At 33.6% G+C, this 57,671-nt stretch carries 53 protein-coding genes, 1 tRNA gene and 1 rRNA gene (2 of these 55 cut by a window edge); 26 read left to right on the top strand and 29 right to left on the bottom strand.

What is annotated here, in order from left to right; genetic code table 11:
* From OOL01_RS01230 to OOL01_RS01170, 13 genes are all read right to left on the bottom strand, one after another.
* Positions 1 to 2,161 carry the 5' portion of an AAA family ATPase gene (locus OOL01_RS01230; RefSeq protein WP_064085706.1) on the bottom strand. It extends 119 nt beyond the left edge of the window, so 2,161 of the gene's 2,280 nt are visible here — the first part of the coding sequence; its start codon is at positions 2,159 to 2,161; its stop codon lies beyond the left edge, outside the window.
* A 297-nt stretch (positions 2,162 to 2,458) separates the two neighbouring features.
* Positions 2,459 to 3,685 (bottom strand): DEAD/DEAH box helicase, encoded by a 1,227-nt coding sequence (locus tag OOL01_RS01225; protein WP_010404320.1) that lies wholly within the window; start codon positions 3,683 to 3,685, stop codon positions 2,459 to 2,461.
* A gap of 34 nt (positions 3,686 to 3,719) precedes the next feature.
* Positions 3,720 to 3,971 (bottom strand): cold-shock protein, encoded by a 252-nt coding sequence (locus OOL01_RS01220; RefSeq protein ID WP_064085705.1) that lies wholly within the window; start codon positions 3,969 to 3,971, stop codon positions 3,720 to 3,722.
* A 174-nt stretch (positions 3,972 to 4,145) separates the two neighbouring features.
* Positions 4,146 to 5,480 carry a TldD/PmbA family protein gene (locus OOL01_RS01215; protein ID WP_264686924.1) on the bottom strand — a complete coding sequence of 445 codons (1,335 nt, stop codon included), beginning with the start codon at positions 5,478 to 5,480 and terminating at the stop codon, positions 4,146 to 4,148.
* A gap of 18 nt (positions 5,481 to 5,498) precedes the next feature.
* Positions 5,499 to 6,371, bottom strand: a complete 873-nt coding sequence (atpG, locus tag OOL01_RS01210; protein WP_264686923.1) for an ATP synthase F1 subunit gamma — start codon at positions 6,369 to 6,371, stop codon at positions 5,499 to 5,501.
* A 166-nt stretch (positions 6,372 to 6,537) separates the two neighbouring features.
* Complete coding sequence (locus OOL01_RS01205) at positions 6,538 to 7,758, bottom strand: tetratricopeptide repeat protein (protein WP_010404310.1); 1,221 nt, start codon at positions 7,756 to 7,758, stop codon at positions 6,538 to 6,540.
* A complete protein-coding gene (locus OOL01_RS01200) occupies positions 7,755 to 8,486 on the bottom strand; it encodes a hypothetical protein (RefSeq protein ID WP_264686922.1) in 732 nt (243 codons plus the stop codon). The genes OOL01_RS01205 and OOL01_RS01200 overlap by 4 nt, the downstream gene beginning before the upstream one ends.
* Positions 8,479 to 9,708, bottom strand: coding sequence for a lipoprotein-releasing ABC transporter permease subunit (locus OOL01_RS01195; RefSeq protein ID WP_264686921.1), 1,230 nt, complete (start codon positions 9,706 to 9,708; stop codon positions 8,479 to 8,481). The genes OOL01_RS01200 and OOL01_RS01195 overlap by 8 nt, the downstream gene beginning before the upstream one ends.
* A gap of 116 nt (positions 9,709 to 9,824) precedes the next feature.
* A complete protein-coding gene (locus tag OOL01_RS01190; protein WP_264686920.1) occupies positions 9,825 to 11,126 on the bottom strand; it encodes a sugar phosphate nucleotidyltransferase in 1,302 nt (433 codons plus the stop codon).
* A gap of 109 nt (positions 11,127 to 11,235) precedes the next feature.
* Complete coding sequence (locus tag OOL01_RS01185) at positions 11,236 to 12,483, bottom strand: hypothetical protein (RefSeq protein ID WP_139686622.1); 1,248 nt, start codon at positions 12,481 to 12,483, stop codon at positions 11,236 to 11,238.
* Positions 12,484 to 12,559: 76 nt separating this feature from the next.
* On the bottom strand, positions 12,560 to 12,925 hold the full coding sequence (sdhD, locus tag OOL01_RS01180; RefSeq protein WP_064085698.1) for a succinate dehydrogenase, hydrophobic membrane anchor protein: 366 nt from the start codon (positions 12,923 to 12,925) through the stop codon (positions 12,560 to 12,562).
* Complete coding sequence (gene sdhC, locus OOL01_RS01175; protein WP_264686919.1) at positions 12,922 to 13,299, bottom strand: succinate dehydrogenase, cytochrome b556 subunit; 378 nt, start codon at positions 13,297 to 13,299, stop codon at positions 12,922 to 12,924. The genes sdhD and sdhC overlap by 4 nt, the downstream gene beginning before the upstream one ends.
* Before the next feature lie 102 nt (positions 13,300 to 13,401).
* Positions 13,402 to 14,905, bottom strand: a 16S ribosomal RNA gene (locus OOL01_RS01170).
* A gap of 153 nt (positions 14,906 to 15,058) precedes the next feature.
* On the opposite strand from OOL01_RS01170, the gene OOL01_RS01165 reads away from it, so the two are divergent.
* Complete coding sequence (locus OOL01_RS01165; protein ID WP_029237695.1) at positions 15,059 to 15,676, top strand: hypothetical protein; 618 nt, start codon at positions 15,059 to 15,061, stop codon at positions 15,674 to 15,676.
* Positions 15,677 to 16,383: 707 nt separating this feature from the next.
* Here OOL01_RS01165 and OOL01_RS01160 read toward each other — a convergent pair.
* The 10 genes from OOL01_RS01160 to OOL01_RS01115 all read right to left on the bottom strand — a co-directional run bounded on the left by OOL01_RS01160 (position 16,384) and on the right by OOL01_RS01115 (position 21,892).
* Positions 16,384 to 16,527 carry a GDSL family lipase gene (locus tag OOL01_RS01160; protein ID WP_264686918.1) on the bottom strand — a complete coding sequence of 48 codons (144 nt, stop codon included), beginning with the start codon at positions 16,525 to 16,527 and terminating at the stop codon, positions 16,384 to 16,386.
* Between the two features lie 13 nt (positions 16,528 to 16,540).
* Positions 16,541 to 16,687, bottom strand: a complete 147-nt coding sequence (locus tag OOL01_RS01155; protein ID WP_236607939.1) for a GDSL family lipase — start codon at positions 16,685 to 16,687, stop codon at positions 16,541 to 16,543.
* 616 nt (positions 16,688 to 17,303) lie between these two features.
* Positions 17,304 to 19,202 carry an RNA polymerase sigma factor RpoD gene (gene rpoD, locus OOL01_RS01150; RefSeq protein WP_264376177.1) on the bottom strand — a complete coding sequence of 633 codons (1,899 nt, stop codon included), beginning with the start codon at positions 19,200 to 19,202 and terminating at the stop codon, positions 17,304 to 17,306.
* A gap of 139 nt (positions 19,203 to 19,341) precedes the next feature.
* Positions 19,342 to 19,644 carry a cation:proton antiporter subunit C gene (locus OOL01_RS01145; RefSeq protein WP_010404276.1) on the bottom strand — a complete coding sequence of 101 codons (303 nt, stop codon included), beginning with the start codon at positions 19,642 to 19,644 and terminating at the stop codon, positions 19,342 to 19,344.
* On the bottom strand, positions 19,641 to 20,060 hold the full coding sequence (locus OOL01_RS01140) for a Na(+)/H(+) antiporter subunit B (RefSeq protein WP_064085417.1): 420 nt from the start codon (positions 20,058 to 20,060) through the stop codon (positions 19,641 to 19,643). The genes OOL01_RS01145 and OOL01_RS01140 overlap by 4 nt, the downstream gene beginning before the upstream one ends.
* The gene (locus OOL01_RS01135; protein ID WP_010404272.1) at positions 20,053 to 20,577 is read right to left on the bottom strand and encodes a DUF4040 domain-containing protein; all 525 of its coding nucleotides are present in this window, start codon (positions 20,575 to 20,577) and stop codon (positions 20,053 to 20,055) included. Before OOL01_RS01135 ends, OOL01_RS01140 begins: the two co-directional genes overlap by 8 nt.
* An 11-nt stretch (positions 20,578 to 20,588) precedes the next feature.
* Entirely contained in the window at positions 20,589 to 20,861 is a 273-nt protein-coding gene (mnhG, locus tag OOL01_RS01130; RefSeq protein ID WP_064085418.1) for a monovalent cation/H(+) antiporter subunit G, read from the bottom strand.
* Positions 20,862 to 20,867: 6 nt separating this feature from the next.
* Positions 20,868 to 21,113, bottom strand: a complete 246-nt coding sequence (locus OOL01_RS01125; protein WP_010404268.1) for a monovalent cation/H+ antiporter complex subunit F — start codon at positions 21,111 to 21,113, stop codon at positions 20,868 to 20,870.
* A 29-nt stretch (positions 21,114 to 21,142) separates the two neighbouring features.
* On the bottom strand, positions 21,143 to 21,535 hold the full coding sequence (rpoZ, locus tag OOL01_RS01120; RefSeq protein WP_264682592.1) for a DNA-directed RNA polymerase subunit omega: 393 nt from the start codon (positions 21,533 to 21,535) through the stop codon (positions 21,143 to 21,145).
* 60 nt (positions 21,536 to 21,595) lie between these two features.
* Positions 21,596 to 21,892: a helix-turn-helix domain-containing protein gene (locus OOL01_RS01115; protein ID WP_064085421.1), complete on the bottom strand. Its 297-nt coding sequence runs from the start codon at positions 21,890 to 21,892 to the stop codon at positions 21,596 to 21,598.
* A gap of 862 nt (positions 21,893 to 22,754) precedes the next feature.
* Here OOL01_RS01115 and purE point away from each other — a divergent pair.
* The 8 genes from purE to OOL01_RS01075 all read left to right on the top strand — a co-directional run bounded on the left by purE (position 22,755) and on the right by OOL01_RS01075 (position 34,321).
* A complete protein-coding gene (purE, locus tag OOL01_RS01110; protein WP_264686917.1) occupies positions 22,755 to 23,255 on the top strand; it encodes a 5-(carboxyamino)imidazole ribonucleotide mutase in 501 nt (166 codons plus the stop codon).
* Positions 23,255 to 25,084, top strand: a complete 1,830-nt coding sequence (gene mutL / locus OOL01_RS01105) for a DNA mismatch repair endonuclease MutL (protein WP_264686916.1) — start codon at positions 23,255 to 23,257, stop codon at positions 25,082 to 25,084. Before purE ends, mutL begins: the two co-directional genes overlap by 1 nt.
* 414 nt (positions 25,085 to 25,498) lie before the next feature.
* Positions 25,499 to 26,524, top strand: a complete 1,026-nt coding sequence (gene hflK, locus OOL01_RS01100; RefSeq protein ID WP_264375971.1) for an FtsH protease activity modulator HflK — start codon at positions 25,499 to 25,501, stop codon at positions 26,522 to 26,524.
* A 2-nt stretch (positions 26,525 to 26,526) separates the two neighbouring features.
* Complete coding sequence (gene hflC, locus OOL01_RS01095; protein ID WP_010407101.1) at positions 26,527 to 27,399, top strand: protease modulator HflC; 873 nt, start codon at positions 26,527 to 26,529, stop codon at positions 27,397 to 27,399.
* Between the two features lie 3 nt (positions 27,400 to 27,402).
* Entirely contained in the window at positions 27,403 to 28,866 is a 1,464-nt protein-coding gene (locus tag OOL01_RS01090) for a DegQ family serine endoprotease (RefSeq protein WP_264375972.1), read from the top strand.
* Positions 28,867 to 29,238: 372 nt separating this feature from the next.
* On the top strand, positions 29,239 to 32,994 hold the full coding sequence (locus OOL01_RS01085) for a collagen-like protein (protein WP_264686915.1): 3,756 nt from the start codon (positions 29,239 to 29,241) through the stop codon (positions 32,992 to 32,994).
* Positions 32,995 to 32,998: 4 nt separating this feature from the next.
* Positions 32,999 to 33,556, top strand: a complete 558-nt coding sequence (locus tag OOL01_RS01080; protein WP_264686914.1) for a hypothetical protein — start codon at positions 32,999 to 33,001, stop codon at positions 33,554 to 33,556.
* 165 nt (positions 33,557 to 33,721) lie between these two features.
* The gene (locus tag OOL01_RS01075; protein WP_264686913.1) at positions 33,722 to 34,321 is read left to right on the top strand and encodes a hypothetical protein; all 600 of its coding nucleotides are present in this window, start codon (positions 33,722 to 33,724) and stop codon (positions 34,319 to 34,321) included.
* Between the two features lie 666 nt (positions 34,322 to 34,987).
* Here OOL01_RS01075 and OOL01_RS01070 read toward each other — a convergent pair.
* Positions 34,988 to 36,130 (bottom strand): alpha/beta hydrolase family protein, encoded by a 1,143-nt coding sequence (locus OOL01_RS01070; RefSeq protein ID WP_264686912.1) that lies wholly within the window; start codon positions 36,128 to 36,130, stop codon positions 34,988 to 34,990.
* A gap of 68 nt (positions 36,131 to 36,198) precedes the next feature.
* Here OOL01_RS01070 and terL point away from each other — a divergent pair, with 68 nt between their 5' ends.
* Both terL and OOL01_RS01060 read left to right on the top strand, forming a co-directional pair.
* A complete protein-coding gene (gene terL, locus OOL01_RS01065) occupies positions 36,199 to 37,596 on the top strand; it encodes a phage terminase large subunit (RefSeq protein ID WP_264686911.1) in 1,398 nt (465 codons plus the stop codon).
* A 130-nt stretch (positions 37,597 to 37,726) separates the two neighbouring features.
* Positions 37,727 to 38,248 carry a pyrimidine dimer DNA glycosylase/endonuclease V gene (locus tag OOL01_RS01060; RefSeq protein ID WP_006013204.1) on the top strand — a complete coding sequence of 174 codons (522 nt, stop codon included), beginning with the start codon at positions 37,727 to 37,729 and terminating at the stop codon, positions 38,246 to 38,248.
* Between the two features lie 208 nt (positions 38,249 to 38,456).
* Here OOL01_RS01060 and trmB read toward each other — a convergent pair whose 3' ends face one another.
* The gene (trmB, locus tag OOL01_RS01055) at positions 38,457 to 39,101 is read right to left on the bottom strand and encodes a tRNA (guanosine(46)-N7)-methyltransferase TrmB (protein ID WP_063631013.1); all 645 of its coding nucleotides are present in this window, start codon (positions 39,099 to 39,101) and stop codon (positions 38,457 to 38,459) included.
* A gap of 103 nt (positions 39,102 to 39,204) precedes the next feature.
* Between trmB and OOL01_RS01050 the strand changes: the two genes are divergently transcribed.
* The 3 genes from OOL01_RS01050 to OOL01_RS01040 are packed head-to-tail and all read left to right on the top strand — an operon-like array spanning position 39,205 to position 41,516.
* Positions 39,205 to 40,857 carry a 30S ribosomal protein S1 gene (locus OOL01_RS01050; protein WP_264686910.1) on the top strand — a complete coding sequence of 551 codons (1,653 nt, stop codon included), beginning with the start codon at positions 39,205 to 39,207 and terminating at the stop codon, positions 40,855 to 40,857.
* Between the two features lie 19 nt (positions 40,858 to 40,876).
* The gene (locus OOL01_RS01045) at positions 40,877 to 41,155 is read left to right on the top strand and encodes an HU family DNA-binding protein (RefSeq protein WP_010404234.1); all 279 of its coding nucleotides are present in this window, start codon (positions 40,877 to 40,879) and stop codon (positions 41,153 to 41,155) included.
* Between the two features lie 43 nt (positions 41,156 to 41,198).
* Positions 41,199 to 41,516: a cell division protein ZapA gene (locus OOL01_RS01040; RefSeq protein WP_010404232.1), complete on the top strand. Its 318-nt coding sequence runs from the start codon at positions 41,199 to 41,201 to the stop codon at positions 41,514 to 41,516.
* Here the strand turns inward: OOL01_RS01040 and OOL01_RS01035 are convergent.
* Positions 41,494 to 41,760, bottom strand: a complete 267-nt coding sequence (locus OOL01_RS01035) for a succinate dehydrogenase assembly factor 2 (RefSeq protein ID WP_010404229.1) — start codon at positions 41,758 to 41,760, stop codon at positions 41,494 to 41,496. The genes OOL01_RS01040 and OOL01_RS01035 overlap by 23 nt on opposite strands.
* A 99-nt stretch (positions 41,761 to 41,859) precedes the next feature.
* Between OOL01_RS01035 and rseP the strand changes: the two genes are divergently transcribed.
* From rseP to ffh, 8 genes are all read left to right on the top strand, one after another.
* Positions 41,860 to 42,975: an RIP metalloprotease RseP gene (rseP, locus tag OOL01_RS01030; protein WP_264374540.1), complete on the top strand. Its 1,116-nt coding sequence runs from the start codon at positions 41,860 to 41,862 to the stop codon at positions 42,973 to 42,975.
* A 7-nt stretch (positions 42,976 to 42,982) separates the two neighbouring features.
* Complete coding sequence (bamA, locus tag OOL01_RS01025) at positions 42,983 to 45,316, top strand: outer membrane protein assembly factor BamA (RefSeq protein ID WP_264686909.1); 2,334 nt, start codon at positions 42,983 to 42,985, stop codon at positions 45,314 to 45,316.
* Positions 45,317 to 45,877, top strand: coding sequence for an OmpH family outer membrane protein (locus tag OOL01_RS01020; protein WP_010404220.1), 561 nt, complete (start codon positions 45,317 to 45,319; stop codon positions 45,875 to 45,877).
* A 4-nt stretch (positions 45,878 to 45,881) separates the two neighbouring features.
* Positions 45,882 to 46,313 carry a 3-hydroxyacyl-ACP dehydratase FabZ gene (gene fabZ, locus OOL01_RS01015; RefSeq protein WP_264375982.1) on the top strand — a complete coding sequence of 144 codons (432 nt, stop codon included), beginning with the start codon at positions 45,882 to 45,884 and terminating at the stop codon, positions 46,311 to 46,313.
* Positions 46,314 to 46,358: 45 nt separating this feature from the next.
* A complete protein-coding gene (locus OOL01_RS01010) occupies positions 46,359 to 49,172 on the top strand; it encodes an FAD-dependent oxidoreductase (RefSeq protein ID WP_264686908.1) in 2,814 nt (937 codons plus the stop codon).
* Positions 49,173 to 49,257: 85 nt separating this feature from the next.
* The gene (locus tag OOL01_RS01005) at positions 49,258 to 49,662 is read left to right on the top strand and encodes a hypothetical protein (protein ID WP_264377622.1); all 405 of its coding nucleotides are present in this window, start codon (positions 49,258 to 49,260) and stop codon (positions 49,660 to 49,662) included.
* 627 nt (positions 49,663 to 50,289) lie between these two features.
* Entirely contained in the window at positions 50,290 to 51,849 is a 1,560-nt protein-coding gene (locus tag OOL01_RS01000) for a proton-conducting transporter transmembrane domain-containing protein (RefSeq protein WP_064085475.1), read from the top strand.
* On the top strand, positions 51,834 to 53,177 hold the full coding sequence (gene ffh / locus OOL01_RS00995) for a signal recognition particle protein (protein ID WP_264377620.1): 1,344 nt from the start codon (positions 51,834 to 51,836) through the stop codon (positions 53,175 to 53,177). Before OOL01_RS01000 ends, ffh begins: the two co-directional genes overlap by 16 nt.
* 259 nt (positions 53,178 to 53,436) lie before the next feature.
* Here the strand turns inward: ffh and OOL01_RS00990 are convergent, their stop codons facing one another.
* Together OOL01_RS00990 and OOL01_RS00985 are read right to left on the bottom strand one after the other, a co-directional pair.
* The gene (locus tag OOL01_RS00990; RefSeq protein WP_010405332.1) at positions 53,437 to 54,138 is read right to left on the bottom strand and encodes an ABC transporter ATP-binding protein; all 702 of its coding nucleotides are present in this window, start codon (positions 54,136 to 54,138) and stop codon (positions 53,437 to 53,439) included.
* On the bottom strand, positions 54,131 to 54,913 hold the full coding sequence (locus OOL01_RS00985) for an MlaE family ABC transporter permease (RefSeq protein WP_029237671.1): 783 nt from the start codon (positions 54,911 to 54,913) through the stop codon (positions 54,131 to 54,133). Before OOL01_RS00985 ends, OOL01_RS00990 begins: the two co-directional genes overlap by 8 nt.
* 234 nt (positions 54,914 to 55,147) lie before the next feature.
* On the opposite strand from OOL01_RS00985, the gene rpmF reads away from it, so the two are divergent.
* From rpmF to OOL01_RS00965, 4 genes are all read left to right on the top strand, one after another.
* Positions 55,148 to 55,330, top strand: coding sequence for a 50S ribosomal protein L32 (rpmF, locus tag OOL01_RS00980; protein ID WP_029237672.1), 183 nt, complete (start codon positions 55,148 to 55,150; stop codon positions 55,328 to 55,330).
* Between the two features lie 8 nt (positions 55,331 to 55,338).
* A complete protein-coding gene (gene plsX / locus OOL01_RS00975) occupies positions 55,339 to 56,376 on the top strand; it encodes a phosphate acyltransferase PlsX (protein WP_264686907.1) in 1,038 nt (345 codons plus the stop codon).
* Positions 56,369 to 57,325 carry a beta-ketoacyl-ACP synthase III gene (locus OOL01_RS00970; protein ID WP_264377619.1) on the top strand — a complete coding sequence of 319 codons (957 nt, stop codon included), beginning with the start codon at positions 56,369 to 56,371 and terminating at the stop codon, positions 57,323 to 57,325. Before plsX ends, OOL01_RS00970 begins: the two co-directional genes overlap by 8 nt.
* Before the next feature lie 142 nt (positions 57,326 to 57,467).
* Positions 57,468 to 57,541: transfer RNA gene (locus tag OOL01_RS00965), tRNA-Arg, on the top strand.
* A gap of 8 nt (positions 57,542 to 57,549) precedes the next feature.
* Here OOL01_RS00965 and OOL01_RS00960 read toward each other — a convergent pair.
* Positions 57,550 to 57,671, bottom strand: partial view of a complex I NDUFA9 subunit family protein gene (locus tag OOL01_RS00960; RefSeq protein WP_179945645.1) — the end only. It continues 829 nt past the right edge of the window; only the last 122 of its 951 coding nucleotides appear in the window; the start codon falls outside the window, past its right edge; its stop codon occupies positions 57,550 to 57,552.

Raw genomic sequence — 57,671 nt, 5'->3', positions numbered from 1 at the left:
ACCTCTCTATCGGACGTGCTCCCATTTCTTTGCTGTAGCCAGTTTGTGCAAGATAAAACTTTACTTCCTCTTCGACTGAGCAACTTATGCCCTTTTGCATAAGTTGCTTTTTCAATTCTTGAACAAATTTATCCACAATATACAAAATGACATCTAAATTGAGGTCAGAAAAAGAAATGACTGCATCCAAGCGATTACGAAATTCAGGGCTAAAAATCCGTTCTACTGCTTTTTCGCTATCACCAATATTAAAGTCCTTATACCCAAAGCCAATAGAACTTTTGCTACGCTCAAATGCACCTGCATTGGTTGTCATAATTAAAATTGTATTGGAAAAATTAACTTTACGCCCGTAAGTATCTGTAACATAACCATAATCCATGACTTGTAGTAATATATTGTAAATATCACTATGAGCTTTCTCAATTTCATCAAGAAGTACCACACTATATTGATTGTTAGATACAGATTCTGTAAGCAATCCACCTTGGTCGTAACCCACATATCCAGGAGGGGAACCAATCATTCTAGATATTGTGTGAGGTTCCATATACTCGGACATATCAAATCGTATAAGGTTCATACCCATATTCTGTGCTAATTTCTTTGCAAGCTCAGTCTTACCTACGCCAGTTGGTCCTGCAAAAAGATAATTTGCCAAGGGTTTACTGTAACTTCTCAGACCAGATTTAGCAATTTTAATAGAATTAACAAGAGACTCTATCGCTTGCTCTTGACCAAAAATGGCTTTCTTGAGATTTTCTTTCAAAGATTTTACTCTTTGCACATCATCAAGCTCGCAAGGTACGTTTGTAATCCTAGTGATAGTATTCTTAATATCTCTACTGTTTATAATTTTTCGCCTGTTTTTTTGTAACTTACAATACGCCCCTGCTTCATCTATAACATCAACTGCTTTATCAGGTAATATTCGCCCAGTAATATACTTGTGTGAAAGTTCAGCTGCAGATTTAATGGCATGTTTCGTGTAATATACCCCATGATACCTTTCATAGTAATGCTTTATACCATCTAGTATCTTTACTGTATCATTAATAGAAGACTCTTTTACATTAATTTTTTGAAACCTCCTTGCTAATGCTTTATCCTTTTCAAAGCTATTGCTATATTCTCTATATGTAGTTGCACCTATACAACGCAACGCACCTCTTGCAAGTGCAGGTTTGAGCAGATTGCCAGCATCAAGAAAGCTGCCACTTGTTGAACCTGCTCCAATAATAGTGTGTATTTCATCAATGAAAAGAATAGCGCCAGGTTTTGCCTCAATTACTTTTATTATAGATTTTATTCTCTCTTCGAAGTCACCTCTATAGCGTGTTCCTGCAAGAAGTGATCCTAAATCCAAAGCATAAATTATGCTGGATCTCAGTGCACTCGGAACACTACCTTCAATAATTTTCAATACCAAGCCTTCAACTATTGTTGTTTTACCAACACCTGGTTCTCCGACATATAAAGGGTTATTTTTTCTGCGTCTTAGCAAGATTTCTATAGTGCGATTTAATTCATAATCACGACCAATGACATAATCTATTTTTTTGCTTCTTGCATAATCATTTAAATTTCTACAATAATTTTGTAGAACTTCTTCATCTTTTAATAATTCACCTTTATTTGCTACAGTAGAGATATCGTTATTCTTATCAAGTTTTATCTTGCGATTAGTTACATATTCTTCTATATCACCTGAATATTTTATATTGGATATGTTATAAATCAAATTAGAATCCTTTGCATTCTGTTTGCGTAATAGCTCTTCAATATATAAATCTTGCTCAGACAGAATCTCTAATAGAATACTTGCTCCATTTATTTCTTTTCTTCCCAGACGATGAGCTCGTATCATGGCTTTATGTATTATGCGTTGAAATAGCACATCAGGCTCAACTTTATTGACAGTTAATTCGGAGTTGTCTTGTAAAAAACCTTTTGTATTATTACCACGATCATTCCTTAATATAATATTATCTATATTTATGATTTCACCAGCTCTGATGTTACATCTTGATAAAACATAATTTACATCCACATCTTTGGTTAATGCTAGCAACAAATGTTCCACTTTTGCATATTTAAGCTTACAATCAGAAGCAATCTGTAACGCTCTATTTAAACTTGCCTCTAAATTTTTAGAAATCATCTATTCTCTTTAAAAGTGTAAATTTATATATAATTAGTAGCACACAATTATTAAAAAAACTGAAATCTAGCAGCTCGTTGTAGCCAAATTGAATTAAGCTACAGATTATAGTCCACACAGCCTAACATTATACCGTTGTGATAATCTCAAAACGTTATAAGCAGCAGAATTAAGATTATCAAATTGTAGGTAAATCTAATTTGGGCTAGCTATATATTCTTTCTACCATCCTCCAATCACTTCACTTTGCAGCAAGTTTACTGGAGCTTTTAAAGAATAGAAGAATAGTTAAGTACATTAATACGCTTTTTCTAGTACTCTGCTTTTCTTCTTAAATACATTGATCTTTTTTCTACCGTATTTAGCCTTTAACGTACTTGGCCTTTTAAAGATCTTTTTGCTGTTACGTTTTTGAGATTGCATACTACAATCAAAATTTGGCTCTCCTTCTTTATCTGCTAGTGCAGGCAGTCTTCTCTTATCTTGAGGTGTAACAAAAGATAATGCAAATCCTTCAGCTCCCGCACGTGCAGTTCTACCTATACGATGAACATAATCAGCTTGCGATTGTGGTACATCATAATTGATAACATGTTGAATGTGCGGAATATCAAGGCCGCGAGAAGCAACATCTGTTGCAACCATGATTTGATTGCGGCCACGACGAAAAGAATCAATGACTCTTTCACGCTTGTGCTGCCTTAAATCACCATGAATTGCCAAAGCGCTATAGTCATCTTTGTGCAATTTGTCAGCTAGCTGATCCGCTCCTCGCTTTGTTTTAACAAAAATAATGATCGATCCTTTGCGCTGACATAATTGTGTAACAAGCTTGCCATATTTTTCTGATTCTGATGCATAAACAACTTCTTGTTTAATTTTTACAGAAGTTGTAGCCTGGCAATCAACAGAAACACGCTCTGGTTGATTAAGATATTTTTCAGTAAGTTTTACTATTTCTCCAGGAAGAGTTGCAGAAAACATAAGATTTTGCCTTATTTTAGGCAAATGCTTCATAATTTCTTCAATCTGAATTCCAAAGCCCATATCAAACATACGATCCGTCTCATCAAGCACAAGAATACCAACATTCCGAGTAACTAAAGTTTTACGCTCAATATGGTCTATAATACGACCAGGAGTACCTATTATAATTTGTGGTTTTTTCTGAAGCTGATTTAGCTGCCTAAAAATAGGCTCGCCTCCGATCAACAAAGCAACTCTTAGTAAAGAACTTTGAGATAAGAGTTTTCTTATCTCACTTGTTACCTGATGAGCAAGCTCTCTGGTTGGCACGATGACTAAAGCTGAACCAATGCTTGGCTCATTCATCAATTTAGCAACCAGTGGAATAGCAAACGCTAAGGTTTTTCCAGTTCCCGTTTGAGCAGACCCAAGAATATCTTTGCCCTGAAGAGCTAGAGGAATCGCTTGCACCTGAATCGGGGTTGGAACACAAAGATTATTTTTACTTAGAGCTTGCCTAAGCAAAGTTGGAAGCCCCATTTCATGAAAATTACTCACAATACATTACCCTATTAAAAAGCTTCACGATAGACTAATCTTCCAATCTTAAATTTATTGCAGACTTTTTATTTTCTCCGTTCCTACCACGCTCTTCTTTAAGCTCATAACTTACTCTTTCCCCTTTCATTCCTCCCTTTTTATCCTCTCCTCGAAGTGCATCAGGTCTTATTCCTGAACGTTCTAATGTACTAACATGTAAAAAAACGTCCTCACCTTTACCTTCTGGCTTGATGAAACCATAGCCTTTTTCAACATTAAACCATTTTATATTACCAAATTCCATATGGATAACTCCTAAACTACTAACTAATATTATTAATGTGATGAAAAACTTTGAAATTACGATTTAGAATGCTTTAAGCTTAGTTACTGCAACTAAACTTCTATACTCCATAGTCTATTCTTAACATTACATAGTAATAGTACACAATTATTGTACTTAATGCAACTAAAATTTTTAATCACTAAGTGAACCTGCTACTGTCATTTCGCTAACTTTAATCGTTGGTGAATTAAACTGCCCACAGAAAGTTAGGTCATTTGCAACAACTAAATTGCTAAACATATTTTTCAAATTGTCGGCAACAGTAATCTCGTGTATTGGATACGTTATTTTACCATTTTCTATAAAAAATCCGCATGCACCTTGACTATAATCGCCATTGATTAAATTAACACCAAAACCAAATAAATCAGTTACATATATTCCTTCTTTTACTTCGTCAATTAATTCCTTAAACGATCTATTACCATTTTTGAAATAGAAATTACTAGCTGAAGGAATAATTGCAGCATTACTTGCACGAGTTGCATTTGCGGTCGTTTCCAAGTTTAATTTCCTAGCCGAATATAGATCTAAAATCCAGTTTTGCAGTACTCCATTTTTTACAAATTCATTTCTTCTGCTCATTATTCCTTCCCCGTCAAACGGTCTTGATGTTATACCCCTTGGTAACAATGGGTCATCAATAATGCTAATCTCAGTATTAAAAATTTGATTATTTAAACTATTTCTCAAAAAAGAGCTATTATTTACAATATTGCTACCATTTATGGCAGAAGCAAAGCTCTTTACTAGCTCTTTTGCTGCTCTTTTTTCAAAAACAACCGGAAATTTGCCTGTCCTGATTGTACATGAACCCAATTGATCTATTGCTCTTTTTGCTGCTCCTTTCCCTATTGACTCCGGTGTTTTTAAATCACTGAAGTTGCATGCTACATCGTAATCGTAGCCTATTTTCATTTCACTCTTTTCTCCAGCAACAACAGAAACCTGATTAACAAAAGTTGACTTACTAAATGAACCAACAAAACCAGAAACGGTTGATAATACTGTATTTACTGAAGTATGTGAAGATGAAGCTCCTTCGGAATTAATAATATTTTTATGTGCAAGAGCTGAATTTTCTGTAGCTTCAGTAATTTCTTTTAATTTATCAATTGTTACAACATTATTATCTGAGATATTTAAATCTGCAGAAGAGATATAATTACTGCCATCTACAGCAAAACTAATATAAGGATCTTCCTGGGCATTCTTTGCCATTTCCACCACTTGGCTCACTGCACTACTAAGATTATTCAAATCGTTTGTGGAAATATACGCAGCTTTGTTCTTACCTGCTATAGCTCTAATTCCGACAGTACAGTTTCTAGATTGTGATATTTGTTCAATTTTTGATAGACGCTGAGAAACCGAGGTCTTATTAGTTTCATATATTGTAACTTCTGCGTCTTGATTCTGCTTTTTTATTAGTTTAGTGATATCTGCTACAATATTTAATATATTCATTTTTCATTCCTTGAGTTTCTATAAAGATTCTGCACCACCTATAACTTCAATCAAATCAGTTGTAATTGCTGCTTGACGAGAACGATTATAAAGTAATGCTAGTTTATTTAGCATTTCTTTTGTATTTCTGTTTGCTGATTCCATAGCAACCATCCTAGCACTATTTTCACTTGCTGCACTTTCAAGTAAAGCAGAATAAAGAGCAGCTGTAACATAATCTTGAGTCAAAGATTTTAAAATAAACTCAATATTTTGTGGTTCATACTCATAGCTGTAATCTGTTAGAGGACTAACTACAGAATTATCAATTAATAATGAGTCTTTACTCCATGGTTTTATTGTTTCTAATATTGGCTTTTGCATGAAGGTATTATAGAATTTACTGTAAAAAACCTTAACTTTATTGTATTTACTTAGATCTATATCACTAACCAAGGCTTCCACACGCTTTAGTGTGATTCCCTTACTATTTTCAACCTTCAAGATATTTTTAGAATTAAATCTATTTTTGCCTGTCTCAAAAGCTTTCTTACCAAAAAAAACAATTTCTACTTTCTTATCATTTGCAATTAATTTGTTTATATGCTCCTGACTGAATTTAACAACAGAGGAGTTAAAGCTGCCACATAAACCACGATCAGATGCAATAATAAATACTAGGAAAGAATCTTCATTATTGATATTTAGAATTCTTGCTAGTAACTCTTGATCCGCTGATAGCGCTAGTGAAGAAATAATGCTATGCAGCTTAGATATATGCAATTTTGAATTTGATAATTTCTTTTGGCTTTGTAATAATTTTGCTGCAGAAACCATTTGCATTATTTTCGTGGTTTTCTGCACAGACTTAATATTTTTAATTCTTAAGGATAATTCCTTTAAGCTCTTCATTTTGTATATAATTCTAATTTATTAAAATATATAACTGGTAATGTCTAAAAACAAGTTTTTTTGACATTGGAGTCAAACCTAACTAAGAAACTCACAGATTTACTGTTTTGAGATAAAGATTATATTAAAGCAATCTCGATGTAAAAGTATCACACCTTATGGAGTCTTATAATATAAGGTAAATACAATTAAGACTATTGCAACTTGAGCACTTATAATCCCATTGCTTTAGCTCTTTATTACAATCAGCACATTTCCAACCTGGATCAGGCACAGCTTCTGAGTCCATCCTGTTTAACCAATAAATTGCTTGATCATACTCTTGCAACATAATCTTGAGCTGTACCATAACAAGGTAGATTGATATGTAATTAGCTTTTTTCATAGCAATATCTAAATGCTGACTTGCAAGATCATATTTCCCTAAGCTAATTGAAGACAAAGCAAGCAAGCAATAACTAAAATAATAATCAGGGCGTAAGTTATATAGTCTTTCAGCGCCTTTATTATTTAACTTGATATACATTCTAGCTGATTGAGGAGTAGGATTTACTCTATACTCTTCCTCTAATACTGTGGAAGCTTTTCTGATTTTTTCAAGCTTGATATATAATTCTGCCTTTAAATAATTGATGGGCTGAAAAGTTGCATAATAACTTTGTGCTTTAGCTAAATAATCTATAGCTTTGTAAAAACTTCCTTTACTTTCGTATTGCTTTGCTAAAGCGCAATAAAAAACCGCTAACATCTTTTTACGATCAAAGGGAAGAAAAATATTGAATTTGATAGCTTCCTTTAACTTTGAAATTGCATTTATCCAATCTTCTTGCAATATACAATGCTCTATTTGAAAGGGAATAGACAAAATTTTATCATTAATTGAACTAGAGCAATATTCTATAAATTTTTGAAAGACTAACCTTTCTTGCTTTAGGTGAATAATCAGTTTATTTATCAGAAGTAGAGCTAAGTTGCGATTTTTACTTGCAATACTCGTTAAATTATGGCTGAAAAAGCTGTAATTTCCCGTTTTACCTGAATTAAAGAGCTTTACTAAAGATAATTTATCACTTTCTTCATTTAGATTTTTAATTAGCTTATTGGTGTTCTCTATATTACCTAAGTCTAAGCTAAAGAAAGCTTCAAAGAGAAGCAATTCTTCCCTACTTCTTCTTCTATTTTTTATGTTAGCAAATGTTGATGAAATAGAAGAACAAAAACGTGCAACTGCAATCAATAAAAATAATAAGACTACGCAAGCAAGAATAACGAAATATAGATCAATACTTATAGTGTAATTGCCTAATTCCAATTTTATTACTTCACCACTTACCTTGATCCATATGCCAAATAAAAACGAAAAAGCAAAAATTATAAAATAAATCATGAGATGTATTGTAATAAGTGACGATATATTATTGAAGTATTCTTGAAAGCTACAATAAAATCATTCAATTTATTAAGCCATGGTTTGAATTCTGGGTATGTTAAGTCACTTATTGCGGTGGCTATGCTCTGCCAATCATTATCGCTTATTAATTCTTCAATTTCCGCAAGCTTTAACCTGAGTGGATCACTACGATCATCTATCTTTATCCAATTTGAAATGATTTTTTTAAACAAGTTACTTTTATTGTAGTTAATAACAGTCATGTTCTTCTCAAAAGACAATTTCAACCCGCGTAAAGTATCTACCTCTTTCAAATTTTCCAATTCATTTACTGCATTTTCTATCTCTGGATCGTCAAGCTCTGATATCAAAGGCTTTATTGAATTTATATGATTATCAAACTTGGCTTCTCGCAATAACGAATTCTTCATCTTAATCACAAGTAGCAGCAACTTTGCGAGGTTCTTATGCCTTAAACTACCATCACCTTGCTCACATTGAGTGTGCAGATTTCTCTTTAAGTCAAATATCCTTTTCTCTACCCTAGATTGATTCACTTCAAGCAATACTCTAAGTTCATCCATCTTTTCCGTTAAACCATTTATACTATTTTCACTTTCTTGCTGATTTATTTTGAAAAATATTATGTTATTTATTGCAATATGGCTAACAAATAAGAATATAATTAAGAACCAACCTATGCATTTTTTTCGAGTATCATTCATAACGTAATATCTCCGCTGGGTCTTGTGCAGCTGCCTGCAATGCAGGAGGAATTGTTGCTAAAAATGACAAGAACAATGCAAGTGCAGAAATGTTCACTACATCTTGAGAAACTAATATCACTGGCAAACTTGAAAAAAAGTATATCATAGGATCAAATAGCTTGATGTTGGTAATGTTTTCTAAAAACACTCTAATATTTTCAATGTTGAGAGAAAAAATAACTCCTATAACAGAGCCAAGACAAGTTCCTGTAAAACCAATTAATAGCCCACAAGCACAAAATATGCGCATAATGCTTCCACTTGTTGCACCAAACGTACGCATAATTGCAATTGCGGATTTCTTTTCTTGCACTATCATCATCAAACTTGAAACAATATTGAATGCTGCCACAACTATAATCAAAGTAAGAATTAAAAACATCACATTTCTTTCAGTTTTTAAAGCATTAACATAATGGCTTTGCTGAGATTGCCAACTTTCAGCTTTCATTCCTGTTTCTTCTACTATAGCATTTGCTAGCTTATTAGCCGCAGCAATATCGTCTATGAACACTTCTATATTTCTCACACTATCTTTATAATTAAAAAAAGCCTGAGCTGATTTCATGGGCATATACATCAAGGTATTATCGTACTCAAACATACCCATATCAAATATTGCTACAACTTTATATTCTTTCATTCTTGGCATTTCATCAAGCAATACATCAAATCCTTCAGGAGATACAAGTATAATATTATCACCATAATCAATATTCAAGGCTTCTGCCAATCGTGCCCCTATTATTACTCCTTCATCGAATTTTTCCACATTACCCACAATCACATTATTTGTAACGGTAGTGTTATTAAATAAGTCTTTAGCTGATACACCACGAACTACACTACCTGCAATTCCACCATTTGCTGCAACGATTACTTGATCATTGGTCATAGAAGTAGCTTTTAATACACCTGGGATTTTCTCAATAGATTTTAACACTGCGTGGTAATCTGAATTTATGCTTCTATCAAAGTAAACATTAATATGGCCATTAATGCCAAGTACAGAGTCGAGCAGCTTTGCTCTGAACCCATTCATTACAGACATTACTACTATTAGCGTTGCAACTCCAAGAGCAATACCAATAATAGAAAACAAGGCCATTATAGAGCAAAATCTAGAATTCTTTGCTCGCAAATAGCGAATAGCCATAGTAAATTCAAAGGCAATAGACATTATACTAAGATTTAAATATCATACTTTTTATGCTTCATATAACTGTAATTTTTCCTTTACCTCAAATTAGGTTGTCTAAATTTAGCAAGCTTATAGAATATATTCAATATTCTATATTAAGACCTTCCATATATATCGTCCGATCTTACTATATCATTATCAGATAAAAACTTTCCTACCTGAAACTCAACTATCTCAAGAGGAAATCTTGTACTTTTATTCTCAATTTTATGAAACACCTTCCTTGGAATCTCTACTACATGATTTTTTGTTATAGCATATGTTTTGTCATCTAAACTCACGCATCCAACCCCTGATAGTATTATATGGTACTCATCTCTATAGTGGTGAAATTGCTTAGAAGTGCAGCTCAGTGGATTTATAAAAAGGTATTTTATAAGAAAATCCTTACCCATTAAAATCACACTATAAAATCCCCATGGCTTAATCTCTTTCCTTGTTGGCTTTGCTTCTTTAACTTTATTAATGAACAACATTAGGCTCTTATTTTGCCGTTTATAAACTCTACCTAATAAAATCTTTTCATCATTTTCTGTCATCAAAACTGGCTCTCTTCCTTTTGCTACATGCTGAAATGAAACTAAATTCTCACTAAATCTCTTACTCAGTTCTAAAACTGAACTCCAAGTACCAATATCCATCCAATCAAAATTAGCTTCTACCATTGCAATATTTTCTGCTTTTTCTATCACTAGGTGATCAATAGATGTATCACCCATTCCTGCACAATTTTGCTGTTCTAAATACAGAAATCTCTCTCGTGGTACAAAATGCTTCATACTTTCACAACATAAATTATAGAGAGTCGGAGCAATTTTTTTTATCTCATCTATATAGCGTTTTGCTCTAAACACAAATATTCCAGAGTTCCAATAATGATTATTGTCCAGCTCATATTCAGGCTTTTCTATAAAGCTCTTTACTATGTGATATTTCCCTTTCTGACCATATACTGCATTTATATAGCCGTATTCCGAATTGAATTCATGAGGCTTTATCCCAAAAGTGACTATAGAGTCAGTTTCAGAGGCTAGCTTAGACGCTTTCTCAATAGAAACATAAAAACTATTCAAATCACCTATAAAATGGTCTGAAGGCAGAACTAAGATTGTCTCGTTCCTATCGCAGAGAAGCACAGCAATTAGTATTGCTGCCGCTGTCCCAATTTTAACTGGTTCAAAAACTACTTTATATTCCTGCAATGCATGTAATTCCTGCATCAATAATGACTCATATTGTATATTTGTGGTAATGATGGGTGGCATATAATCGCCTTTTAGCCTCAACAAAGTGTTGTGAAACATAGTATTCTGACTAAATATTTTCTGAAATTGCTTTGGCTTAGATAGAGGCCAAAGTCTGCTGCCACTACCACCACACAGTATTACAGGGCGCATTTAATTAAGATATTAATTATTTGATTAATATCTTATACTAACGGCAAAATGCATGCAAGTTTTTATTGTGAGATGATTAAAGTAAAAAGTAATTTAAAGTGATGGTTGACTACGAGCGTGATGGAGTCCCTACATTTCGTGATGAGTCTTGTCTTCTTTCTATCTCTCTATCAATATGAGGAGTGTTGCTTTTTTGATTAACGGCTGCAGCTACTTTTTCATCAGTTTTGTTTTGCAACTTTTCCTTTAAGCTTTCTCCAACACCTAGTTCTCTAGATTTATCTATACTTTCACTATTTTTGCTCAACCCCTTCTCTAAGTTTTTTTCAATATCTGATTTTCTAGCGTTAAGCTCTTTCCATGTACCCGCTATGCTAAGTGGCTTATGATCCTTCTGCTTCGGCTTTGGCCTTTCCCCATTTGTAACAACATTAAAGTCGCTTTTTACTTCTTTCCAACATTCTTTCAATTGGTGTTTCCACATAGTAAGATAAGCATCACCATACTTTTTCTCATTTGCTACAAACAATAAAATTGGAGCCTTAAGTATGGTAGCTCCCATATTCACTAAATTTTTTACTGCCATTGCAGGGGTGAACAAAAGATAGCCAAAAGACTTTGCAATTGGGTTTTGTTCGCTTATTAAATACTCCCCTAACTTTATAGGAAGAGAGGTCAACAATTTAGTACAAACTTTAGCCAAGCTTGTAGCAAAAACGATAGAAACAGATATAAGACTTTTATCTAGCTCTAGATTACCATCCTGATCTCTAATTTCTGAAAAATGGGTGCTTAGCTTCTTGTAATCACTAGCGTATAGTAATTTTCCATTTCTTCCTTTTTCATCTCTATCTTTCTCATCAACTTCTCCCGTGTCATCATTGATGAAGCAACCTTTTTTAGCAAGAAAAGAAGAATTAGTTAATCTAAGTAACTTAGTATCAACCTCAAAGACCGGCAAGTGTTTTTCAAGATCTATTTTTGAAAACTTAAATGGCTTATAAAATTTACTATAATCATTAACCTCACGCCTACCTTTACTAACTAAAAAGTCAATAGTAAAGTAAGATTTTTTATCAATTTCCTTAACCAAGGCTAGATCAAATTTGTATTCATTATATATAAGCTGGTACTCTGGATTTCCGTCTTTATCTTTTACAAGCTTGTCATTTTTTTTTACAACTCTCCCAGAATCTACAATCTGATCATAATTTTTTGGATATTGACACTTTCGTCCATCCTCATATATCATTACCTTTCTAAGGTCTTTGACATAAACTTGAGACTCAGATGAACTAAATAGATCCTTCACCTTTAGCGTAAGGTCTATTCCCCACTTTTTCAATGTCTCTAACATATTGCTAAACCAAAATCGCTATAGTTCAATAATAAAACTAGTACACTAATAATATATTAACATAGAACTGGCAACTTTACAAGAAAATATGCCTATAAAAGAAAAAAGTCGTAAAAGCAAGGACTATATAAGTAATGCTTGATAAGTATTTCATGCATGTAATTGTAAAAATCCTTAGAGGTACTCTGTCTATATAATCTTCACACACTACCTGCATTCCAAGAACTGCATGCCAAAAAATGCAAAACACCAGTATAACAAAAAACAAAAGCTCTAGTGGATGATTAATAGCCTGAAATAATTTTTCATTAAAAGATAAAGGGCTATCAACATAAAATGTGCAAGAAAATGAGTAAATAAACCAAGGAAATAAAAATAACAAAATCACCGCAGAAACACGCTGGATCCACCAATGATGTACTGAATTTACAGATTGACTCATATAAATATAAATAAAAAAGCCATAGTAGAAAGAAATAGCATTATTGTTAGTAATATAGCACTTTTTAAAACACTAGCAATTTCTAAATTAAGCCCAGCATCCCACAATAAATGACGAATACCATTAAGAAAATGATACACAAAGCTTACAAAGCATAAGATATAAGCTAATTTAGCAACAGGAGTGAACAATAATGCATTTAAGCACCTTACTATAATTAACTTAGGGGAGTAAACATATAATATAAAATACCAAGAAAGTATGATTAATAAAAGAAATAGCAAGATACCAGTCAATCTATGCATAATAGAAAAAAAACTAGTAACTTGTACTTTATATATTTGTAAATGTGGGGAAAGAGGCCTGTTACTCATAAAATTTCGTTATCGAGAAATTAAAAAATAAAGTAGAAGTAAAGACAGCAGTATAGTACATAATGACACTATTATTTGAAATGGTGAATTACGTACAAAGCCTAAGGAGGTAATCCAGCTGCAGATTCCCCTACTGCTACCTTGTTACGACTTCACCCCAGTCACTGATCCCACTTTAAATAACTCCTTCCTTGCGGTTAGGCCATTAGCTTCGAGTGAAACCAATTCCCATGGCGTGACGGGCAGTGTGTACAAGACCCGAGAACGTATTCACCGTGGCATGCTGATCCACGATTACTAGCGATTCCAACTTCATGTACTCGAGTTGCAGAGTACAATCCGAACTGAGATGTCTTTTAGGGATTAGCTTAGGCTTGCGCACCTTGCAGCCCATTGTAGACACCATTGTAGCACGTGTGTAGCCCACTCCATAAAGGCCATGATGACTTGACATCATCCCCACCTTCCTCCAGCTTATCACTGGCAGTTTCCTTAAAGTACTCAGCATTACCTGATAGCAACTAAGGATGAGGGTTGCGCTCGTTGCGGGACTTAACCCAACATCTCACGACACGAGCTGACGACAGCCATGCAACACTTGTGTAAAATCCGGCCGAACCGACCCTATCCCTTCGAATAGGTATGATTTCCATGTCAAGAAGTGGTAAGGTTTTTCGCGTTGCATCGAATTAAACCACATGCTCCACCGCTTGTGCGGGTCCCCGTCAATTCCTTTGAGTTTTAATCTTGCGACCGTAGTCCCCAGGCGGAATGTTTAACGCGTTAGCTGTAATACAGAAAGTAAACTTCCCATATTTAACATTCATCGTTTACAGCGTGGACTACCAGGGTATCTAATCCTGTTTGCTCCCCACGCCTTCGCGCTTCAGCGTCAGATTTGAACCAGATAGACGCCTTCGCCACTGGTGTTCCTCCTAATATTTACGAATTTTACCTCTACATCAGGAATTCCTCTATCCTCTTTCAATCTCTAGATTAATAGTTTTAAAAGCAATTCCAAGGTTAAGCCTCGGGATTTCACTTTTAACTTATTAACCAGCCTACGCGCCCTTTACGCCCAATAATTCCGAATAACGCTAGCCCTCTCCGTATTACCGCGGCTGCTGGCACGGAGTTAGCCAGGACTTCTTCTGTGAGTACCGTCATTATCTTCCTCACTAAAAGAGCTTTACAACCCAAAGGCCTTCTTCACTCATGCGGCATGGCTGGATCAGGCTTTCGCCCATTGTCCAATATTCCCCACTGCTGCCTCCCGTAGGAGTCTGGACCGTATCTCAGTTCCAGTGTGGCTGATCATCCTCTCAGATCAGCTATAGATCATTGCCTTGGTAGGCTATTACTCCACCAACTAGCTAATCTAATATAGGCTCATCTAATAGCAATAAATTTTTCCCCCGTAGGGCGTATACGGTATTAGTTGCCGTTTCCAACAATTATTCCGTACTACTAGGTAGATTCCTATACATTACTCACCCGTCTGCCACTAAGTTATACCATAGCAAGCTACAATATAACTCCGTTCGACTTGCATGTGTTAGGCCTGCCGCCAGCGTTCATTCTGAGCCAGGATCAAACTCTCAAATTTAGACTTCAACCTATAAAAGGTTGAGGGTACATCGGATAAATCCGACAAAAAATAATTTAGCTTAATACTGCTGTCTTTATTTCTACTTTAGAAATATTTTAATCTCCAACTATTCAAACAACTCTAACAATATTATTATGTGATATAATCACTATGTCAATATGTTTTTGCAAATCAAAAGCATTAATGTATAAATATATAACTATTTGGAATATTACCATGAAAAAATACATCTTTCTGCTTGCACTCGCGCCAATGTTAGTTGGCATCACATTATACTTATTGCGCAACATTGATAACACAAAACAATCTATAACTGCAGGTGACAAGTTTTACGAAGTATTATTCTTAAAAAAAGATAATAAGTCACTGCTAGAAGAAATAGATTCAAATTGGGAGTATTTAGCAAATTTTGAACGCGCATTCAATCATATCTCAGATTCAATGCCAACAGACACAGCATCTATTATTTATAATGATTTGGCAGACGATAAAGATGCTCCTGATGTTTTGCGTGAGTTAGCACAATACTTAGAAGTAATGAGCTTACTTCACTCCAGCGGTGAAAAAACAAATAGAGATAAAATTAGTAATTTAGAATCAAATGCAGTGTACCCTTATTCAAGCCAAGAAGCTATCGCTATAGTAAAGATACACAGTAACGACATTAAAGGTGCAATTGAAATATTGCATTCATTATTAAATGATAGAGAATGTCCGACTCTAATCAAGGCCAATGCACAAGAATTACTTCGGATATACGAAAACTAAAAAACTTGCTTGCATAACAATTTGGCAGCGCATCTGATGAAATAAAGAACTTTACTTGACAAACCTCCCTATTTTATTAGGGCACTAAAAGTATTTATGACTCAAAATTTGTTTTTGACTGTAGGATCAATCACAAAATCCAGTAAAAACTTAGGTGTTTATTGGTAGATTACGTAAAATTATAGCGGTTTTTTAAATTTTTTCTATACTCAGCCAAGTCGCGCTTGTTAGAACATTATTACAGCACCACTTACAGTAATATAGAGTCAAAATTTCACTACTCAGAGGTTCCTTTTACCTTTTTATTTAGTAAGACTTCTCTATATTTATAGTTAATATATCAAAGAATAAACTTCACTCGCAGAATGTCATTCTAGCACTAAAATGACAAAAAGAGGATAAAATCGCAATAGCTATGTATCAAGCACCGTTGTATTTTCTCTATATTTTAGATTACTTTGTTTACCCCCTCCCTTTACCATTCAGCTACACAGATAGTTACTACAAACCGTAAAGATGTTTAAAAGAAATCTAATTTTTTATCAACTCATACATTTCATTACCAACTTCACAATAAGGTTCTGCAGTTGGATAAAAATAATCAAAAAAGAAATAATCCTTTAGTATTTCTGGCTGCATCCAGAATTATAGTAAGTATCAAGCCTTCCTTTAAATATCAACAAGAGTATCTTTATACTTTTTCCAAATCACCCTCCCCCAAACTGGTCTACGATGTTTGATAGGTATGCATCTCGATTATTTAACCCTTTGCTCTTATATTTACCAAGCATACTTTTCATTTTAGAATTAAGATCGAATGCTTTTATTTCAAGATCTGCACCTTTCTTCATATAATCTAAATCATTAGCTAATTTTGTATTGAAACTCTGTGTAAGCTTTGCAGCCAGCTCTCTTGCTTTTCGTCTTTATTAAAGCTAGTATCAAACCAACCTCAGTCACATTTGCAACAATCACATGCTTTACACCATATTCATTTAGAACCAAATGCATTACATATTTCACTAACCGCTTTATTTTAATACTTTTTCTGCTTTAACATTGTTATAAGCAGTGGCACCCATAATATTATTTCCTCGATTATAATGAAAAATAAAATCTCCTTTACCTACGTCTGGATGATGTTTAATTACTGCGTTTAGCTGATTAACTAAACGAAATTTATTGAGGAAATAAGAAAAAATAGGGTTAAGAATTTCAGATGCTGTTGCATATAAAATCGCATAGTTATGACCTTACTGTTCATAGTATCGATCAAAAAATGAGCATCTCCATGATGACTTAAATTCTTCTAAACCTAAATACCTTGCTACATATTCAACAACAGTAAGGCCATTGCTAAAAATCCTCCTTAATAAAAAGGGGCATTAAGTTTCACGTTTCTTACAAAGGATAAGTTATTAAAATTTCAATAATTACACCATTATCAGATAAACTATCACCCAGAACACAAAAATTTTTACACTTTGAATTAGAGTTATTCTTTTCATTTGCCATAACATTCAATATCTAATCATACTGCTCTATGAAGCCTATAAAAAAAGAAAAATAGGGTAAAATTATAGAACTTTGGCTGAATTTTACCTATTTTTTGAGCAGCCCTTCTGCCTTAAAAGAAACCTCTAAGTTTTTTAGCACGGCTTGGATGTTTCAACTTACGTAGTGCTTTTGCCTCTATTTGCCTAATTCTTTCACGTGTAACATTAAAAATTTTTCCTACTTCTTCTAAGGTATGCTCCTTTCCATCTTTACCAAGGCCAAAGCGCATCCTTAGAATTCTTTCTTCTTTTGGTGTTAAAGTTGCAAGAACATTGGTCGTAATGCCACGCAAGTCGGCAAGTATTGCAGCATCCTCTGGTTTAGAAACTCGCTTATCTTCTATACAATCACCGAAGGTACTACTATCATCCTTTCCTGTTGGAGCTTCAAGACTTACTGGATCTCTTGCTATTTTCATAACTTTACGTATTCTTTCTATCGGCATTGCCAATTCTATACTTAATTCCTCTAATGTTGGCTCTCTACCCATTCCATGAGTCATCTTTCTTAATGCTTTATTGATTTTACTGATAATTTCCACCATATGAACTGGTATTCTAACTACTTTAGACTGTTCAGGTATTGCCCTAGTTATTGATTGTTTTACCCACCAAGTACCATAAGTCGAAAATTTATATCCACGTTTGTAATCAAACTTATCTACAGCCTTCATAAGACCAATATTGCCTTCTTGTATCAAGTCAAGTAGATCAAGTCCTCTTTTTGAATACTTTTTAGCAATTGAAACCACTAGCCTTAAATTAGCCTTTATCATCTCTTGCTTTGCTTCAGAGACTTCTCGTTCGTGTTTTTGTATTCTCTTGATTAGCTCCTTAAACTCTTGTACTTTATCTCCTTGTACATAACTCTTAATATTTCTTAAGGCACTAGCTATATATTCATAGTTATCGTTTATAAACCTTAAGAATTTATTTTTTAATTCACCTGTAAAAAGGGAATGATTTTCATTCTTCTTTAAAAGACTGATTTCGCTCAATTCGTGCTCTAAAAGCACAGCACAATAAATATTATAGAAACTTTCTCTATCAATATCGTACTTTCTAGCCTCAGTAATAAGATTAGCTTCTTCAAACGTGATTAGTCTATTTATTTCGTAAAGTTTTTGTGTAATTCTGGCAATAGCAGCATCACTAAACTGAATTTGTAATGCTACAGACCATATTTGATTATATAAATTTTCTAGCTCATTAGAGAAATCTTTAGAATTTTTTTTCAATACCAATGCTTCATTTGTTAAAGTAATGATCTCATCCAATGCTGTGATAACCTTTGGCAATAAATCACTTTCCATTTCAAGAACAGAAATGTTTAAATTCGCTGAACTTATATCTTCACTCTCATTTCCCTTTTCATCGTTGCCTTTTTCCTCATCATCAACATAATCTTTAACATCTTCAGCTTCACTTTCTTCTTTGGCTACCATATTGAAATCAGAGTTATAAATTGCATCTAGATTTATCATTTCTCTCAGCAAAAAAGTTCCCCCACTTAAATCATCACGCCATGTTTTGATCATGTTGAATGCCACTGATGTTTCAATTATTGCACGTAACATGTTATGCTTTTCAGATTCAATTTTTTTTGCTATCTTAATTTCATCTGCTCGTGACAAAAGCTTTACAGAGCTCATATCTTGTAAATAAATCCTTACTGGATCATCATTTTGCACTAAAGTTGTAGTAGTATTCAACGATGTCTCATCATCATCAAGCTTATTACCATCATCATTAGAAGGAGCTTCTTCCTCATCTTCACTACTTTCGAGTATGTTAATTCCAGAGTCTTGCAATAAAGCTATAGTATCATCTATAAAATCAGGTGGAAAACTTTCATCTGACAACTTATCATTTATATCATCAAAAGTGATAAAACCGCCCTTTCTTATACTTTTGGTTACAAGATCTTTGATGATCTTTTTCCTATCTTCCGTACCATTAATAGTTGACATCATTACCTTTACAGTTTATAATTTTATTTCTTATTTATCAAATAAACTTACAATTAGCAAGCTTATAGTTTTATTCTTAATTTATAGTTACTTGCTACTTCATATAGTTTAAGATACTGTCAATTTATTCACACTCTTCTTAATCAACTAATCTCTCCATTCTTACTACTATGGACAATCCAACTGAAAATGTTGCAATTCCAACCACTATAGCAGTAAGCATTAAGACGTGAGGTATAGGATTGGTATATAAGTGAAAATTTGAAGTCAATATAGGAGGTAAAGAACTTTTTACATACCCTAAAGATATGTAAAACAACAAAACAGATGCTTGTAAGACACTTAATCCCATCATTTTTTTGATTAAGTTTTTATCATTTACAATGATATAGAAACCTAGCACCATTAATATAGTAATGCCTACATAATTATATAGAGTCATTGTTTTTTCCTGCGAGCGAAATTTATATATATGATTAACATGGAAGAAGAGACGGTAAGCAATACACCCAGCTCCACTAAGAAAATACCCAATTTTTGACCTGTTCTACTATCAGCTGACAATATACTATAGGATAAAAAATTTTGGCCAAATAAAACTGTTATAATACCAGCTCCTCCATAGGTTAAAATACCTAGTACGTTAGTAAATTTGATAATAGAGTAAGGTATTGCTTTTAAAGTTGTAGGTATATCAAATAACATAGAATATAATATTATCCCAGAAGCAATAATTATTCCCGCCTGAAAACCTCCACCTGGAGTATAGTCACCATGAAACTGTATGTATAAACCAAACAAAATGATAAAAGGTATCATCAAAAATGTTACTGCACTTAATACCGGATCTTTAATCACTTTCTTTCTCTTCTAATATTAACATTATACAAAGTGCAGCAGTAAAAACTACTATAGTTTCTCCAAATGTGTCATAGCCACGAAAGCTTGCTAAAACAGCTGTCACTATATTAGGAATACCAATAGCTTTTTCAGTATTTTCTACATAATAAGGAGCAACGTGCAAGTGAACTGGAGCATTATGACTGCCAAAATCTGGTAATTGAATCATAAAGTATGATAAACATGCAGTCAAAAATAACATAAAAAAAAGTGTTGTGGGGCTATGAGATAAATTTGCTTTGTAATTCTTTACCAAAGAGAGTGCTGCAAACGTAAAGACTGTGCTCAATCCTGCACCAACAGAAGCTTCAGTAATTGCAACATCTGGCGCATTCATAATCAAGTACATAAGTGCAATAAGTGAACTAAATACACACATTAGAACAGCACTTACAACCAAATGTTTCGAAAGAACTATAAAAACTGTAACCGTGAGTAACAGCAAAAGTAATATTAGATTCAGTATTTCTAGCATCTTAACCTTCTTTAATAGTCTTTACTTTTATAATAAGTACGCGCTAAAATATAACTGTTAGTTGAATTGGCTATCCATATTATAAAAATCAATAATATAACTTTAATAGTATTGATTGAAAATTCATTTTGCCAAGCAAAACCAATCAACAACAACATTGCGCCACTAGAATCTGCAATACCTGCAGCATGTAGTCTAGTATAGAAATCAGGAAATACTACTACTCCTACGCTTGAAATGAATATTAAACAAACACCTAAAAATATGAGAATGGATGCTACCATAAATTATCAAAACAACATTAATCTCATTAGCGCTATAGTTGATATAAAGCTGATGCTAGCATATAGTAATGCTATATCAATTAAAAAAAAATCATTCAGAGTAATCGATATTGCTGTTATGAGTAAAACTACTTGTGTTGATAAACTATTGAATGCTAAAATCTTATTGTACACATCACTTGACCTAAATACTATACAACATAACATTACACTCATACAGAACAAAAGCGCATAGATAGCAATACTAATCATTTATAAGCTATTATAACCTCTGCAGATTTCTAAATCGGTACTTCTTCACCACTATCTTGATCATCTATTTCATCATCGTGGCTTTCTTGACTTACATCCAGACTTGTGTTAAGTTGATGATCAGAAAAATTTAACAAATTTGCTAGCTTACTTGGACTATTAATATAAGTATTATCTGTGTTTCCTTTCATGTGCTCCTTGCACCTTTTCACCAAAAGGTTAAACAACTCATGAGTATTCACCTTCTTTTCTGCTATTTCATATAAAGAAACTATCGTATCCTTATGATCTTTAAACTTAACCATTTCAACGGGATCGCTTGCCCCTGTACTCAAATCATGCGTTCTTTGACTTGCTAGCAGAACCAATTTAAAACGGTTGTGTACCTGTTCTACACACTTTTCTACAATAGACTCAATCATAAAATACTACCTTGATAAACTTTATACTATATCACAAAAAATAAGATGTCAACTTCGGATCTATTGAGATCCAATTCTACATTCTACTTTTTCTTCTTTAGCTTTTACTGATTGATTTTCTGTTATTGTAATTGTTATTTCATGATCAAGCTTTTTCAAAAAACCTAACAGTCTCTCTAAAGAAAAACCACTTGTCTTACCACTTTTAATTTGTGACACCTTTGGTTGATCAATACCAAGTTTCTCAGCCGCACAAGCTTGAGTCCAAGTATTTTTTCCTATAATTTTACTTATTATGCTCAGCAATTTTTTTTTTATTGCTTCACTATCCAGATTGTTTAATGATATTGTTTCCATAATTTTTACTCTCACATACCAACTAGCTTTATTAAATATTATATCATAATATTTAATATACCAATATATTAATATTATATAATTTGTCAATAACTATAATGATATACTGATACTCAAAATTTTAAATTGACTATAATTTTTATCAAAATACTAGTAATTTCAAACTATTATTTTGTAAAAAACTTACTATTAAAGAGAATAAGTTGAAATTGCAAAGTTTAAAATACAGAAATAATCATTTTACAAACTCGTTTTAGAGACTGTACATGATCTCAAGAAAGGAATAAAGCAGGAGATAGAGTATGTAAATTATGAAAACAGAGCAAGATGAGTAGGAGAAAAACTGAGTAGAGTTCTGTAGAAAGAAACAAAATCAAGAAGATTTAGGATATATTTTACATAGTGTTACAGGTCCTAAAAAGTGGCTTCAGTGAATCAACAATGTTTTCAAAATGGCAAGATTATTTTAATAAATGAAGTAAAAAACATAGCGGAAGTAAAGAAAGTGTTTTGAAACATATATAAAAAAGTAATTGCAAAGAAACAAATAAAAGGATGTAACTGTAGAAATCTTTGCCGTATTGTCAAAAGGTAAGTCTCTAATACTCTTATAGAAAAGTGTAGACAATTGTGATAAGCAAAATTCAATACTAGCTTACAAATCGTCTTCTTGCTTCCACCGCTTTGCTTCTAAAAAGATTATGAATAGACCCTTATATCCGAAATTTATACCTCTATATTTTAATATAGGGATTCATTTCAATTTTTAAAGTTTCTATTTAATAAGAATGCTATATCATATTCGTAATTTAATTTAAATATCTGTTGCTTCTGAAATACTATTTGGTTAGTAAATAAAATCATGTCTAATACAGAAAAAATGAAAAAGGATGTTGCTGTAATTATGGGAAGCGAGTCGGATTATGGCACTATGGTGCATGCTATTAACCTATTAAAAGAATTGGAAATTTCACATGATGTATTTATAATATCCGCACACAGAACACCAGAGAGACTCTTTAATTTTACTAAGTCTGCTCAAGAAAAAGGCTTTAAGGTTATTATAGCTGGTGCAGGAGGAGCGGCTCATTTACCTGGTATGACTGCATCGCTTACTTATTTACCTGTTATCGGTATTCCTGTGCATAGCAAGCAATTAAATGGGCTAGATAGTCTATTATCTATAGTGCAGATGCCAAAAGGTGTTCCAGTTGCAACAATGTCTATAGGAGAGAGTGGAGCATACAATGCCGCTATTACTGCTGCATCTATATTGTCGATTTCTAATAGTGAAATTGCAGATAGATTAAAAAAATGGAGAGAGGGGCAAACTAAAGCAGTAAAAGAAAAACCAACATTATAATGGCAATAGTTCTTTTAGATACAAAAACCATAAATCGTATAGCAGCAGGAGAGGTAATAGAAAGGCCTGCAAGTGTGGTAAAGGAATTAGTGGAAAATGCAATAGATGCCAGAAGCTCAGAGATAGAAATTAAGATAGAAAGTGGTGGGCGTAACCTCATTACTGTAATCGATGATGGTAGCGGAGTAAAAAAGGATGATTTAGAACTTGCGTTTATGCGCCATGCTACTTCAAAATTGAGTGACAGTGAATTGATAGAGATCAAGCATCTTGGCTTTAGAGGAGAAGCTTTGCCTTCAATTGCAGCAGTAAGCAGAATAAAATTATCATCTAAGGCAAGCAAAGCAGATCAAGCATGGTCTATAAGGTATGAGGGGGGAGAAAAAATAGGAGAGCTTGTTCCTTATCCTTTATCGATAGGAACATATATTGAAGTACGAGATTTATTTTTTGCCACACCAAATAGACTAAAATTTCTCAAAACCGAAAGGGCAGAAACACAAAGCATTGTTGATATTGTAAACAACTTAGCAATGATCAATTATGGAATTGAGTTTACTCTTATCTCCGATAATAAGAAGCTTCTTAAGTATGCTAAGCAGAACTCATTATTTAGCAGGCTATGCGAAGTAGAAGAAGAATTTCATGAAAACTCTTTGCAAATTAGTGAAGAAGAAGATGGCATTAGACTTACAGGATACATCTGTAAACCTACTGTCAATCGTAGCAATTCAACTCAGATCTATACATTTGTTAATGGTAGACCAATTAAAGATAATCTACTTATTGGTGCAATTCGTTATGCGTATCACGACCTTATTCCAAGCAATAGATATCCTTTTGCAGCGCTGCACTTAGAGATACCGTATGATCAAGTTGATGTAAATGTGCATCCAAATAAATCAGAGGTAAGGTTTCAGAACAAGAGGCTAATATATGAAATAGTGAGAAGAGGGCTAATAAAAGTGCTATCAAAGAGAATAGATCTTGCAGAAACTGTATTGGCTCAGAATGGAACAACAACGAATCATCTATCATCAGATCCTTTTAGTAGGTCTAGTCTTAAAAATGAATTTTATGGAAGAAGGTCGGATCCTTTTGAAAACCAGTTAATGAGAAAATTTACTTCTCCAAATATAGAGACAAAAAGCTTATCAGAACATTCAAAATCGTTTGATTATACTGGTATGCAAAAATCTCCTCCACGAGCAGAAACTACAATTTTGGAAAGGAAACAAACCGATCTAATAAGGGACTATCCACTTGGGTTTGCACACTGTCAAATCTACAATACTTATATTATTGCCGAGGCAAGAGACAAACTAATTATAGTAGATCAGCATGCAGCCCATGAAAGACTAGTATACGAGTGCTTAAAGGAGAAATCAAGTATAAAAAGACAAAAACTTCTTTTGCCTGAAATGGTTGAAATCAAAAGTCAAGCCGGTATGGAAATGATAGAAGTTTATAAGGATAAGCTTTTCGAAATGGGCTTTGATATCGAAATTAAATCAGAAAATGCGATCATAGTAAAAGAAATACCTGCAATCTTAGGGTCAATAGATGTGAAGAAAATGCTAATTGATATAGTGGATAGATTAATAGAAATAGAAGATACTCTACCTATAGAGGATAAAATAAATAAAATACTAGCTACAATTGCTTGTCATGGATCAATTAGAGCAGGTAGAAAGATGAAATTAGAGGAGATGAATGAGTTGTTGAGGCAAATAGAAAAAACACCATATTCTGGACAATGCAATCACGGAAGACCAACCTATATAGAAATGAAATTAAGCGATATTGAAAAGTTATTTGAGCGAAGGTAAGAAATTGTCACAAATGTGTATAGATTATACAACCCTAGTTTCGTCATCTCAAAACTCAGATACACAATTGTTCGAACATTGCAATTTGCAGGTAATTTGTATAGTAGATAATGTCATTCTATTACTTGACGATGATTTATTATGCAGCTACTTGATTAAAATTAAGTTTCCTAAATCCCAGGCATTGTCTTTTATGTTAATAATTAATATACAACTAAAGATACTTATCAAAAACGACAATAAAGAATTCAAAAAAAGCCAGAAATTCTGTAGAATTGACCATATCATATAGAGAAAAAGGAAGTGTATGATCACATCCTTCACTCCGATCATTAATCTGCAAACAAAATAGTTTTGCATTTTTTGATAAGATTAAGTAATATCAGCGTATTAGTTATACAATTAATAATTTTTATGGATGAGCGTAATCCTTGGAATCTTGGAAAGAAACCGTCAGGTTCAAGTAATGAAGATATTTTAAGTAAAGCTGTGTCTGATATAAGATGCTTTTTTAATGGCTTAACCAGAAATAGAGGGAAAAAACCTTATTTCATCATTTTTATTGTTTTGTTGTTTTATCTTTGTACTGGTTTCTATATTGTCCATCCGAGTGAGGAAGGTATAGAACTTACTTTTGGCAAATATTCCAATACAGAAACATCTGGTTTGCGTTATCACTTTCCCTACCCTATTGGTAAGGTTTTTAAAGTAAATGTTAAAGAAGTAAATCGTGAAGAAATTGGGATAAGCAGCTCTTATGGGCGAGATACAGATCGTGGTGAAGGAGTGATGCTTACCGGAGATGAGAACATAGTCAACGTTAACTTTGAGGTCCAATGGAGAGTCAGGGATGCTAAAGATTATTTATTCAAAGTGCGGGATTATAAACCTGGTTTTAGCGTTAAAAATGCTGCTGAAAGTGCTATGAGAGAAATAATAGGTAAGAATACGATCTCTTTTGCACTCGAAGGTCAAGGCAGAGCTGAAATTTCCAGAGATACTATAATTTTATTGCAACAGATTCTTGATGGATATCAAATGGGTATAGAGATTTTATCCGTTCAAATGAAAAAAATTGATCCACCAGAAAAGGTGATTAGCTCATTTAGGGATGTACAAAGTGCTCGCGCAGATAAGGAGCGTACCATAAACGAAGCATACGCTTACAGTAATGATATTATACCTCGTGCAAAAGGTGAAGCAATAAAGATAAAATTAGATGCAGAAGCATACGAGAATGAAATAATAAATGAAGCAAAAGGTAATGCAAATCGCTTTTTATCTCTTTACGAAGAATATAGACAAAATCCTTCTCTTGTTAAGAATCGTATTTATCTTGAAACTATGGAAAATATTTTCAGCAAGGTAGATAAGTTTGTTATAACAGACGATCTGAAAGGTATGTTCTCTTATTTACCTCTTACAAATTTAGGAAAATAGCCATGAGTAGTAATATAAAAATTGTTTTTGCTTTTATATTTGTTGTATTATTGATTGCCTTATCTAATTCAATCTTCGTTGTTCAAGAAACAAAACAAGCAATAGTTATACAACTCGGTAAAGTCGTAAAAGATGTTAGGGACAGTGGTTTATATTTTAAATTGCCATTTATAAATAACGTAGAATTTCTTGATAAGAGAATTTTAGATTTAAGTCCTGATAAAACTCCAAGGGAAGTGATAACTGCAGATCAAAAGCGTATTATAGTAGATGCTTATGCAAAATATAAAATAATAGATCCTATTACTTTTTATCAAACTGTGAAAAATGAATCAGGGCTAGTTAGAAGATTATATCCTGTCATAGAAGCTCACATAAGGGAGAATATAGGAAGATTTTCATTAATTAGTTTGTTGAATGAAAAGAGATCAGAAGTTATGCAATTAATTCAACGTGGAGTTTATTCTGAAGCTGGAAAATTTGGCATAGAGATAATAGATGTAAGAATTAAGAGAGCAGATCTACCAGAAGAAAATAGTTCTGCAATATTCCGCCGCATGCAAACTGAAAGAGAAAAGGAAGCAAAAGAAATTAGAGCAGAAGGAGAACAAGCTGGACAAGAAATTAGATCAAAAGCTGATAAATTAAAAAGGGGAATTGTCTCTAGTGCAGTAAAAGAATCACATGAAATAAGAGGCCGTGGTTATGCTGAAGCAACTAGAATCTATAATGAGGCATTCAAGGTTGATGAAGAGTTTTTTAACTTTTATCGCTCTATGAAAGCTTACAGTAAATCATTTGCTGAGGGTAATACTAAATTTGTGCTTTCACCAAATAATAATTTCTTAGATATTTTGAACAAGGGATGGAAATAGTTTATGAAAAGTAAAGCATTTATTTTATCTATATTTGCATATTTTTTAATTTCATTTTCTTCATATGCTAATCTGTTTGCAAAAACAGTTGCAGATCCTGTATGTAGTTGTAATAAAGGGCTTGCTGATATAGTGGAAGAACTTATTCCCGCAGTTGTAAATATTTCAAGTGAGCAAATAGTTAAGCAAGAAAATAACAGTAGAACTAAAATTCCCTTTACGCCAAGAAATAATTTCTTTGATGACTTTAGAGAATTTTTCGAGCATTTTGATCAATTTTTCGATAGAGCTCCTAGCATTAATAGAGAAGTGACGTTACTTGGGTCTGGATTTATTATAGATAAAAGTGGAACCATAGTAACCAACTATCACGTTATTAAAAATGCCCAAGATATTACAGTTACTATGAACGATAATACTTATTTCAAAGCAGAAGTTTTAGGCTATGATGCAAAAACTGATCTTGCTGTGCTTAAGATTAATTCTGATAAAGATCTTCCTTTTGTTGAATTTGGTAATTCTGATAAAGCAAGAGTTGGTGATACAGTTATTGCAATAGGCAACCCTTTTGGTTTGGGTGGCTCTGTAAGTACAGGAATTGTGTCTGCAAGATCTAGAGACATTAGTATTGGTACTATGAATGAATTTATTCAAACTGATGCTGCAATTAATAGAGGTAACTCAGGGGGACCACTATTTCATCTAAATGGAAAAGTTATAGGTATTAATACTGCTATTTATTCCCCATCTGAGTCTGGCGGTAACGTGGGTATAGGCTTTGCTATACCATCTAATCTAGCTATTTCAATTATTGACACATTAAAAAGTGGTAAAAAAATAAAACATGGTTGGCTTGGCGTGCAAGTTCAGCCTATAACAAAAGAATTTGCTGAATCCTTGAGTTTAAAAGATATCAAAGGTGCATTAGTTGCAAGCGTAGTAAAGGGCAGTCCTGCAGAGAAAGGAGGAATCAAAGTAGGTGATATACTATTAGAGTTTGACGGCAAAAAAATTGATAGAATGACGCAATTACCTCATATGGTTTCACGAACTGAGCCCGGAAAGAAAGTACAGGTTAAGTTACTTAGAAAAGGTAAAGAAGTCAATATCAAGGTTGCAATCGAGGAATCTACAAATGATGATTCAGGTAATAATCAAGAAGAAAATAAATCAACATCTAGTTATATAAGTGGTTTAACCGTTTCAAATTTGCCAAAAGAACTAAAAAAAAATGCACCCACAAAGGGTGTAGTAGTTACCAGTGTAGATAGTAGTAGTAATTCTACACTACGTGTTATTAAGAAAGGTGATATAATTATCCAACTAGATGGAATCGATATTGAAAATACTAATGATTTTCAAAAACAAATTGATTCAGCAGTAAAAAAAGACGGCAAAGATTCAGTAATGTTGCTTATTTACCGCAATGGAAACCAGTTTTTTACTTCAATCAAATTGAAGAAGTAGCTATTTATCTAGCTGGTCATGAAAAAATTGCTTGACAAATTTAACTAGCTTCTTTACCCTAAGGGTGAGGGCTTTTCTGTAGATTAATAAAATTTATCCCTATACTGAAAACCTTTCCAACGAGGTTATGAAAGAACTAGACTTCAGTATCAAGCACTGGAACGATATCATCCATAAGATGAAAGAGCTGTAGTGGTAAGAAACTGGATGATATAAAGCCTTTTTATAATCAGTTTAAAAAGGATAACTTTCTTTCACAAATTAATTTATAATTAAATTAGTATAAAGCATAATCATATTTACTTATCATCATTATTAATCAATAATTAATACCCATAAATTAATTATATCTAATCGCAAAGGGAGGTGGAGATGCGTTTTAAACTAGAAAAAGAAGATATTCCACAAAACGATTGTAATAATAGAACTGGTCGTAGGATACCTGCACAAATAAGATTAAATAACAAAACAACATTTAGCCTGCCTAGTGTATCTTACATTATTCAGGATGACGCTACTGGTCAGCGTTTTGAAATTTGGGATTTCAAGCATGACGTGGCAAGTATACTAAACGACTTATCTCAAGAGCTACAACTAAAGCTAGAAAGCGTAAGAAATGATTACAAATTCGCTTTAGTTACTACCTCTGATCAACCTTATTATTATTACTATGATGGCAACGATACTATGATAGATACTATTGATCGTATACCTCATGGTTACACAAATGGTTTCTATGTTAACGCATATAATCGTGAAAACTGTAGTATTTATTATGAACTGCTAGAAAACAGGAAGGTTTTAATAGATCCAAAAGACATAATTAGTAGCGAAAATGTCAGTCTTATTTTGGAAGATCTTAAAAGTTCACCTGATAAAAGACTCAAAATAAAAATAGGAGACTATTTGTTTAAAGAATCAAGAAATATGTACAAAGGATATAGGAGCGCTCAGGTATATAATTTAACTGGTGGAAAAGTTGGCATATTGAATAATATCCTTTCAGTATTTACTCGTATAAGCAATACATTCCAGTTATTCCCTTTTCATGAAATGGAGAGCTTGAAAGCACAAGATACCTATTTCGCAGTAAAAAAGTTAGGCAATAGTTATGTTGGTTGCATATCGTATGAAAATAGCACATGCAAAAATTTTTATAATTTTAACCCTAATTCTTTTGGGTATGAGCACGACAATAGACCAGGTCCATATCCTTATTATTATAACTTAGAAAATTTTGATAACTTTTTGGAGGTTGATGTGAATATTCAAGAACATATAAATTTAGAAACAGAAATTGAACTTTTAAAACGCAGAATAGACAGATTAGAACGTACTGGTGTACAAGGTCCTAAAGGTGAGCCAGGTGAAAGGGGACAAAAAGGTGATAGAGGCTTCGATGGAGAGCCTGCTCCTCAAGGTATACAAGGTCCTCCAGGACAAAAGGGCGAACTAGGTTATACCGGTGCACCCGGTGAACCGGGGTTCCACGGTAAACAAGGTTCCAGAGGTGATAAGGGTGACCGAGGTTTTCCTGGTCCTCAAGGTAACAAGGGGGATACTGGATCGTCAGGTGCGCATGGATCAAAAGGCGATCAAGGACCTAAAGGAGAAAAAGGAAATCAAGGCACTAATGGAATAACTCCAAGTATTAATCAAGTTGTTACCGAATTTTCTTCTAACAGAGCCCATCTATATCCTTTAGCAGCAGCTATAATGGAAGAAGATAAGCGTAATTCCATGGGATTTTCAGAAAGAATAGCACATTTTTTTGGTGAGCGTGTAAAGCGAGAAGATTCTTTAAAAGCGTTAGTTAAAGGCGTACAAGGTCCTCCAGGCCAAAAGGGCGAACCAGGTCTAAAGGGCAACCAAGGTTTCAAAGGTGGTAAGGGTGACCGAGGTTTTCCTGGTCCTCAAGGTAACAAAGGAGATACTGGAGCGTCAGGTGCGCATGGATCAAAAGGCGATAAAGGAGACGCTGGATTGCCAGGTCCTCAAGGTAAACCGGGAGCAACTGGTGTAGGTCAGATAGGTAAAAAAGGTCGTGACGGCGAAAAAGGTGAGACTGGCGCACAAGGTATACCTGGTTCTAAAGGTGATAAAGGCGTACAAGGTCCTCCAGGCCAAAAGGGCGAACCAGGCCGAAATGGTCAAAAAGGTGAGCTAGGTCCTCAAGGTAACAAAGGAGATACTGGAGCGTCAGGTGCACCTGGACCAAAAGGTGATCAAGGTCCTCCAGGCACACAAGGACAAAAAGGTGATATCGGTCCTAAAGGAGAGCCAGGCATAAAAGGTGAGCCAGGTATAAATGGAACAAAGGGAGATATTGGTCCTAAAGGATTAGATGGAGCCATGGGAATAAAAGGTGATATGGGTGAGAAAGGAAAGATAGGTTCTAAAGGTGACAAAGGAGATACTGGGTCTAAAGGTGATAAAGGTAGAGATGCAAGTCCTGAAGAAGTTGCACAAAAATTAATTAATAATGGCACTATTGCTAATCAGGTGCTTGAATATCGTGACCAAGGCGGAGATTTAGTATTAGAGAAGCAAGTTGCAGGAAGAATTATTAGTAATCAAGATATTCAAACAGGAATAGCCATTGCATTAGCTGATAACAGAATGGAAGAGCTAGCAGATGTGTTACTAAGTGATGCTAATCATACATTAGTAGAAAACCTTGCAAATAATACCGAGCTAACACAAAGCATTGCAGAAGAACTAAGGAAAAATCCAGGAGAAGTCCAAGGTCCAAAGGGAGAAAAAGGAGATATTGGTCCTAAAGGATTAGATGGAGCCATGGGAATAAAAGGTGATATGGGTGAGAAAGGAGAACCAGGTGCAAATGGATTGCAAGGTCCAGAAGGTCCTAAGGGAGAGCCAGGTCTGAGGGGCTTCAATGGTACACAAGGTCTTACAGGTAACAAGGGTGAGCCCGGTATAGACGGATTAAAAGGAGATATTGGTCCTCAAGGCATAAAAGGTGAGCCAGGTATAGATGGAACAAAGGGAGATATTGGTCCTAAAGGATTAGACGGAGCCATGGGAATAAAAGGTGATATGGGTGAGAAAGGAGAGATAGGTTCTAAAGGTGACAAAGGAGAACCAGGTGCGAATGGGTTGCAAGGTCCAGAAGGTCCTAAAGGATCAGATGGGTTGCCAGGTTCAAAAGGAGAGCCAGGTCTGAGGGGCTTCAATGGTACACAAGGTCTTACAGGCAACAAGGGTGAGCCCGGTATAGACGGATTAAAAGGAGATATTGGTCCTCAAGGCATAAAAGGTGAGCCAGGTATAGATGGAATAGGTGCTACATTAGCTGATCAGTTTTTACGTGAGATAAGAAAAGCAAAAAATGAAACTCTGGATGCTAAAAAAGCAGCAGAGGCAGCTAAAAATGCTTCAGAAGGTTTTACAAACAAAGTCGAAGAACTGCACAATAAAACAGCTATTTTTACAAAAAATGCTAAAAGTTTTAACACTCAAGCTTTGCGATCGCAAAGAGACACAGAGGCGCTCTATCGTCAAACAAAAGATATATTTTGTAGAACAAGTCCAGCAGATCAAATTTGTGGTGCACGTAGAAGAAGGAGGGAAATTAAAAAATCATCAGTGACAAGCGGAGCAAGCAGACCAACTTCATTTATATCTCAAGTAATAAATTTCTTTTACCCTGCGGTAGGACAGGATGAATATAAAGTAAAAAATGAAATACAGGAAGTGGCAAAAATAATAGATGCAGCAGATGTTGTAACAAAATTTGAAGAAGTATTGGGAGCAACAGCTGTGAAATGTGGCATTTCAAAGAAAAGTCTAAATTTTGATCCAGTGGAACTGCAGTCAACCATTATCAATAAGTCATTACTTAATGATGAAAATCATAATGAGTTGTTGAAGTTCTTGTGTGTAACTGCAAAAAAATCACTCCCTAATTACAAACAAACTAGTAAATGTTTGTTTACTTTTAAAGATCATATGGAAAAAAGATTAAAAGACAATGAGCAGAAAAGAGCTTTCGTTAATACTGAAAAAATAGTGGCAGATAATGAGCAGCCAAGGAGTTTTATGAGTTATGTTGCTCCTCCTAGTAGCCTCAGTGCCATTAATCAGCAAGTTATTGGTTATTTAAGGTAATATCATGGAAAAACATATATTTAAAATAGACGATAAAAATCCGCTTTATAAAAAATTGATTAAACTTCCCACTGCATATTACATAGTAAAGGAAAATGGTAATGTTAATACTGTTTCTTCACATATTGGTACAGTTGAAGTAGGGAATATTAATGATTTAAAGTTAAAGGAGCAGGGTGATGAGATAGTTTTATTTACAAACAACTCACCTCTGAAATTAAATGGCACGGACTTTATTATAGAACAAAAAGCTATCATAGGCGAGAATCAAGAGAATATTATAAAACAGCTTAAATTAGTAGAAGAAGCGTTAATTTCACGTAAGTACATAAAAGACAGTAATAATTTTGTTATTGAACTCATAATGAGTGATGATGATGGAAATAATTTTATTGGAATGCTCAATTTTATCAATTTTAACGATGAAAATGACCCAGTACTACAAAAAATTCAAGAAGAAAAAGGTGGACTTTATTTTACAATAGAAGGTGATTATATCTATATATCAGATGAAGAAGGAAAATGTCTTCCAGTATGTGAAGATGGTAGTTGCTATAAGTAGCAATACACAAAAAATGAACATGATATATTAGAAATTAGTGAGATATCAACAATAATAAAAAACTTAACTAAAACTGAGCAATGCAGTGCACCAGCTAAGGCAGGGCAGAATTTTACTTTGCAAAAGGGAAAAGAATTATCGGATAATATCTATCAAGCAGATATCATGTTAAACGGTAAGCTTGTAGCTACTTTACCAAAAATAGGTTACTGCATGCTTGATGACCAATTGGTCATACATAATCACGTTACAGAAGAAGAGATAAAAATTCCTAGAGACTTTCATTATCTTAAAGTAGTCAAGTCCAGTAGTAATGATGATTATCAATTAACGTTTTGTAATTTCTTAGGTAATGAGTTTTTTGAACATAAAAAATACGATTCTCAATACTCAAATATTCCAGATAAATATCAATATATAAGTTTAAACTGTATGAAAAAGGAATATAAGCCAAATTTCTGCAAGTTACTTAACGATAAACCATCTTTTTTTATTGCAAAAGGAACTACTAATCAAGATTCTTCAGGCCACTGCCCAGCTGATGTATTTGAATTAACAAAAAGTGGAAAAGGTAAGAAAATGGCTACATTAATTGATCAATTTGGCGTTTTTAATAAAGAGGGTAAGTTTCAATATTGTGATTACCATACAAAAGCAGATTACGATGTTTATGATTCTTATAAAATTAATAAAGAGTACAAAACAACAGATGAATTTCTCTTCAATGATGACATAGTTCTTTATACTATTCCAGAGCTATCTTAACCACGCACAAAGTATATTATAATTGTTTCAATAATTGTTTTTAAAATTGAATCGAGTAGACTTTCAAGCAGTGTAAAAATGTATTTTTTTAGTTTAGATTCGCTACCATTTTGCCGCTCGTTAGTACCGCAGTGGTTTTGTAATAGAACACAAGCTGCAAAAACTTAAGGAAAAAATGGGTCAGTGCTTGACACTGGCATCTAGTTCTTTCTATCAAAAATGCTGTAAAGTGTTCACCAATTTAGTTGGATCCCAGTACTGGGATGATATTATGAAGACCTAGCAGTTTATGACGGTGTCATTCCAGCGCGTGGCGCTGGAATCTAGTTCTTATTACCTGAGTCTTCTGGGTCCCAGTACTCGTATGACAAGAAAAGGGAGTATTGGTTTCAGCATTAGCCATGCATCTGGATCCCAGTATCAAGTACTGGGATGACAAGAGAAAGAGGACACTGGGATGACATCATGAGGGCCGGGATGACATTATAAAGACCTAGCAGTTTATGACGGTGTCATTCCAGTCTGGAATCCATCTTTTTTGTAATTTTATTGAAAATATCGTATAGCTATTTGTTCACAATTAATTCTTCTGGATCCCAGTACTCGGATGATAAGAAAAGAAACACTGGTTTCAATATTTGCATGCATCTGAACAGATACAGATGGCTAAAATATTGAAGAAAGCATACGCGTCAAGTTAAGAGCAACTAGCCTTCTTTGACTTGTTAAGAAAGGTCTTTTTTCCTCAGATTCTATTGTCACATGCTGAAATGACATCGAAGGATGCTCTTGCTTCTTCATGTAATTATGCAAAAAGTCCTTTGAATTTTTGCAGCTTGAAAAATCTTTATAAAATTTACTTTCTTTAAATGCTTTAATCTTCTCTTCATTATTTAATGAGCCATATTTAGAAAAATATTCATCTGTAATATAAATATATAAACTAATCAACTCAGGAAAAGTGTAATCAGTTTTGTTGGAAGACTTTAAACACGTAATTGGCAATTTATGTATATCTTTATCAGCTTTTTTAGAATCAATACATTTATCATTCTTTCTTAATGTTGTATGCTGCTTAAAAAAGCCTTCATATTCCTCAAATCCTTCAAATACTTCTTTTTTTTGGTAATCTTTCCTTCTACCGCTTTGATCTGTTTTTTCTATTTTTGTTGCAAGTTGCGCTGGCTGTTTTATCGTTTTATCTCCCTCTCGATTAAAGTACATTGTATAAGGAGTAATTGAATTTACGATTTTATATGTCTTCCAGTGGCAGCCAAAAATCTTTAGTACCAATTTGATTATCGGAGCAAGAAAAATTTTTAATTTTGCTATGAATCCAAAATAATAAAGAGAAGCTTGTTTAAGTGAACTTGCAGCATTGCTAACGATGCATCTTAAATGTATATCCTTATACTTAAAATTTTTATGAACCTCTGCAGCTACATGTCCACCAAGGCAGTCTCCAAACAATATGATATCATCTGGCTTTATACCCTTTTCCAATAAGTTAGTTACAACTGCTACACCAGATTTAACCCTATTGCTACTTATCAATGAACTGTTTTTACTTAAACCAAGTCCAGGATAATTAAAAAGATGTACAGTTATCCCTTGCTCTGTAGCCCAATTCCAATTTTGGGAATAATCTTTACTAGGACTTAATGCTCTATTCCCGCCAATAAAATATACCAGATGTTTTTCACCTCGATTATTGTTTTGATTTTTACCAAGAAGCGTAATTGTCTCTATTTTCATCCCGTTTTGAGTTTTTATAAATTCTCTCTCAGTTTGCTCTCTTGTTTCTTTCATATTTTAACTCTCACTATGCTGGTTTAATTACACAACAAAATCTTAAAAAAATCAACAAACCTTAATTTATGAACAATATAAACCTTCTCAAATTCATTGAATTATGCTTTCAAACGGTAGTGCCGGGGTGTGAGTATAATGATTATCAATATATAAAAGTCATAGCAGACAGGCTTGAAGCAGCAAGCGCTGGTGAAGCAAGAAGAATAATATTCAATATGCCGCCGCGTTCAATGAAGTCCATTTGTGTAAGTGTTGCATGGCCCGCATGGATACTTGGAAATCAGCCAACTGCAAGAATAATAGTTGCAAGTTATTCTCGTTTGCTTAGCGAAAAGCACTCACTCGATACAAGGTGCATAATGCAATCTGATTGGTATAGAGAGCTATTTCCGAAAGTAGAATTATGCAAAGATCAAAACACTAAATATAAATTTCAAACAGTGCAAAGAGGATGTAGGATTGCAACCTCAGTTGGGGGAACATTAACCGGTGAAGGTGGAGATTTCATTATCGTGGATGATCCACTAAGTCCCACACAAGCTTTGAGCGAAACATTTAGAAAGCGTGCTGCAAACTGGTTTGATCAGGCTTTAGTAACCAGGCTCAACGACAGAAAAAAAGGAGTTATCGTTCTTGTGATGCACAGACTCCATTTAGAAGATTTAACTGGTCACCTCCTCTGTAAACCAAGAAACATATGGCATCATGTCTGTTTACCAATAATAGCTGAAGATAAGGAGATTATTTATTCAGTTAATAATCATATTCCAGAGCATGAACAGGAAATATACTCAAGAAAAGAAGGTCAATTGTTGTATTCCCTAACTGAAGGAAAAGAAGAAATTGAGATGATAAAAGCTGAACTTGGGAGTTATGGTTTTGCTGCTCAATACCAACAAAACCCTCTACCACTTTCAAGTGCTATAATTAAACGAGAGTGGTTGAAGCGCTATAAAAATTTTCCTGATAGCCTCTTGCATGTAACACAAAGTTGGGATACTGCAATTTCAACAAACAATACAAGTGACTTTAGTGTCTGCACTACCTGGACAAAAGTAGATAATACATTCTATTTACTCGATGTATATCGCGCAAAACTTGAATATCCAAAACTTAAAGAGAAAGTTCTGTCGCTGGCTGCAAGGTGGAAGCCACACGCAATTTTAATCGAAGCAAAAGCAAGCGGTCAGCAATTGGTTCAGGAGCTCAGGAAAAACAGTGATTTACCTATTATTCAAATAGTACCACATGATGACAAATTAACTCGATTTCACCGAATTGTCCCAATTATAGAATCTGAGCGGGTTTTTCTCCCTAACCAAGCAGTATGGCTTAGCGACTTTGAGTATGAGATTTTAATGTTTCCAGAAATCCGTCACGACGATCAAGTAGACAGTACCGTGCAATATCTTCAGTGGGTGAGAAATAATATTGCTAGAGTGGTAGCTATACGTTCATTGTAGCTTGAAAAGGTTCCTCGGAATTGTGTATAATTTTTTTAACTGAGCTTATTTAACTTATCCATTTTCTGAATGATATTTTAGGGTTTATTGAAATAAATACTACGCAAAAATTCTATCTCTGGGTGCTTAGATGAATATCTTTATATTAGACGAAAATCCTGTAACTGCAGCACAAATGTTATGCGATAAGCACATAGTAAAAATGCCGCTAGAAACTGCTCAATTGCTTAGCAGTGTTTTTTCAATAGCATTAAAAGAGCCAAATCCTTTAGTCAGCATTACAAACCAGAATATAGAAGTTCCATATAAACTTACTCACAAAAACCATCCTTGTTCTTTATGGGCTAGACAATCAAAAGGAAACTTTGATTGGTTAATAAAACATGGAAAAGAATTGTGTATAGAATATAGCTTGCGATACAAAAGAACGCATAAATCCGAAGAAGTTATAGATTGGTGCGATAATAACAAGGATTTGCTAATATTTCGATCAGCTGATATACAAGCTTTTACACAAGCGTTACCTGATCGATATAAATGTAGTAACCCAATAGAAGCATATAGAGAATATTACCTAAAAGAAAAGATGAGATTTGCTAAGTGGGAAAAAGGTAGAGAAGCACCAGATTGGTTGCTAGACAAAATGCTATAGGTTATAAAATTATCCAAACCGATCATAAAAAAGGTAGAATTGAAGTTGCAAAAGCAATGCTGGCTGATAATGTTGATGTTTATCAAGTTTATTGATCTTTCTATTTGTGAGATTAAAGAATTCAGTAAACTGTTATTCCCAGTATATGGTAGGCTACTTGCACTATAGAGTGTCATGTACACATCTGTACTAACAAGCAGAGGTAAATCTAAGTCAGTTTAGATATAACATTTACTTTAAAAAACTTTATTTTACGCTGATATTCTAGCGCTTTTCTGTGGTATTTTGTTGGGGTATAATTTGCAAAACTATCTTCCTTATAGGTTAAAAAATTACACTGCTTTATATGTAACTCTATCCACTCTGCATAATCCTGATGATCAGTTGCAATAAATATTTCACCTGTGACAAGTATTTTTTTTGCTAATAAATTTAAAAATTCCGTATTAATTAACCGTCTTTTGTTGTGACTTCTTTTTGGCCATGGATCTGGAAAGAGAATAAAGAATTTTTCAACACTGTGGTCAGGAAAATTGACAATTAATTCTCTTGCATCTTCTGTCCATATTAAAATATTTTTTATGCTGTGTGCTTCTATGCTTTTTAGCAAGGAAGAGACCCCCTTTAAATAAGGCTCACATCCTATAAATAATAGATCAGATTCATTGAATGCCTGATGGAGCATATTTTCACCATTACCGAAACCTATTTCTACCCGTATTCTTTTTTGTAAGTCTACGATCTTTTTTATAGATTCCTTGCTGTTTTTAATAGAATACTTCTCCAGAACATTCAACTTCAACCTAGATCTTCTGGAAAATGACCTAATCCAATTATTATTCCTAGATAACATATCTTACATAACTTAATCTTTTATAGCTTAAACAATTCTCGAAATGAATTAATGAGAATTTACTTGTCACTAATTATTAATATTATATAATATATGAGTTCTAATGAAGTTAAAATTAAAAGGTATGGAAAGTACAGTTGCTATCAAGAGGCTATCATCAAATAGGTTCATAGAAGAGATATTTCAAGATCAATTTGATAATCAAGACAATGACTTTTGTGAAGATTCTTTTGCTAACAAAATCAAAGAAGGAGATGTGGTAGAAGGTATAATCACAAGAAGAAATTCTAATGATATTGTGGTTGATGTTGGTTTAAAGTCAGACGGAAGAATTCTGATTAAGGAGCTCAGTTGTAATGATGATATCACTGTTGGCTCGAAAATTAGAGTTTATGTTGAGAGAATTGAAGATTACCATGGTAATGTTGTTCTTAGTCGTGAGAAAGCAATCAGAGACGAAAAATGGAATAAATTGGAAGAAAGCGCAGTTACAAAAGATGAAGTAACAGGAATCATTAAACGCTCAATTAAATGCGGTTTTATTGTTGATCTTGGTGATGGAATAAGTGCGTTTTTACCGCTGAGTCATGTGGATTTGAAGCAAATAAAAGATGCTAATCACCTTATTGAAACTGAACAAAAATTCATCGTGCTTAAAATGGATAAGAAGCAGGGGAATATTGTAGTATCAAGAAAGCTGGTATTAGAGAAATTGCATGCTGGTGAAAAAATTAAGTTTTTAGAATCTTTAAATGAAGGTGATGTAGTAGAAGGCAAAATAAAAAGCATCACTCACTACGGTGCATTTGTTGGCATTCATGAATCAGATACAGTGGGAGTTATAGATGGGCTGCTACATATTACAGATATCTCTTGGAGTAATGTAAGTCATCCATCTGCAATTTTTTCTTATGGTCAGCATATAAAAACTAAAATTATAAAAATAGATAGAGAAAATGGAAAAATCTCCCTGGGTGTAAAACAATTAGGAGACAATCCTTGGCAAGATCTAGAGTCAAAATGTCCAATTAACAGCATACACAAAGGATGTGTAACGGGTATAAAAGATTGTGGATTCATTGTTGAGATTAAACCTGGGATTGCGGGTTTGGTACACTCATCAGAAATAACTTGGAGCAAGAGTAATTTACCAATCAGTAGTTTTGTAACAATAGGACAAGAAGTGGATGTAAAAATTCTCGGTATTGACATTATTAAAAATAAGATGAGTTTAAGCACAAAAAGGTGCGTAGAGAATCCTTGGCAAGTATTTATTGATAAATATCCTCTTGGTTCTATTGTTTCTGGTAAAGTTAAAAGCAACAATGGTTCACAAATATCTGTGACTTTTGATAATTCTGAGATATCTGAGGACGTAGAAGGAACAATTTATATGCAAAATCTAAGTTGGTCGAAAAACAATTCAGATGAGATAAAAAAGTATAATGTAGGTGATGAAATAGAAGCAAAAGTGATAAGGGCTAACGTAGATCGGACAAGAATTTATCTTGGAGTAAAGCAAATAGAGTATGATCCTCTTGAAGAACTGATAGAGAAAGTTAAAGTAGGGGATAAAATTCAGGTTACTGTAAGTAAGAGAGAGGAAAATGGTCTAATCGTTGAGGTTGAGAACAATGTAACCCTTTTAGTAGATCAAGAGCATTTACCAGAAAATAAAAAGTTTTCTATATCAGAAAAAATACAAGTTGAAGTAGTAGGTGTTGAAAAATATAATATAATATTATCTGCCAAATAACTTCTTGTGCTTCATATAAATGGCAACGAAATCTGATATAATAGCAAAAGTGGCAAAAAAACACCTTTTGTTAGATAAGGTCATTATAGCAGACATAGTTGATAGTTTCTTTCGAGTGTTTTCAAACACGTTGAAATATCATAATAGAGTTGAAATCAGGGGGTTTGGTTCTTTTTCAATTAGAAGCTATAACTTGAAAGAAGCAAGTAATTTGACGTCACAGAAGGTTGCAAAACATCAATACTTTAAAACTTATTTTCGTAGCAGTAAAAAGTTATCCCTCTTGATAAATGAATAAAAATCTATATTGTAATTTTGAAAGTTGTACAATATAGCATCATATGCAAGTAGTAGAAATAGTTATACATAATAACACATATAAAATATCTTGCGAAAGTAAAAAGAAGGACCATTTATTACAACTTGCTAATAGCTTCAACAAGCTAGTTAGCTCCATATCTCAAAGAACTGGAGGTAAGGGCTCAGATGCATTAAATTTCTTACTTGCAGCATTGACTCTCGAAGACAAAATTTTAGAATTAACAAAGCGATTAGACGAAATAAATCAAGAATGCAAAAAGTATAGGGAGGAAAAAAGAGTAGAATATGCTGAAGTATTAGATAGGGTAAACAAGATTATTGGGTGCATAAGTGATTAAAGCAAGCAATCAAATCGACTACCTCACTACTCAAATCAGGGGGGAGAAGTTTCTTACGAGTGATGTAACAATATAATTCGCAATCATCAAGATCAACTATTTTTTCGTATTCAATTAGTTCACTTAAGGAAAATTTATCAAGATATTTCAATGCAAAATGCCCTAAAAGTATATCAGTTTCTTTACAACCCCTATGCCAACTCCTATACATCAGTTTTCTTCTTAATAAGGAGATATCTATCATTGTCATTAAACTTTTTTTTAATTTAAAGACTAAACTAAATACTTGTCAAGCAAGGCGCATTTTAATATACTCAACGTTTGATTAAGATTTAAAACATAGGTGGAATTAATTTCTCATCAACTTAGCGCTGGAATATATTATTTTTTATCGTTTTCTTTAATAATTTCTATCATAGTATTTGTGCATGAATATGGGCATTATATTGTCGCTAAAGCATGCAAGGTTAAAGTTGAATCTTTTTCTATAGGCTTTGGTCCTGAAATTTTTGGTTTTAACGACAAGTCTGGAACTAGATGGAAATTAAGTGCCTTTCCATTGGGTGGCTACGTTAAAATGTTAGGGGATACTAATGCAGCAAGCGTTCCTGTTGATCAACAAAAATTAACTGAAGAAGAAAAATTATACTCATTCCATACAAAACCTCGATATCAAAAAGCAGCAATAGTTTTTGCAGGGCCTTTTGCAAACATGATATTTACCGTTATAGCTTTCACAATATTTTTCAGCGTGGCAGGTTATTATCGTACTCCACCAGTAATTGGTAATGTAATTGAAGAAAGTGCAGCAAAGCAAGCTGGCCTATTACCAGGTGACACTATTACACAGATCAATGAGTACAAAATAAAATACTTTGAAGATATTTCACGCGTGATAATGTCCAATCCTGAAACAAGAATAGAAATTAAGTATAGCAGAAATAACGAAGAGTACAGAACTATTCTAACTCCGTTTACAGTTGAGGATAGAGATGTCTTTGGTAACATAATAGAAAGAAAAACTATAGGAATTACCTCAATTAATATGATAGGGTTAAAACAGTCATCTTTTCTTGGAGCTGCTAGCCTATCAGTGAATGAAACCTACCACACTATGTGTTTAACAATCAAAGCACTCTTTCAAATTGTTGTTGGTAAAAGGAGTATAAATGAAATAGGTGGGCCAATAAAAATTGCAAAATATTCAGGGCAATCAGCTAAAAAGGGACTTATGATGGTTCTATATTTTATGGCAATTATTTCAGCTAATTTAGCTGCAATTAACTTGCTGCCAATACCACTACTAGATGGTGGGCATTTATTTCATTATATTATAGAAGCAGTTATACGTAGAGATTTGAGTTTGAAATATCAAAAATATGCAGTCACTTTTGGTGCTACCATACTGTTTTTGTTGATGGCAGTTGCAATCACAAATGATATTAGGCATCTTTTTTAAGATACATATGAAAAAGTTATTTCACATACTAATAATAATACTTATTTCTTTTCCCACTCTACTTGTTGCTCTAGAAAATAAAGAAAAAGTACAGATAAAAAATATTAAGTATATTGGCAATGAGCGAGTAAGTGATCAAACAATAAGGTTTTATACAAAATTAGAACCAGGTAGTCATATAAATGATGATGATGTAGATTCAGTTATAAAAGATTTATACAAAACAAAGTTATTTGCTAGTATTAACGCCTATATCGATGATGAAAAAAACTTAGTAGTAAAAATTCATGAGAATCCATTGATTAACAAAGTAATATTGAAAGGCAATAAGTTATTTAACAGTAAAGAGTTGCTAAATAACGTTATCCAGTCAAAATCACTAACTATTTTCACTGAAACAAAATTACAAAACGATTTAATAAATCTAGCTACTCTTTATAGGAACAGTGGTAAAATTGGTGTTAAAATTGCATATGAGCTAGATAAGCTTGGTAGCAATAGGATAAACCTAATTTTTAAGATAAAAGAAGGAAGAACGTCTAAAATTAAGGGTTTACGATTCATAGGTAATAAAAACTTTTCAGCAAATGAGCTAGAGCAAGTTATCAAAAGGCATAGCAATGATATATTTAGTAAGTTATTTAGAGCCATTTTTAAAAGCGGAACTCATTATTCACCTCAATATCTACTGATTAACACAGAACTGCTTGATCGCTTCTATTCATCTAAGGGATATATTCAAAATAATATCCAACCAATTGTTGAGGTTGATAATAACAACCAAATAGAGTTAACTTTTTTGATTGATGAAAAGCAGCAATACTTATTTGGAAATAATGAAGTTGATATTGAAACTGAGATTAAGGATTTAAGTTTAAGGGAAGAAATATTAGAATTTATCAAAGAGGAAAATAATCAAATATTTAATAGAGTTAAAATTAACAATACAGCAGAAAAAATAAGTAAACATTTAAACGAAAAAGGATATATATTTGCAAAAGTTAATCCAGAATATACACAACATAACAATATTGTGGATGTAACTTACAAAGTGCTACCAGGTAAAAAGATTTATATAAACCAAATTACTATTGATGGCAATGACCGCACTTTAGATAAAGTAATTAGAAGAAAACTTAGCATGGCAGAAGGCGACGCATATAACACATCTGAGATTCAAAAATCACGTAGAAAACTTATATATAGCGATTTTTTTGAAACAGTAAAAATAAATAGTTATATAGTGGATGAAAATGCAGTAAATCTTGATTTAAATGTCAAAGAAAAAAGAACTGCCTCGTTATCTTTAACAGGTGGCATGTCTCTTCCTGGTGGAGTATTTGTTAAAACCGATTTCACAGATCGTAATTTATTTGGTAGTGGTAAAGAGGTATCTTTTGCTCTTGAAAAAAGTCAATATGTTCTTTCTACTAGTATAGACGCTGTTGAAAATAATTTTAACGATTCTGATACGTCATTAGGCGTAGGTATATTTTATGAAAAACAAGATAAGCCAAACACCACTTTTGATACTTGTGACTGGGGAGGAACAGTAAAATTATCTTATAAAATTTTAGAAAATCTAACCAACTCTATTCGCTATTCTTATAAATATAACCATATACATATGGACAATAAGAGTGGAAAAGATGAGGATATCTCTGAGATAATAAGAGATCAAGAAGGTGAGTATCAGGTTTCATCAGTGGGATATACGTTATCATACAATAAACTGGATAACCTCTATACTCCTAAAGAGGGATATTTATTGCGCTTAAATCAGGATATTTCAGGATTGGGAGGAAATGTAAATTTCCTAAAATCTGAGTTTTTGTCTTTTTATACACGCCCTATACTAAGCAAAATTGATGATGATATAACATTGCGCTTTAAAATAGCAGCAGGTCATATTTTCTCTTATACCGATAAAGAGCTAAATATTGGCCAGCACTTTTTTAAAGGTGGTAATGAAATTAGAGGATTTGACCTTTCCGGCATTGGACCAAGAGCAGAAGACAAAAATAAAAGCTCATTGGGAGGCAAAACTTATTTTAATTTAACACAGCAAGTAGATTTTCCACTATCTAAATTATACGACTATGCTGGTATCAAAGGCTCACTATTTGTTGACTACGCAACACTTTTTGGTTTAGATGAAAAGGAGATATATAGTGGAAAATATTACGATAGTAAGCTTATAAGAGTATCACCAGGTTTTGGCTTTTCAATGCCCTCTCCTTTTGGTAGACTTAGATTAGATTTTGGGTTTCCTTTAGTAAAGGAAACTTATGATATAATACCATCACCAAACGTTAAAATTTCTATTGAAGCGGGGATTTGAATGAAATATATACAGTTATTTACATCAGTCATTGCCTTAATTGTTTCCTTATTTGTAGGGTATAAGTTTGTAGGGTATCAACCTCAGAGCGCGATTAATACAAAGGCTGCCATTATTGATAGTGACAAAGTTATCAACGAATCTCTGGCTCTGCAAAATATACAACAACAAATAAAGGAGCAGAATTCTAGATTACAGCAAGAATTTGAAAATGAGTTAGAAAAATTTAAGCCATCGAAAGAAGAATTTGACCTTTTGTCAGAAGAAGCAAAAAAAGAAAAGACGGAACAATTTAGTAAGTACACTGTAAGCGTTAGGGATAATTACGCTAAGAAAATGTCAAATTTAGAAGAAAACTATAGAGAAGCAGTAGAAAGTGTCTTTAACAAAATAAAAGAAGTGGCTAAAAGAACGGCAGAAAAAAACAATGTAGATTTAGTACTATTTATTTCAAAAAAGAACCAAGTTCTATACTCTATGGATGAGGTTGATTTATCAGATGTGGTATTAAAAAATGTAAATAAGGAAATACCTGAATTTGCTTTGCAAAGCATTGAGTAGGCTTATGCAATTTAATATCAGTGATATTATAAAAATACTACCACATTCTTATCCGTTTCTCTTAGTAGATAGAGTAATAGAATGTGACCATGGTAAAAGCATAAAAGCAATCAAAAATGTGACTTTCAATGAGCCATTTTTTATTGGCCATTTTCCTGGCCATCCGATAATGCCAGGAGTTTTGATAGTTGAGTCTTTAGCTCAGGCATCTGCTATATGTGTCCTCGGTAAAGAAACAATAGAAAATAAAGTTGTTTACTTTATGTCTATTGAAAACGCAAAATTCAGAAGACCAGTTATTCCAGGGGACACGTTGGTTCTTCAATCCAATATAAAAAATGCGTGTTTGGGTGCACGCAAATTTGAGTGTGTTGCATATGTTGGGGAAGAAAAAGCTGCAGAAGCAACAATCTTAGCAAGACTGCAAGACAAATAAAATCTTCATCTCTAAGAAACAGTATGTACACTGTATAGTATAACAATGCAACTGAATTTCAAAATCTCATTTTCAAACTTATACACTTGTAGTGGATTAATAAAATTAGATGAGACGTTTTTAGATTATATAAAATCGTGCGATGAAAGCTTGTTTTGTTCATTAATTGAAGCAAGAGAAAAAGCAGCTTCTTCTTTGATGTCATCCCAGTGCTTGACACTGGGATCCATAGAACAACCAATGTTGGCCTCTCAAATGACAGATAGTCAGTTAATAATAGACCTCTCATATTTACTTGATGAATTTATTGCAAAACTTTTTAATATTGGAAAAGAAGCAGAGGAGCTAAAGAAAAAGCACAACGACTTTGCTGCAATATATAAGTGTAAAAGGTTATTTGTTCAACGCTATGCATTAAAGAAGTACACTGATATAGCAGATATAGATATTGATTATGTTACCAGCAAATTAAATCGCTTTCTTGCCCTACCAACAACAGAAAAAAATTTTGCTGAGCAGGTGATGCGTTGGTTGGAAAATAAAGAGGATCACAAAGAAGAAATAGAACTTGCAGCGCAATATGCAGCGTGGAGAGTGAAAAATAAACAGAGTATACTTTTTAGTATTCACAGAAAAATTGATCACGAAAATCTCGTATCGTTCTTCAAAAAAGAAGTAGACGAAGTTGAGGTATTGTATTCAAGCAAAACAAAAAGACGACATGGTTTTGATCTGACAAGTGAAAAGGTGAGTTTGAATAAAGCATTGGATAATGCTCATTACTGCATATTTTGTCATAAGCAAAATAAGGACAGTTGTTCAAAGGGGCTAAGTAATAACGACAATACCTTTAAACAGTCCCCACTCAAAGTTGAATTGCACGGCTGTCCACTAGAACAAAAAATATCAGAAATGAATCTGGTGAAAAGCGAAGGGTACAGCATAGCAAGCCTTGCAATTGTGGTAATAGATAACCCCTTATGTGCAGCTACTGGGAACAGAATATGCAATGATTGCATGAACTCATGCATATATCAGAAACAAGAGCCTGTAAATGTGCCAATGATTGAAACAAGGATTCTAGATGATGTGCTCATTTTACCGTATGGATTTGAAATATATTCTCTGCTTAGCCGTTGGAATCCTTTAAATTTTCAGCGTCCATTGCCAAAAGGAAACACAGGAAAAAACGTCCTAGTTGTAGGGCTTGGTCCTGCGGGTTTTAATTTAGCTCATCATTTATTAAACGATGGGCATAACGTTATCGCCATTGATGGACTAAAGATTGAACCTTTGATCGATAATTTTCAGCTAATTAAAGATTTCGAGCATGAAAAACTAAGTGAACGCACAGCTGGTGGATTTGGTGGAGTAGCAGAGTATGGCATAACCTCTAGATGGAACAAAAATTATCTAAAAATCATTAGACTTTTGCTGGAAAGACGTGAGAATTTCGCACTTTATGGAGGTATTCGTTTTGGTGGCACGATTAATGTTGATGACGCGTTCAACTCGGGTTTTGATCACATCGCCCTAGCACTTGGCTCTGGCAAGCCACGAATGATCAAAATAAAGAATATACTAGCTCGTGGAGTGCGTATGGCATCTGACTTTCTTATGTCGTTACAACTGACTGGCGCTCTTAAATTTGATTCTATAGCAAGTCTGCAAGTTCGTATGCCGATAGTTGTAATAGGGGCTGGGCTTACTGCGATTGACACTGCCACTGAAGCTTTAGCGTATTATCCAATTCAAGTAGACAAATTTCTACTTCGTTATGAGATATTAGTTGATAAGTATGGAAAGGACTGTGTTGAAAAAGATTGGACAGAAGAAGAGCACGAAATTGCGAATGAGCTCATATCGCACGCAAAGTTGATCCAAGCAGAGCAAGAATTAGCAAAAAAAGAAAGTAGAGAAATAAAAATATTAGAGTTAATGCAGAGTCTTGGGGGAGTGAAAGTTGTATATAGAAAAGAGCTGAAAGACTCGCCAAGTTATCGATTAAATAGCGAAGAGGTGCAAAACGCATTATCAGAAGGGATTTACTTTATTGAAAACTTAGAGCCAGTTGAAGTTGTGACAGATAAATATAACCATGCTGAGTCAATAAAACTGATAGACACAAAATCCGGCGAAATCAAATGTATAAAAGCACGTTCTATTTTTATAGCAGCAGGTACTGAGCCAAATACAGTTATTGCAACAGAAGATAAAAAGCATTTTAAATTAAGTAATGGGTATTTTACTCATTTGAATTCATCAGGAAAAGAAATAGACCCAATATTTTCTCCTAAAATGCAAAATAAAGATAGAATATTAGTGTATAAGCAAGGCAATAAAACAATCAGCTTTTTTGGTGATCTTCACCCTTCGTATAGCGGCAGCGTCGTGAAAGCTATGGCAAGTGCTAAGAACGGCTACCCTATTATTTCTCAGCTTTTGAGTGGAGTGATCCAAACAGCTAATCAGCCAGCGTCACGCGCTGGAGTGACGCTGTTCCGTCAAGCTAACAAAGAATTCTTTAATAGAATCAAAGAGCAATTCACTGCAAAGGTTATAAAAGTTCAATATTTAACAGACAAAGTTGTGGAAATAGTGATCAAAGCACCACTTGCGGCAAAGAATTTTAAACCTGGACAATTCTTTAGGTTGCAAAATTTTGAAACCAATAGCAGAAAAACTCACCTCACTATGGAAGGTATAGCAGTAACCGGCACTGAAGTAGACAAAAAAAAAGGATTTATTTCTACTATTGTGCTTGAAACTGGCGGTTCCACTAATTTATGTAAATGTTTTAAAAAAGGTGAACAAATAATTCTTATGGGTCCAACTGGCAGTCCTACTGAGATTGGTTAAACCTATTTTGTACTAATTATACCATAATGTATATTATTTATTAATAAATCTATACTATAATAATAATTTTTATTAAGGTAGTATTATGACACATAAGTTAAGATTCACACTTCCAAAAGAAAGCTACTCTATAGATATAGGACCATGTTCTGCAAAAAGTAGAAAGTGTAAGGAGTTTATAGCAAAAAACGAAGACGTAGGTATGAAATTTCTTATTTCTACTAAAGATGATACTGGCAAAACAGGAAAAATGTCCCTTTGTAAAGATAATAACGGTCAAGATGAGTGTACAAAATCCTACACAGTTCAATCTCCAGTAATTTATAATGATCTTTTTAATGATAGCTTTAAATACGTAAGTGTTCTTTTGGATCATGATAAAGGACATTTCACTAGGATGCGCAATGAATTCGATAAATATGATATTGATTACACAGTTATGGATGACGGTAAAACACAGAATATGCTGTCAGAGGATTTTATGATCTAATTTTCATTATACAGCTACTAAAGAGCTTTCTTGATTCCAGTGTCCGCTACTCGAATGCCGTCATTACAGTACTTGATACAGGGATCTATAGCTAAAACAATTTAAGATTCCGCTACGTGTTAGTGGAATCTATGCTGAGACACCGCGGCGGTATCTAAAAAAAGCGTTAAAGACTAGATTAGCAAAGAATTCTTTAATAGAATCAAATATTGCGAAGAGCATAAAAGTCGAATGAGTGCATTGAAAACTGGCAGCTCCATTAGATTTATGCAGATACTTAAAACAAAGAAAGTAAATCACTCTCAACTATCAGACTTACTGAAGTTCTGGATATTGAATTGATGCCAAATTTTATTTCAAAAAGTAAATAATTTACTAACGCTCGTGCACAAATTAAAAATAAATTATGCACGAGTGTAGCACTGTGAATTAGGAGTGCTATATTAAAGCTTACCTCACTATTAAAGCTATCGGTCAGATTAGATTAAAAACCTAATCTGACCGGTTTCTCTATAACCTTCTAAACCCTGATATAATTATATGGTAATTAGCTTAACTAGTGGTTAATATGCAAATTGATTTTATTTGTATGTTGAGGTAGCATAAACCATACTGTTTTACATCATTGTGCAACTTTATAAATTTTTATTGCTATTTCTGTTGACTACATTAATAGTGATAGTCCTAATATTACCTGAAAATTTAGGTACTACACTGAATTGCTCTCATCCAGTTCTAAATTTTGATTTATCTTTTCGTATCGTACTAATATCTTTTTTATCAGTTGCATTTTTAGCTGTTCTACCAACACAAAATTTGACTTTTTCAGAGATGCTATCTTTTTTTGCTTATACTACCTGCTCACTCTGTGCAATTTTATCCAAGCAGATAATGTTGGTTATAATATTCTTTGAATTAATGACCATCAGTGCATTTTTTATTATCGCAGCTAGCTGTAGAGATAGTGGATCTGCAATAAGGTACGCTTGTGTACACTTTTTGGTTGGAGTTATATTGACAGCAGGATTGGCACTTCAAAGCACTAACCTGATAATTTTGGGTTTATTGATAAACTGCGCTTGTTTTCCTTTTTCGTTTTGGGTTGTTGATGCATATCCTGCTGCATCACTACATGGCACTACATATCTCTCTTTATTTACCACTAAAGTCTCTTTTTTAGTGATGCTTTTACACACTTACACCCTATGGCAAGATTGTACTGAAATATTAGCACTTGTAGGCGCCATCACTGTAATTTACAGCATTATATTTGCTTCTCTTGAGCAAAATATTCGTAGATTTCTATGCTATAATGTTGTAGGACAAATGGGCTTGCTGATTATTGCAGGAGGTTTACTCAGCCCTTCGGAAAAGGCAATACCAATTTTGATGCTACACATAATTTTCTCTCTTGTTTATCAATCATTATTGTTTGTGGTTAGCAATGCGATTATTTCGCGGACAAAAACAATTAGTTTTAATGGAGTGGGTAAATTGATGTCAGTCGAAGGCATGTGTGCTATAATTGCGATATTCACAGTGGCTGCATTTCCTGGAACCGTTGGATTTATTAGCAAATCATACATTACAGCCGAGATTGAAGCAAGTGGTGCTAATTTAGAAGTGTATAAAAATTTATACAAGATTCTAAATTTACTGCTTTATTTAAGCGTGGGGCTCAAGTTTTTCTATTACATATTTATCGCTAAAAGCAAGTCCAAACCTTCAGAAGGGAAAGAAGGTAGAATAACAATGATTATTTTAGCATTCATATGTATAATTGCTGGCAACCCTTACTTGCCTATTTACAATAACCCTTCGATTTTCGATTTTGTGTACAACACAAAAAATATTTTGTCGCAATTTAATTTGTTATTATGTACCACTTTATTGTTTATTCCTTTACGCAAGTTATTTTACCCAAGAATAAATTTTAAAATGGATATTGATTGGATTTTTAGAGCTTTCGTACCCTATATTGTCTTGCTGTTCAATCAATTGGTCTTTAAAGTGAGAGAAATGTCTGCCAACGTACTGCAAAACTTGACTAATTCACTTACTAATTTATACTTTAATAATATTACTAAACTTAAAGAAGTGATAAGTTATAACTCAGTAAGTTTTGTTTCAGCTTCTTCTCTCTTTTTAATGAGTATTCTACTAATGCTATTATGTTTAAATCGTTAACTGAAAGTTTAAATTCTGTATTTAGTAAACTGAGAGGAAAGTCGATCATTTCTGAAAATGATTTTAATCTTGCCATGCGTGAAATACGTATAGCTTTAATTGAAGCTGACGTTTCACTTGAAGTTGCAAAAAAATTCATCAACGACATTAAAGATAAAGTGATTGGGGAAAAAGTCATAAAAAGTGTTTCTCCAGCACAAATGATAATTAAAATTGTGCAGGATAATTTAGTTGCAGTTCTCGGATCAGAGAAAAGTGACTTAAATCTAGCAGTTAAACCCCCTGCTGTGATTATGATGGTGGGCTTACAAGGTGCAGGTAAAACAACTACCTCAGGAAAGCTTGCTTTAAAGCTAAAAAAGCAAAAGAAAAAAGTGATGCTTGCCTCTTTAGACATTTATAGGCCGGCTGCCCAGAAACAACTTGAGGTGCTGGGTAAACAGATAGACGTACAAACTTTATCTATAGTAATAAATGAGGAGCCTATTGCAATTACAAAAAGGGCACTGGCAGCAGCAAAGAACGATAATTATGATGTATTAATACTAGACACCGCAGGCAGGCTTCATATTGACAATAATATGATGAATGAGTTGAAAGCCGTAAAGGAAATAGCTTCACCTGCAGAAGTTATTTTAGTAGCCGACGCAATGATAGGCCAGGATGCGGTCAACATTGCCAAATCATTCAATGAGGTAATAGGTGTAACCGGCATTATTCTCACCCGTGTTGATGGTGATGCACGTGGTGGTGCTGCTCTTTCTATGAAAATGATCACCGATTGTCCAATTAAATTTATTGCTTGTGGTGAAAAATTAAGTGACCTCGATGATTTTTATCCCGATAGAATTGCAAAAAGGATACTTAGCATGGGTGATGTTGTATCATTGGTTGAAAAAGCTGCTGAGATTGTTGGTCAGGAAGAAATTGATAAGTTACAAAAGAAAGTAAAAAAGGGTAAATTCGACCTAAACGACCTAGTGGGAATGTTAAAAACTCTGAGTAAAATGGATGGCATTAGCAACATAATGAAATTCATCCCTAGTTCATTCACAAAAAAGCTAAGTAGCAGTGTGCCAGACGACAATAAAGTGAAAAAATATATAGCCATCATAAACTCAATGACCGAAAAAGAAAGGCAAAATCCAGATATTTTAAATGGCAAAAGAAGACTTAGAATTTCTAAGGGGTCCGGAACAAGTGTAACTGACGTTAATCTTCTAATTAAGCAGTATAATCAAATGAGCTCTATGGTGAATAAATTCAGTAAAGTTGATCATAATAAACTCAAAGAATCTGATTTAATGGATATGCTGAGCAGAAAATAAATCAGCAGGTAGTAGAATGAAATAAAATCATCAGTTGTAATTGCTGTTGAGTAGTGAAGTAACAAATTCAATAAATTTCCGCAGTTGGAATTGGCATAATAATAAAAATTGATATAAGTTACTTTAGCTATATTTAATGCGTTGTTTTATAGCTAACACACCATACCACCGTGGCACTACACTAGTAACAGAACGACAATTGTCAGTAGCTCAAGTTAGGCTAGATATAGCATTCACAATATCGTTTGTAAACCTATAGCTATATATAATGAATGAATTTTTTTATATATTCGTTATTAGTATTTTGTATTTCTTGGACAGTTCCGTGGTAGATAATATTCCCTTCGTATAATACTGCTATTTTATCAGCTATTTTAAATGCACTATGAATATCATGTGTAATCGTGATAATTGTAGGGTTAAAGTCTTTAGATAATTTTATTATTATCTCGTTTACCATATCTGACATAATTGGGTCCAATCCTGAAGTTGGCTCATCCAATACAATAATTTCTGGATTGTGCGCAATCGCCCTTGCAAGTGCTACTCTTTTTTTCATTCCGCCTGATAGCTCGATTGGAAACATATCTGCTATGCTTTCCTCCAGTCCAACATCATTTAACTTCTCGATTGCTAGCTGTTTTGCCTCCTTTTCGCTGATATTAAAGCGCTTTTTATAATTAAAAGATATATTTTCCCACACTGTAACGTAGTCAAATAAAGCAGAATTTTGAAATAAGACTCCAAATTTATTTTTGCTTTCACTATTTATTTTAATAGACCCTGAGTCTGGTTTTAGCAATCCAATGATTATTTTTGTTAATACAGATTTACCACTTCCTGAGCCGCCAAGTATGACTAATGATTCCCCCTTCGATATATTAAAACTTATGTTGTTTAATATCGTTCTATCATCAAAAGACAAGCTTAGGTTCAATATTGATATTATGGGGCTATACATGTATCAAAGTAATCAAGTAGTTTGCTAAAATGATCAATATGGACGAAAAAACAACAGTTGATGTTGTAGCAACACCTACTCCTCGTGCACCTTCTCTACAATGGTAACCGTAATAACAACTTGAAACAGAAATTATAGCCCCAAAAGCAGTCGCTTTCATTAGCCCAACAACAAAATCGTTTATATTAAAGAATTGAGCTGTATATTTTATGTATATATTTAAATTGTGGTTAAATTCAAAGACTGCGGTGACATACCCTCCAAATATTCCTATTAGATCTGCACATACTGTAAGTATTGGAAATACTATAACTGACGCTAGAATTCTTGGTGCAATTAAATATTTGAAAGGATTGATGTCCAAAGTTGTAAGTGCATCTATTTGTTCAGTGATGCGCATCGTGCCAATTTCTGCTGCAATTGAGGACCCAACCTTTCCTACCATTATTAAGCTAATCAAAACTGGCCCTAACTCTTTAATGATAGTGATCGTAACAAGCTTAGGTACTACTTGTTCTTGATTAATCAATAGACCACTTAAGCTACTTTGTAAAACTATCACCGCTCCTATAAAAACTCCAGTGAGCCCAACAATTGGTAAAGAGAAAAAGCCTATCTCTATAATTTGTTTTGCTACATTGCTAAAATAATACGGTGGCACAAAGCAGTGGTATAGAGATTGAATAAAAAACACAAATGCGTTACCAAGCCTCAACAGAAAGTTGATAAAGCACCTACCGATTATTCTAACACTGTTTACATCAAAGGAACTCACTTTGCATTTATCTTAGCTAAAAATTAGTTTTACTGATTTTATTAAAATTTTTATTAACTCTATCGCAGAGTATAGTCAAGATATATCTTAAGTTCAATATACTTTGATCAAAATGCTTGAGTTTAAGTTTATAAGACTGAATTGTATAAGAAAACCTTACTTATTTCGCTATTTACTTCTTGTAAAAAACATGCTACTAATAAATTGTGTTATATAATTGAATTGGAGTAAGTTTTGGCAGTTCCGAAGAGAAAAAAGTCAAAGTCAAGGCGTAATATGCATCGTTCTCATCATACTATTAAGCCTAAGAATATTGTGGTATGTGCAACAACTGGAGAATTCATGTTGCCTCACAACATAGCAGTTGACAATAGTTACAAAGGAAAACGTGTTTTCATTAAACAAAAGGCGGAGTAACTCATGATATGTTACCCACGGTCAACAACAACATAGTTATCGCACTTGATGCTATGGGAGGGGATTTTGCACCTCTTTCCGTAATTCAGGGTGCTAGTTTTTTCTTGGATAATCTTGTTGATCCAGGTGTTGAAGTTTTTTTTCATATTTATGGAGATCAGAAAGAAATATCTCCTTTGCTTTCAAAATACAAAAAAGTAATCGATAACTCCGAATTTACCCATTGCTCTGATAATGTTCTTCCAAATGATAAACCCTCTTTTGCACTGAAACATCGCAAAGATTCAAGTATGAAGGCAGCTGTTGAAGCAGTGAAAAAAGGTAAAGCTTTTGGAATGGTGTCTTCAGGCAACACTGGAGCATTGATGGCTATCTCCAGATTTATTTTAGGAATATTACCCAATATCTATCGTCCTGCTATTGCATCTGTCTGTCCAACTAAGACAAAAAGCTTTGCATTGCTTGATCTTGGTGCAAATGTTGACTGTAATACTGACTCATTATTTCAATTTGCATTAATGGGGAGTATATTTGCAAAAATAGCATTAAAAGTTGAAAATCCTGAAGTCGCTTTGCTAAACATTGGTACAGAAGAAGTGAAAGGTACTGACTCAGTAAGAGGAGCTTTTGAGTTACTCAAAAATGCTCCAAGTATTAACTTCAAAGGATATATAGAGGCAAGTGAATTTTTAGATGGTAATATAGACGTAATTGTTGCTGATGGTTTTGTTGGTAATGTAATGCTCAAGACAGCTGAGGCAACTGCTGGTACTTTTATCAGTCTAATAAAACAGGAAGTATTTAACTCATGGATGACAAAAATGCTTGTCGGCATATTGTTGAAACCCAAGCTAAATAAAGCATTAGAGCGTTTTAATCCTAAAATTAGAAGTGGAGCTATGTTTTTAGGGCTAAATGGTATCATTATAAAGAGCCACGGAAATTCTGATGCTATTTCTTTTGCTCACGCTATAAAATTTGCAGTAAATGCAATCAGTGAAAATTTAAACCAGAAGATAATTAACGGGGTAAGTCATATTGAATAAAAGTTTCATATTGAGCACTGGTTCTTACCTACCAAAAAAAATTTTGAGTAATAACGAAATTGCATCGATAGTTGAAACAAACGATGAATGGATAAGGCAAAGAACAGGAATAGTTCAAAGACATATAGCAGATGAAGGAGAACTAACGTCAGATTTAGCTGTTAATGCAGCGAAAAATGCTATAGAAAAAGCGAAAATTTCAATAGATGAAATTGGTTTGATCATAGTTGCAACAACAACACCTGACAAAACTTTTCCTAGCTGTGCAACGATTATACAAAGTAAATTAAAGTGTAAAAACGCATTTGCTTTTGATGTACAGGCAGCATGCTCTGGTTTTATATATGCAGTTACAGTTGCTGATTCACTTATAAAGTCTAACGATAGAATTAAATACGCGCTTGTTATTGGTGCTGAAATAATGTCTAGGATTGTTGATTGGGAAGATAGGTCAACTTGTGTACTCTTTGGTGATGGTGCTGGTGCAGTGATAATGAAATCAGAAATGAGTAGCAGTAGCATTATATCAACAAACTTACACTCTGATGGCAATGTGGACTTATTATGTACAAACGGAGGAATATCCTCTACTCGTGATTCTGGAAAGATACTTATGAATGGAAGAGAAGTGTTTAAACATGCAGTAGAGAAATTAACAGCCTCAGTAGAGGAAACTCTAAAATGCAATAGTTTGAAGATTACTGATATTGACTGGTTAATTCCCCATCAAGCAAACATTCGCATTATTGAAGCAGTAGTAAAGAAATTAGATTTTCCTATAGAAAAAGTAATTAATACAGTTGATAAGCATGCAAACACCTCAGCAGCGTCAATTCCACTAGCCTTAGACTATGCAGTACAAGAATCAAAAATAAAGTCAGGAAATCTGATATTGCTGATTTCAATAGGTGCAGGTTTAGCCTGGGGTTCTGTGTTACTGCGCTATTAGACTTCCTATTACCCACGCTTCTTTTTTCTCAATTTTATCGTTACATGCTGTACTGACAAAGTTTTGAGATATTATCACAAACATTATATTCACAAGAAATACTTGACTTCACGTGTACTAAGAAGCATTTTATATATGATGTGTGCCCGTAGCTCAGTTGGATAGAGCAACAGCCTTCTAAGCTGTGGGTCGTAGGTTCGAATCCTACCGGGCACATTCTTCTATCAATGCTTTCTATAAATTTTCAAGTATTCTGGTACCACATTTTCAATTGCTAGTGGTCTAATTTTCATTGTTTCGAGATCATCTGACTTTTCGATTGAACTACTCATCATAACTTTCACCT

Source organism: Wolbachia endosymbiont (group B) of Rhopobota naevana (genome assembly GCF_947250615.1).
GTDB lineage: Bacteria > Pseudomonadota > Alphaproteobacteria > Rickettsiales > Anaplasmataceae > Wolbachia.
The sequence above is the reverse complement of the archived record's forward strand: the minus strand, read 5'-3'. Positions and strand labels throughout refer to the sequence as shown.

Bases quoted from the DNA above. Each gene is read 5' to 3' on its own strand.
- OOL01_RS01220 (WP_064085705.1), bottom strand. From the start codon at position 3,971: ATGGAATTTGGTAATATAAAATGGTTTAATGTTGAAAAAGGCTATGGT.
- OOL01_RS01215 (WP_264686924.1), bottom strand. From the start codon at position 5,480: ATGAATATATTAAATATTGTAGCAGATATCACTAAACTAATAAAAAAG.
- atpG (WP_264686923.1), bottom strand. From the start codon at position 6,371: ATGAAGAGCTTAAAGGAATTATCCTTAAGAATTAAAAATATTAAGTCT.
- OOL01_RS01205 (WP_010404310.1), bottom strand. From the start codon at position 7,758: ATGATTTATTTTATAATTTTTGCTTTTTCGTTTTTATTTGGCATATGG.
- OOL01_RS01200 (WP_264686922.1), bottom strand. From the start codon at position 8,486: ATGAATGATACTCGAAAAAAATGCATAGGTTGGTTCTTAATTATATTC.
- OOL01_RS01195 (WP_264686921.1), bottom strand. From the start codon at position 9,708: ATGTCTATTGCCTTTGAATTTACTATGGCTATTCGCTATTTGCGAGCA.
- OOL01_RS01190 (WP_264686920.1), bottom strand. From the start codon at position 11,126: ATGCGCCCTGTAATACTGTGTGGTGGTAGTGGCAGCAGACTTTGGCCT.
- OOL01_RS01185 (WP_139686622.1), bottom strand. From the start codon at position 12,483: ATGTTAGAGACATTGAAAAAGTGGGGAATAGACCTTACGCTAAAGGTG.
- sdhD (WP_064085698.1), bottom strand. From the start codon at position 12,925: ATGAGTCAATCTGTAAATTCAGTACATCATTGGTGGATCCAGCGTGTT.
- sdhC (WP_264686919.1), bottom strand. From the start codon at position 13,299: ATGAGTAACAGGCCTCTTTCCCCACATTTACAAATATATAAAGTACAA.
- OOL01_RS01165 (WP_029237695.1), top strand. From the start codon at position 15,059: ATGTCAATATGTTTTTGCAAATCAAAAGCATTAATGTATAAATATATA.
- OOL01_RS01160 (WP_264686918.1), bottom strand. From the start codon at position 16,527: ATGAAGAAAGGTGCAGATCTTGAAATAAAAGCATTCGATCTTAATTCT.
- OOL01_RS01155 (WP_236607939.1), bottom strand. From the start codon at position 16,687: ATGCATTTGGTTCTAAATGAATATGGTGTAAAGCATGTGATTGTTGCA.
- rpoD (WP_264376177.1), bottom strand. From the start codon at position 19,202: ATGTCAACTATTAATGGTACGGAAGATAGGAAAAAGATCATCAAAGAT.
- OOL01_RS01145 (WP_010404276.1), bottom strand. From the start codon at position 19,644: ATGACTCTATATAATTATGTAGGCATTACTATATTAATGGTGCTAGGT.
- OOL01_RS01135 (WP_010404272.1), bottom strand. From the start codon at position 20,577: ATGCTAGAAATACTGAATCTAATATTACTTTTGCTGTTACTCACGGTT.
- mnhG (WP_064085418.1), bottom strand. From the start codon at position 20,861: ATGGTAGCATCCATTCTCATATTTTTAGGTGTTTGTTTAATATTCATT.
- OOL01_RS01125 (WP_010404268.1), bottom strand. From the start codon at position 21,113: ATGATTAGTATTGCTATCTATGCGCTTTTGTTCTGTATGAGTGTAATG.
- rpoZ (WP_264682592.1), bottom strand. From the start codon at position 21,535: ATGATTGAGTCTATTGTAGAAAAGTGTGTAGAACAGGTACACAACCGT.
- OOL01_RS01115 (WP_064085421.1), bottom strand. From the start codon at position 21,892: ATGGAAACAATATCATTAAACAATCTGGATAGTGAAGCAATAAAAAAA.
- purE (WP_264686917.1), top strand. From the start codon at position 22,755: ATGTCTAATACAGAAAAAATGAAAAAGGATGTTGCTGTAATTATGGGA.
- mutL (WP_264686916.1), top strand. From the start codon at position 23,255: ATGGCAATAGTTCTTTTAGATACAAAAACCATAAATCGTATAGCAGCA.
- hflK (WP_264375971.1), top strand. From the start codon at position 25,499: ATGGATGAGCGTAATCCTTGGAATCTTGGAAAGAAACCGTCAGGTTCA.
- hflC (WP_010407101.1), top strand. From the start codon at position 26,527: ATGAGTAGTAATATAAAAATTGTTTTTGCTTTTATATTTGTTGTATTA.
- OOL01_RS01090 (WP_264375972.1), top strand. From the start codon at position 27,403: ATGAAAAGTAAAGCATTTATTTTATCTATATTTGCATATTTTTTAATT.
- OOL01_RS01085 (WP_264686915.1), top strand. From the start codon at position 29,239: ATGCGTTTTAAACTAGAAAAAGAAGATATTCCACAAAACGATTGTAAT.
- OOL01_RS01080 (WP_264686914.1), top strand. From the start codon at position 32,999: ATGGAAAAACATATATTTAAAATAGACGATAAAAATCCGCTTTATAAA.
- OOL01_RS01075 (WP_264686913.1), top strand. From the start codon at position 33,722: ATGTTAAACGGTAAGCTTGTAGCTACTTTACCAAAAATAGGTTACTGC.
- OOL01_RS01070 (WP_264686912.1), bottom strand. From the start codon at position 36,130: ATGAAAGAAACAAGAGAGCAAACTGAGAGAGAATTTATAAAAACTCAA.
- terL (WP_264686911.1), top strand. From the start codon at position 36,199: ATGAACAATATAAACCTTCTCAAATTCATTGAATTATGCTTTCAAACG.
- OOL01_RS01060 (WP_006013204.1), top strand. From the start codon at position 37,727: ATGAATATCTTTATATTAGACGAAAATCCTGTAACTGCAGCACAAATG.
- trmB (WP_063631013.1), bottom strand. From the start codon at position 39,101: ATGTTATCTAGGAATAATAATTGGATTAGGTCATTTTCCAGAAGATCT.
- OOL01_RS01050 (WP_264686910.1), top strand. From the start codon at position 39,205: ATGAAGTTAAAATTAAAAGGTATGGAAAGTACAGTTGCTATCAAGAGG.
- OOL01_RS01045 (WP_010404234.1), top strand. From the start codon at position 40,877: ATGGCAACGAAATCTGATATAATAGCAAAAGTGGCAAAAAAACACCTT.
- OOL01_RS01040 (WP_010404232.1), top strand. From the start codon at position 41,199: ATGCAAGTAGTAGAAATAGTTATACATAATAACACATATAAAATATCT.
- OOL01_RS01035 (WP_010404229.1), bottom strand. From the start codon at position 41,760: ATGATAGATATCTCCTTATTAAGAAGAAAACTGATGTATAGGAGTTGG.
- bamA (WP_264686909.1), top strand. From the start codon at position 42,983: ATGAAAAAGTTATTTCACATACTAATAATAATACTTATTTCTTTTCCC.
- OOL01_RS01020 (WP_010404220.1), top strand. From the start codon at position 45,317: ATGAAATATATACAGTTATTTACATCAGTCATTGCCTTAATTGTTTCC.
- fabZ (WP_264375982.1), top strand. From the start codon at position 45,882: ATGCAATTTAATATCAGTGATATTATAAAAATACTACCACATTCTTAT.
- OOL01_RS01010 (WP_264686908.1), top strand. From the start codon at position 46,359: ATGCAACTGAATTTCAAAATCTCATTTTCAAACTTATACACTTGTAGT.
- OOL01_RS01005 (WP_264377622.1), top strand. From the start codon at position 49,258: ATGACACATAAGTTAAGATTCACACTTCCAAAAGAAAGCTACTCTATA.
- ffh (WP_264377620.1), top strand. From the start codon at position 51,834: ATGTTTAAATCGTTAACTGAAAGTTTAAATTCTGTATTTAGTAAACTG.
- OOL01_RS00990 (WP_010405332.1), bottom strand. From the start codon at position 54,138: ATGTATAGCCCCATAATATCAATATTGAACCTAAGCTTGTCTTTTGAT.
- plsX (WP_264686907.1), top strand. From the start codon at position 55,339: ATGTTACCCACGGTCAACAACAACATAGTTATCGCACTTGATGCTATG.